Raw genomic sequence first — 56,109 nt, forward strand, 5'->3', positions numbered from 1 at the left:
GTCGACGCCCAGGACTTCCATCGCGTCGATCTCTTCACGGATGCGGCGGGCACCGAGGTCCGCAGTGATCGCGGTGCCCATCACGCCGGCCACGACCATCGCGTTGATCCAGGGCGCGAACTCGCGGACGCTCGCCATGATGAAGAACGAGCCAAGCCGTTCGGGGATACCGAAAAGGGAGAAGATGTTCCCGCCCTGCAGCCCCGGAGCCCCAAGGCCGAAGGCCGTGGTCGAGATGATCATCGGGATCCAGCACAGCTTCAGCGTCTGGAACATCTGCTCACGAACTTCGCCCCAGTAGCCAACAGGGTGCCGGAGGGCGGAGTAGAGCACGTCGCCCATCAGCCACACCATTTCGCCGGCCTGCTCCAGCGGACGCGCGACCGCGGAACCCAGGCCTGATCGCCGGCTCGCCTTCCGGCGCTGCCGGCCTTTCGCCTTGGGCGGTGCCGCTGCGTGCGTCGTCATCGGTGCACTCCTTGGTCGACTTCGAGTCTTGGTGGACTTCGAGTCAGTTCTGTCCGGCGGGACTCACCTGGGAAACGAGTCTCGCGCGATTCCGCCACGCTAGGATCGTCGAATCCTGCTTGGAAGCCACAGAACCGTTGCCATCACTACGAATCTCCGGATTTTTCCACTCCGCTCATGCGTCCGCGAAAAAAGCCGGACGCGCCGCCGACCACCACAGCCGTAGCCGCCGTCAGCCCGATCTGGAGAGGATCGCGGCCCGCTGGTACGAGCAAGGACAACGGAAGCGCGAGCAGATAGCTGCACAGCGCGGCTAGCGCGCCGTGTACCACGGGAAGGCTGGCGTTGCCGATTCGCCTTGAAGCAACGAAGAACGCGACCACAGCGACAAGCGGAAGCCACACATAACCCAGGACCGGTACCAAGGCCACGACCAGTGGCTGGACCAACCCGCCGATGAGGAGAACGCTGAACCCGGTCGAAGCGCCCCGGACCGCCTCGGGCGCGTCGATCCGGTCCACCCAGGACTGCCGGTCCGGACCGGCGGCGTTGTCACGAGCACGCGTCATGGAGATCCCGCCTTTACGCTGGCCCACCCCGACCTGGACGACGTCCTGCCGGACGTGCTCGGTAGCGACGGATTTCGAGTTGCGCACCCGCGGGAGGCATTCCGCTCGCGGCCGCGCCGGTGTCGCGGCGCTGAGCGCGGAGGATCGGACGGCGATTCGCGGCGATCGTCCACACCGGGCGAAAGCCGATTGGCGTTCCACGGCTGAGCCAGGCATCGTAGGCCGACGGACAGTACGCCGAGCACGGGTTCCCGGCGTCGCTGTTCCCGGAGTTCGACAATGAACACTGCGGAAGTATGTCCGGCCAACGCTGGTCCATATGGGCCAACGACGGCACCCGAGGGCCAACTTCAATCTCGGCCGAACGGGCCGAAGTTCTCCGGCGGTACCGCCTCGACCAACAGGCCGAAACGACGGCCGCGATGTCGCGGACCGCGTCGCCCTCGTCGGCCACGGCGTGCCAGGCCGTTGCGCCGCAACCGGACAGCGTGGCGAGCCGGCGCCGGACGAACTCCAGTTGCGCGTCCCGGGAAGAGAACGCCCGAGAACCGCGCTGCCAGTCGTCCACAGCCTTGCCGTCCTGGTCGGCGTGTTCCAGCCCCACTTCCCAGTCCCGTCGATACGGGTTGCGTTCGTTGTCCACCGAGATGCTGTAGGTGTGCCCCTGGTGCTCACTGGTGTAGACGGTGGCGTCCATGGCATGAGTCTCCGTAGTAGTAGTTCGGTTGTGGTGTAAGGAATCATGCTCGCTGGCGAGGCGGGTCGAGCAGTTTGGTGACGGCGGTGACTGCGGCGAGTCCGGGGGCCACGGCCGATCACACCCCGCACTGGCACACCCAGCGCGACCTGCTGCACACCATCAGCTGCTGCGTGAACTGGCCGAAGCCTGAGTCGGAAAACACCGCTCCTACGCCCATCGCCCCGACCCCGGCCGATGAACGACTCCCCGCTGTTGCGTCGCTACGTTCGGAACCCGCCGGTCAGTTACCGGCGTTGAACAGGCTGGTCACCGATCCGTCAGAGAAGACTTCGTCAATAGCGCGAGTCAGCAGGGGGGGCGATGGATTGCACGCTGAGCTGGGTGAAGTGCTTGTCGTCTGGAATGGGGAGGGTGTCGGTGAGGACGACTTCCCGGATTCCGCTAGAACTCAGGCGCGCAGCGGCGTTACCCGAAAGCACGCCGTGGGTGGCAGCGGCAATGACGCCAGCGGCACCTGCGGCGTTCAGGAGTCGGGCGGCGCCGACCATCGTGGTCGCGGTGTCGATCATGTCGTCCACGACTACACACAGCCGGTTTGCGACGTCGCCGACGAGCTGGCCGGTGTCGGGATGTTCGGCGTGGAGGGATTTCCGGTGCTGGATGAACGCGATGGGTTGCCCGCCGAGAAGGTCGGCCCAGGTTTCGGCGAGCTTGACGCGTCCGGCGTCTGGAGCGACCACGGTGATGGCCGAGTCCTGGTAGCGCCGCCGGACGTGCTCGGCGAGCAGTGGTTGCGCCAGGAGGTGGTCGACGGGGCCGTCGAAGAACCCTTGGGCTTGGGGTGTGTGCAGGTCGACGGTGATGATGCGATGGGCGCCGGCGGTGGTGAGCAGGTCGGCGACGAGCCGGGCGGAGATGGGTTCTCGTCCTCGGTGTTTCTTGTCTTGGCGGGCGTAGGGGTAGAAGGGCCAGATCACGGTGATGCGTTTCGCGCTGGCTCGTTTGAGCGCGTCGATCATGATCAGCTGTTCCATGAGCGCCGTGTTGAGCGGTCCGGTCGCGGTGTGCAGGACGAAGGCGTCACAGCCGCGAACGGACTTGTCGAAGCGCACGAAGGTCTCGCCGTTGGCGAAGGTGTGCGCGGTCTGCGGGGTTACCGACGCGCCCAGTTCGTCCGCGATGTGCTGAGCCAGGGCGGGGTGAGCGCCGCCGGCGAAGAACATGAGCCGCTTGGTCACCTCTCCCGGCAACCTGTTGCCCGGAGCGACGCCAGTGGCGATCGGGGTCGGTGTGGCGGCTCTCATCCGTTGTCTCCAGTAGACGCGTGGCAGGTGGTGGAACCGCGGGCGGAGCCGAGCGGGGAGCCGCCGACGGCTCCGCCCGCGGGATCGTGGGGCGTTATGCCAGGCGCCGGGTCAGCGCGTCGAACTCCTCGCGCAGGGCCGTGGGCAGCTTGTCGCCGACGGTGGCGAACCAGTCGCGGATCAGGTCGAGTTCGGCTGACCACTCGGCCGGGTCGATAGTGAGGGCCTCGTCGACATCGGCGGGGTTGATGTCCAGGCCGGTCAGGTCGAGGTCGCCAGCCGTCGGCACGGCCCCCAGCGGCGTGTCGGTCGCGTCGGCGGTTCCCTCGATGCGACCGAGGATCCAGGCGAGGACTCGTGAGTTCTCCCGGAACCCTGGCCACAGGAATCGGCCGTCCTCGCCGCGGCGGAACCAGTTGACTCCGAAGATCCGCGAGAGTTTCGCAGGATCAGCACGCTCGCCGAGGCTCAGCCAGTGGGCGAAGTAGTCGCCGACGTGGTAGCCGGTGAAGGGCAGCATGGCCATCGGGTCCCGGCGCACCACCCCGACCTCGCCGGTGGCGGCAGCGGTGGTTTCCGAGGAGAGGGTGGCGCCCAGGAACACGCCGTGCTGCCAGTGCCGGGACTCGGTCACCAGCGGGATGGTGGAGGCGCGGCGACCGCCGAACAGGATCGCCGAGATCGGCACCCCGGCGGGATCGTCCCATTCCGGGGCGATGCTCGGGCACTGCTGGATGGGGGTGCAGAACCGGGAGTTGGGGTGGGCAGCGGGCTCGGTGGAGTCGGGGTGCCAGTCGCGGCCCTGCCAGTCGGTGAGGTGCTCCGGCGCGGTGTCGGTCATGCCTTCCCACCAGACGTCGCCGGTGTCGGTGAGCGCGACGTTGGTGAAGATCGTGTTGCCCTGCTCGACCATCCGCATCGCGACCGGGTTGGTGCGGTAGCCGGTGCCGGGGGCGACGCCGAAGAACCCGAATTCGGGGTTCACGGCGTAGAGGCGGCCGTCGTCGCCGAAGCGCATCCAGGCGATGTCGTCGCCGAGGGTCTCGGCTTTCCAGCCGGGCAGGGTCGGTTGCAGCATGGCGAGGTTCGTTTTGCCGCAGGCGCTGGGGAACGCGGCGGCGACGTAGTGGACCGCGCCTGCAGGTGAGGTGAGTTTGAGGATGAGCATGTGCTCGGCGAGCCAGCCTTCGTCGCGGGCCATGACCGACGCGATCCGCAGAGCGTAGCTTTTCTTGCCCAGCAAGGAGTTCCCGCCGTAGCCGGAGCCGTAGCTCCAGATGGTGCGGTCCTCGGGGAAGTGCGTGATGTATTTGACGTCGCTGCACGGCCACGCCACATCGGCCTGGCCGGGCTTGAGCGGGGCGCCGACCGAGTGCAGGGCCTTCACGAAGTCGGCGTCCTCACCGAACTTCTCCAGCGCCATGGCGCCCATGCGGGTCATCAGCCGCATGGAGACGGCGACGTAGGCGGAATCGGTGATCTCCACGCCGAGTTTCGGGTTCTCCTCGGCGAGGGGGCCCATGCAGAACGGGAGCACATACATCGTGCGTCCGCTCATGCTGCCCCGGTAGAGCTCGGTCATGATGATGTTCATGTCGACCGGGTCCATCCAATTGTTGGTGGGCCCGGCGTCGTCGGCGTTCTCGGAGCAGATGTACGTGCGGTCCTCGGCCCGCGCGACGTCGCGCGGGTCCGATGTGGCGAGGAAGGAGTGGGGTTTCTGCGGGACGCGGACCAGCGTGCCGGCCTCGACCAGCGAGATCGTCAGGCGGCGCCATTCGTCGTCGGAGCCGTCGCACCACACCACCTTCTCGGGCGTGGTGAGTTCGGCGACTTCGTGCACCCACGCCAGCAGAGCGTGATGGGTGGTGGGTGCGTGATCCAGTCCAGGGATGGCACCGGCTGGGCGGTTGTCCGTCGAGGTGGTCATGGTGCCGCTTCCTGTGTTGCGGTTCCCGGTGTTGGTCAGCGGGAGGGTTGGGTGTGAAAGACGCTGGTTACCGCGTCGGTGACGAGGCGGGTCACGGCGATGCCTTTGACGAAGGGCACGGACCTGCCCGACGGTGGGATGTCGGTGAGGGCGATGGCGCACGCGCGGAGAATCTCGACGTCGAAGGCCAGGCCGGGTGCGTACACGGCGGCTCCCAGGAGCCCGGCCGCCGCGTACGGTGCCGCGCCGGTGTCCTCGCGGGTGATCACGGTGAGCCCGCCGAGCCGCCTGGTCGCGCTGGAGGGCAGCTCCCCGATGAGGTCGATCACGAGGTCGGCGCCGAAGACGATGTTGTGCAAGGGAAAGATCGTGGCGTCGGAGGAGTTCCAGGTGGTGATGTCGTCGACCCCGGTGGCCATGAGCAGCGAGGTGAGGACAGGCAGGTCCCGCGCTCCGGCAAGGACCACCCTGCTGCCGTGGGCTCGCCGCCCCGCCTTGGCCAGCGAGTCCACTGCCGCGGCGGCCAGGGCGATCGCGGTGACGTCCTCGTCGGTCAATAGCGGACGCGCGTGGCTGTCCTGCAGCTCCCGCTGCACCTCGCGGGCCCGCGCAGGGGCCACCCGGGTCAGCAGGACCGCGCCGATATCGGCGGGCAACGCCCGGATGCCTGCCGCGAGGCCGGCCGCGTCGGAGGCGAGGATGACGGTCGGCCGGACGGGAACGCGGGCCAGGCCACTGATCAGCTCAGCGCCGTCACGTAGCGTCGCTGTCAGGTCGGTGCCGCTGGGCAGGGCGCTGCCATCGGACACGATCGCCACCCGCTGGGCCTTGGAGTCCGCAGAAGAAGCCGACGTCATGGTTGCTATCCCCTGGCCTCTGTTGTGGTCAGTTCCGCGGGGTCGATCCAGTCGGTGGTGTCGATGCCATGGCGTTCGGCCAGGTCGAGCAGATCCTTGATGCGGGCGATGTGCAGGTAGATCTCGTAGTCGTGCCCGGCTTCCCGAGCGGTGGCCAGCTTTTGCTGCGCGCCCTGGACGCGACCTCGCAGCACTGTCACGAACTCACTCATCGTCTTCGCCTTTTCTCCGTCCCGACGCCCACGCGGGCGAGCCCGTACCCCGTCCACGCCGACTTCTCTATCGTCTATGCAGTTAAAGAAGTATGCAAGTCTTAACTTATGCGAGAATGCACACACCGTGCGTACGTCGACACGCCACGCACGGTGAGTGCGTCTACAGGTCGTTACCTGCGTAGGAGAGGTTGAAGCTCTTATTGGTCAGCGGGAAGTCCGGGACGATCGTGTCGGCCAGCGCGACCGGCAGGGCGGGCCAGTTGAAGAAGCTGGGGTCCACGATTTTCACCCGCGACAGCGTCCCGTCAGTGGTGATCTCCACGCGGTGCACGATGGTGCCGCGCCAGCCCTCGGTGATGCCCACCCCTGAGCGTGCGGCACCGCTGAGCCGGCCGAGACCCGAGGTGAAGGACGCGAGCCCGTCGTCGATCTCGCCCGCCAGGTAGGTGATCGCCCTGATCGATTGGGCGATCTCCTCGGCGCGCACCAGGAACCGCGACAGCACGTCACCCTCGGTGCGGACGTGCTCGACGCGGGGAAACGCCCCGTCCAGGAACGGATGGTCATGGCGGGCGTCGACGGTCAGGCCGCTGGCGCGGGCCACATACCCCAGGGTGCCCAGGTCCGTGGCCTGCGTGGTGGTGAGGATCGCGGTGCCGGTGAACCGGTCGGCGACAACGCTGTTGCCCAGGGCGAGGTCGACGATCTCGGCGACGTCGGCGCCGATCGCGGCCAGCTGATCGGGGTCGGGCAGGGTGTGGACGCGCGTGCCGCCGGGCCGGATCGCGCCGCGCAGCAGCCGGTGCCCGGTGACGTCGTCGTTGATCCGCAGCAGTTGTTCGCGGACGCGCTGGGCGTGGGTGTTGAGGATGGCGTGGCCGACGTCGTTGCACAGCGCGCCGAGATCGGTGACGTGGTTGTAGAGCCGTTCCAGCTCCAGCAGGATCGCCCGCAGCCGGTTGGCGTCCTCGGAGACCGGGATGCCGCATGCGTCTTCGACGGCGTGGCAGAACGCGAGGGTGTGCCCGACGGCGGCGTCACCGCTGACGCGTTCGGCGAGGTCGAGCGCCTGCTCGGGGCGGCGTCCCTGAAACAGCTTCTCCAGTCCTTTGTGGACGAACCAGAGGCGGGCTTTGAGGTTGAGGATGGTCTCGCCGACGACGGAGAAGCGGAAGTGGCCGGGTTCGATCATCCCGGCGTGCACCGGGCCGACCGGGATCTCGTAGACGCCGTCTCCTTCGACGGTGCGGAACGGGTACGGGCCGTCGACGTCGCCGAACTCGGGGGGTTCGCCAGCGTCGCTCAGCATCGGGTACCAGCCAGCCGGCCAGTGGAAGTGGCGGACCAGACGACGGGGCAGCGGGTGGTCGGTGGGCACGATGCCGAACAGGTCGCGCATCTCGCGTTCGAACCGCCCAGCCGCGAAGGACAACCCGGCCAGGCTGGGCACCCGCGGGTCGGCGGGATCGAGCCGGACGTGTAGTTCGACGCGCCGCTCCGGGCCGGTCGCGGTGAACAGGTACACCGCTCGCAGCGTGTCGCCGTCGTCGTGTCCGGCGACCAGCGCGAGGCGGTGTCCGTGCTCGAGTAACGCCTGCGCCCGCTCCGGTAGCTCGGCGGCGGCGATGGTGCGGGCAGTGCGGCGATATCCGGCCGCGCTGCTGAACGACGACGACGGCGCGCTGGTCATGGTGCCCCCGTGACGGCGGTAGCGGCGGTGTGCAACAACGAGGTCAGCGGTCCAGCGGCGATACCGAGGGCCGCACATGCCACCAGCCCGGCCGTCAAGACGACGGCGACCGTGATCGGCAGCGGCCGGGTAGCGGTGGCCGCGCCCGGCCCGTCCGGCGGTGCGCCCAGCAGCATCCGGCTGGTGTGCCCGATCAGGGCAGCGGCGATCACCAGCACCACGAGCAGCGCGGCAGCGGTCACCCAGCCGAGCCCCGCCGCGAAACCGGACCGGGCGATGCCCAGTTCACTGGCGAAGATGCTGAACGGCGGCAGCCCGATCAACGCGAGGACCCCGAATCCCAGACACCCGGCCAGCACGGGTTGCCGCGCGGCCAGCCCGCGGACACCGTCGATACGACTGGTGCCGGTGGTCTGCAGCAGCCGCCCGGCACCGAGGAACAGCACCGCCTTGGCCAGGCCGTGACCGAGGACGTGCAGCAGGGCAGCGGCCAGTGCCAGTGGGCTGCCGACGGCGGCGCCGAGGGCGACCAGGCCGAGGTGTTCGATGCTGGAGTAGGCCAGCATCCGCTTGTAGTCCCGCTGCGCCAACAGGAGCGACGCCGCCACCGCGAGGGACGCCAAGGCCATGACGATCAGCACGGCGCGGGTGAACCCGGTGCCCAGCGCGGCGTCGGCGATGACCTTGACCCGCAGGATCGCGTAAAACGCCACCGACAGCAGCACCCCGGACATCAGCGCCGACACGGGCGCCGGGGCTTGGCTGTGCGCGTCGGGCAGCCACGCGTGCAGCGGTGTGAGTCCGGCCTTGGTGCCGAACCCGAGGATGAGCAGCACCACGGCGATCCGCGTCACGCCCGGGTCGAGGCTGTGCGCTGTGTGGGCGAGCGCGGCGAGGTCCAGGCCCGGCGTGCCGGGGGCGTGCTGGGCGGCGAAGTTGAGCAGGAACGTGCCCAGCAGGGCGAGCGCGATGCCGGTGGAGCAGATCACCACGTACTTCCACGCCGCTTCGATCGCGGTCCGGGTGCGTCGTTGCCCGACGAGGAACGCGGTGACGATGGTGGTGGCTTCGATCGCGACCCACAGCACGCCGAGGTTCGCGGCCAGCACCGCCAGGGCCATCGCGGCGAGGAACACCTGCACCAGGACGCTGTGCCGGGCGGCGGTGCGTGCGGTTGCCCGGTCCGCGTCGATTTCGCCGCGCAGGTACGCCGGGGTCGCGGCGGTCGCCAGCAGCGCGACCGAGCCGATCACGATCAGCATGAATGCCGACAACGCGTCGACCCGGATCAGCCCGGCCAGCGCCGTGCGCGGCCCGGACCCCGACACGGCGGCGGCCGTGATAATCGCGGCAGCCAGCACGAGGGCGGAGGAGCCGGCGCTGATCCATCGGGTGGCTGGTCGCCACCCGCCCAGCAGGTACACCGCGGCACCGAGGAGTGGCACGACGATCGGGGCGAGGACCAAGGCGGTGTTCATACCGCCTCCGGGAGAAAGTACGGCGGCGGTCATGAGTCGCGTAGCTCCCGCAGTTCGTCGAGGTCGGCGGTGCCGAAGGTCTCCCACATCCGAGACGCCAGGATCTGCAGCACCAGCACCGCCAGCAGCACGTCGAGGGACACCCCGAGCTCCACGACCAGGCCGGCACCGGAGGTGGTGAGGAACCCGACCGCGGTGATCCCGTTGTCCATCAACAAGAACCCGACCAGTTGGGACAGGGCGCGGCGGCGGGTGACGAGCACGAAGAACCCGATCAGCACCACCGTCATTCCGACCGGGATCGCCTGCGTCGCCGCCGAGGGCGCCAACGCAATCAGCGGCTGCGACACCGCATAGGCCAGCATCGTCAGCACCGCCACCGACAGCAGGGACGCGGCCACGTTGACCAGCGGCCGGGTTTCCCGCCGCGCCGCACCGGCCTTCACCAGCGCCCGGCGCAGCAGATACGGCAGGACACCGACCCGCAACACCGCGATCCCGGCCGCGACGAACCCCAGTTCGACCGAGCGTTCGTGCACGGCCAGCACCGCCACCAGGGCCGTCAAGGCCAGTCCCTGAACGGCGAACACCCGGATGATGACCGCGAGTTCGCGGCGCCACACGATGAGCACCGCGGTCAGCAGCAGCGCACCACACGCCAGATCCAGCGCTTGCACATACGCGGTGTCACTCACGAAGCCAGTCCTCAGCGGACATTCGACGAAGTCCTTTCATGTCAGTGCTCCATGACCCGTGGCCGGGTCGCTCGGTAGGGGTGAGAATGTGTGGGTCGTCCGGCGACGTCGTGTGGCCTTGATGCCGGGTGCTCGAATGTCAGTGGGACGCGGGAGCCTGCGGTACCCGGTAGTGCTGCCATGAGCGCGTGATTCAGACTCGTTGTCGACAGGCTCCTCCGGACGGCGCGACTGCGTCGGAAGGAGCCGAGGCGATGGACGTGGTGATCCAGCGATGCGCGGGGATCGACATCGGCAAAAAGACGATGGCGGTCACGATCCGGACGCCCGGGCAGGGCAAGCGCCGCAGGACCGAGACGCGCACGTTCGCGACGATGACCGATCAGGTGCTCGCGCTGCGCGACTGGCTGCTCGGCGAAGGTGTCGAGGTCGCGGGGATGGAAGCGACCGGGGACTACTGGAAACCGGTGTTCTACCTGCTCGAAGACGCGCTGGAGTGCTGCCTGCTCAATGCCGGGCACCTCAAGGCCGTCCCGGGACGCAAGACCGACGTCAAAGACTCGGAGTGGATCGCCCAGCTGGTCGAGCACGGGCTGGTCCGCCCGTCGTTCGTCCCGCCGCCCCCGATCCGGGAACTGCGCGACCTGACCCGCTACCGCAAGACCGTCATCGAGGAACGCACCCGCGAAGTGCAGCGGCTGGAGAAGATCCTCGAAGACGCCGGCATCAAACTCAGCTCGGTCGCCTCCAGCACCGTCAGCGTCTCCGGCCGGGCCATGCTCGCCGCCTTGATCGACGGGGAGCGGGACCCCGCGGCGCTGGCGAACCTGGCCAAGGGACGCATGCGCCGCAAAACCCCGATCCTGCAGCAGGCGTTGCGCGGACGCTTCGACGCCCACCACGCCGTCCTCGTGCGGGAAATGCTCGCCCGCATCGACGCCGCCGACGCCACCGTCGCCCGGCTTTGCCACGAGATCGCCGAACGGCTGCGACCCTTTCAAGAGCAACTCGACCTGCTGATGTCCATCCCCGGCATCGCCCGCCGCAACGCCGAGGTGCTCATCGCCGAAACCGGCGGCGACATGACCGCGTTCGGTTCCCCCCACCGGCTCGCGGCCTGGGCCGGCCTCGCACCCGGCAACAACGAGTCCGCCGGCAAACACCGGCCCGGACACACCCGCAAGGGCAACAAATGGCTCGGCTCCGCACTCGTGGAATCCGCGCACGCCGCCGCCCGCACCAAAAACACCTACCTCGCCGCGCAGTACTGGCGCCTCTCCGGCCGCCGCGGCAAGAACCGCGCCGCCGTCGCCGTCGCCCACTCCATCCTCGTCATCGCCTACCACCTCCTCGACCGCCACCAGCCCTACCGCGACCTCGGCGGCGACTACTTCACCAGCCGACTGCCCGACCACGCCCACGTCCGCCGACTCGTCGCGCAACTCGAACGACTCGGCCAGCACGTCACCCTCACCCCCAACAACCCGGAGGCGGCTTGACAGACCAACTCGCCTATTCACGATTCAGGCCAGGAAGAACGACGCGGCGACCGCGAGCAGGGCGAGCAGGAACGACCCCGCGAGGAGTTCGGGAACCCGGAACAGGCGCAGCTTCGCCAGGAACACCTCACCGGCGGCCAGTACCGTGCCCAGGACCGCGACCTTCACCACCCACACCAGCACCCCGGCGAGGATCGCGAGCGGGGCGGCGGTGGTGGCGATGCCCCAGGGCAGGAACAGGTTCGCCAGCAACCCGAGAAACACCGTCAGCCGCATCGCCGAGGCGAGCTCGACCAGCGCGAGGTCCGGACCCGCGTATTCGAGGATCATGGCCTCGTGCACCATGGTCAGTTCCAGGTGCGTGGAGGGGTTGTCCACCGGCAGCCGCCCGGTCTCGGCGACGATCACCACGATCAGCGCGACCGCGGCGAGCAGGCTGGCCGGGGAGATCACCCGCGCCGGGTCGTGCAGGGTCGAGGTGACGATCGAGGCCAGGTTGGTCGACCCGACCCGCACCGACAGCGCGAAGATCGCCACCAGCAACGTGGGCTCGACCAGCGCGATGATCGTCATCTCGCGGCTGGCGCCCATCCCGCCGAACGCGGTCCCGGTGTCCAGCCCGGCCAGTGCCAGCGCGACCGTGCCCAGCGCGAGCAGCGCGACCACCGCGAACAGGTCCGCCACCGCGGCCACGGCGGAGTCGGTGGTCGCGAACGGCGCCACCACCGCGACCACCAGTGTCGTGGCGACCAGCACCAGCGGCGCGAACCGGAAAATCTCACTCGTGCCGCGCGGGGCGATTCGCTCCTTGCCGAAGAGCTTGCGCAGGTCCCGCCACGGCTGTCCGATCCCTGCGCCGGCGCGGCCTTCCAGCTTGGCCCGGACCTGTCGCATTACCCCGGCCAGCACCGGGGACGCGGCCACCACGACGACTGGCTGCAGCACCCCGCCGACGATCCCGAGCGCGCTCACCGGGTCACCGCCAGCAGGACCAGGACGGCGCACACGGTGTAGAAGCCGTAGCCGAGGTACCGGTGCACGCTCCCGGTCGCCAGCCTGCGTCCCACCCGGCCCCACGCGGACACCGCGGTCAGCACAGGCTGGTAGAGGCGGCGTTCGATCCGGTCGGGTACGCGGCGCCGGTACTCCACGGCTTGCACGAGGTAGGCGGATTCGCGGTGGTGCGTGACGTCGACGTCGGTTTCGGGCTGCACGACGTCGTCGAACACCCGCTGCAGTGGCTCGGCGAACGAGGTCGCGGTGTATTCCATCCGCGCCGACATCGGCCCGGCGCCGCAGTCCCACAACCGGGCGGCCCGCCGTGCCCGCCGGGTTGCGACCAGCCGCACCGCCCCGGCCGCCACGAGCACGGCGGCCAGCAGCGCGAGCGTGAGCATCAGCGGTGAGAGGGCACCGGTGATCCCGGCCAGCCGCATCGTGACCGCTCCGGTCACCGCCGGCCCCGCCGAGGGCAGCGCCGTGCTGGCAGCCGTGGCGATACTGGGCAGCACGAGGGCGGGCGCGACCGCCAGGACCGCGCTGACCGCGGCGGCCACTCCCATCCCGGCCAGCATCGTCGGTGGGCTCTCGTGCGCGTTCTCCGCGGCGGTACTGCGGGGCCGGGCCAGGAACCCGACGCCGAACGCCTTCACGAACGTCGCCACCGCCAGCCCGGCGGTCAAGGCGACCGCCGCGACCGCCAGCGGCATCGCGATCGCCGTCGCGACGCCCGATGTGGGCAGGCCGTGGATCAGGGCTTGCAGCAGCAGCCACTCCGACACGAACGCCGTCCCTGGCGGCAACGCCGACGCCGCCAGCGCGCCCCACCCGAACGCCGCCGTCGTCACCGGCATCGTGGCGCGCAGGCCACCGAGCGCGTCGAGGTCGCGGCTGCCGGTCGCGTGCAGCACCGACCCGGCCGCGAGGAACAGCAGGGTCTTGAACGCCGCGTGCCCGATCACGTGCAGCAACGCCGCGCTCAACGCCAGCGCCGCCAGCACGTGGTCACCGGACGCGGCGAACAAGCCGGACGCGCCGACACCGACCAGGACCAGTCCCATGTTCTCCGTCGTGGAGTACCCGAGCAGCCGCTTCAGATCGGTCCCCATCGCGGCCTGCAGAATCCCGTACACCGCCGAGACCGCGCCGAGCGTGAGCACCAGCAGCCACCACCACCGCGGGCCGCCGCCGAGCAGGTCGGACCCGATCCGCACGATCCCGTACACCCCGAGGTTCACCATCGCCGCCGACATCAACGCCGACACATGACTCGGCGCCTCCGGATGAGCGCGGGGAAGCCACGCGTGCAGCGGCACGATCCCGGCCTTCGACGCGAAACCCGCGAACATCAGCACGAAAACCAGCCCCGCGGTCGCGGGCGGCAGGTGCGAGGCGGCCTCGCGCAGCGCCGGGAACGAGTCGCCGGTGGCGTGCCCGGCCAGCACCAGAAGCCCGATCAGGATGGTCACAAACCCGAGGTGGGTCATCACCGCGTACCAGCGGCCCGCCCGCGCCACCTCCGGGCGGCGACGGTGCTCGGCGAGCACCAGCAGCAGCGAGGTGGCCGCCATCAGTTCCCAGCACACCAGCAGCGTGCCCGCGCTGGAGGCGACCGGCACCAGCAGCATCGCCGCCACGAACACCGGGAACACGGCCTGGAACAGCCGGGAATCGAGGCCGTGCCGGGTGTAGGAGATGCCGTACATCCCGGCGGCGACCGCGACGCCACCGGTGACCGCCATGAACAGGCCGCCCAGCCCGTCCATCGTGAACGAGACACCGGACAGGGGCAGCACCCCCGGCAGGGCAAGGGAAAACGCCTGACCGGCCATCGCGGCGGCACCCGCCGTCACACCGGCGGCCCCGGCCAACGCCGTACCGACACCCACCACCGCCGAGCGCACCCGCTGCGGCACGACCAACGCCGCAACGGTGCCGAGCACCCCTACCACCATGGCCGCACCGAAGCCGACAGCAGCGACGTTCATCGACCGGTCAGCTTCCGCAATCCCTCGACAATCGCCTCCGGCCGCGGCGGGCATCCCGCGATCTCCAGATCCACCGGCACCACGTCCGACACCGCACCGGCCAGCCCGTAAGCCCCAGCGAACGCGCCGCAGTTCCGGGCGCAATCCCCGACCGCGACCGCGAGCCGGGGCGCGGGGGTCGCCTCGTAGGTGCGCCGCAACGGTGCCGCCATGTTCCGCGTCACCGGCCCCGTCACCAGCAACGCATCCGCGTGGCGCGGCGAGGCGACCAGGCGCGCGCCATAGCGTTCGGCGTCGTAGACCGGCCCGAACGCCGACCCGATCTCCACCTCGCACCCGTTGCACGAGCCGGCGTCCACGTGCCGCACCTGCACCGAACCGCCCAGTGCAGCGGCGGCCGCGGGCATGTCACCGCTCGGTCGAGGTGGCGCGGGCTCGGCCACCCGGCCGGTCCGGCGGATCTTGCGCCACAAGCTCAGCACACGCTGCTCCTGACTGTCGTTCTCAAGAAGGGTGCGGTCCAGTCCGCCTGGGCGACTGAGCAGAGGACCAGGCGCAGTGGACCGCGGCTCATGCGCTCCGCGAGTCCTACGTCGGCGGAGGCGGCCCTGCCGACCCGGCCGGAGCGCGCAGGTCGTCGAGCAGCTCGATCTGCCCGGTGAGCACACCGGTCAGGATCTGCCGCGCGACCCGCAGCAGCTCCGCGACGTGCGGGCTGGTCAGCGAGTAGTAGACAGTGGAGCCTTCCTTGCGGGTCACGACCAGCCCGGCGCGGCGCAGCACGGCCAGCTGCTGGGACAGGTTCGCCGCTTCGATCCCCACCTCGGGCAGCATTTCCGCCACGGCATGTTCGCGTTCGCTCAGCAGCTCCAGCACCCGGATCCGCGCGGGGTGGCCCAGGGTCTTGAAGAACTCGGCCTTCGCTTGGTAGAGGGGTCTGCTCACGGACGCTCCTCCTCACGCACGCGCCACCACGGCATCATGTTCAACACTTGCTAACCTTAGCAAGTCTGAAATCCTATTGTGCACTGAGTGGACCGCATCGAGAGGCACGAGATGCGCCAACCGACCGTCGCCGACGTCGTGACCAGGGCCGTCGTGTTGCGGGGCATGACGTTGGTGTCGGTGCCTCCCGTCGTTGTCGGGGCTGCTTTCCACCCGGTCCAGTCGTCTCACCGGACCCGGCTGCCCCCAGCTCCTACCGCTCCGCTGCGACGGACCGGCGGCGCGGGCCTCACACCCGCACACGGATCAGTGAGGTCGGCTCGGAGCGCCGTGCCCGCGTTGCCGCGGGTGGGTTTCTCCGAGCCGCCTCCCGAACCCGGCGTGCCAGTTGTCCCGGCACCGGGCTCTCCACAAGTCCCGGCGGGATCGTGTTGGTCTCATGCGACGCTCGGCCATGGCGACGGGATGCGCGCGCCCCGGTAGTAGTAGCGCTTCGCGCGTACCCTGGCGGGGTCGAACAGCCCAATATCGCCATCGGCGGGCCAGATGCCGTAGCGTCGACGCAGTTGCTTCCATGGGGTGCGTCGATGCTTGCGTTTCTGCCACCGGACGATCTCCTTCCACAAGTATGACCGTAGGTAGCTGAAGGTCGCGTTCGAGCATCCGTACTTGAAGTACGCGGTCCAGCCCCGCAGCATCCGGTTGAGCTGGAGCAGCAGGACTGCGAGCGTTTGGTTCGTGTTCTTCCGGCAGGTCGTCTTGATCTTGGCCATGACGGCAGCGAGCGCCTTCTTGGCCGGGTAGACGCGACGAACTCGCCGATGTCTTCCAGCCGCACCTCCCGCCAGTCCACGCCGCGACCGTCGAGGAAGGCGAACCAGTCCTTCAAGTCATGGGCGTAAGCCTTGATCGTGTTCGGGGACCGCTCGATGTCGGTCAGATAGGCCAGATACCGCTCGATCGGGCCGACCGGGGCGTCGTCATCGCCCAGAACGGTCCACGACTCCAGCGGCGAGGCGGGTGAAACGACCCGCTGAACAAGCATTGCTCCTCCGGAAGATCCGCGTGATGGACGGCGGCAGATAAGCACGTCCAGCACGCAGTCGCCCGGCTCTCACCTCCTCGTGTCCAACATGGACGACACAGGCCAGCGGGCTCAAGATAACGATCGCGTTCGTGGTGCACACCACCGTGCGGATTTCCTTGTCAAACTGGAGAAACGGCACGAACTCGGCCCACGCGTTCTCCCACAGCCTGATGATCGCCGGGTAGCGGGCCTCCCACTTCTCGCCGAAGGCGGCCAGTGGGGGCTCTCCCAGCTGGCACCCGGCGGGCGGCTGGTGATACCCCTGCGGATTCGCGGAAGCGTGTCGCGCTCGATCGCGTTTGAGCGGGACCCCGACGGTGGCTGGCGCAGCGCCGAACACGCGATGTGCGGCTTCGTCCCGCTGCGCGGCGGCATCGCCGACGACCCCCGCAGCCGGATCGACCTGACCGGCGACAACACCGTCACCCTCCAATCCCACCAGGACCAGCCCTTCGCCCCCGAACGGCTGACCGGCGTGCTCGACCAGCCCCGCAGCGAGATGTGGACCGGGGTCACTTTCGCCCGGATGGAATCGTTGGAGTGGATGTACCTCTGGCTCACCTGCGCGCTACCCGGCGGCCTGCGCAGCATGCCCGCGGAGCAGACCGCGATCGACTCCGGCCGCATCACCCCGATGTTCCGCACCGGGATGGCCGTACCCGGCGACGGCGAGTTGGCCTACCTCGCCAAACGTCCCGGCGGCCACGACAGCGACGGCCACGAACTCACCGAAACCGGCGTCATCGGGCACGGCCCCCACGGTGGCGAACTGGCGGCCCGCGTCGCCGACGAGATCCGAACCTGGCACCGGGACTTCCGGCACCGGGACGTCCGGTTCGAGATCCCCGCCGACGGCACCGACACCTCCGACCCCACGCGCGGCCGGTTCTTCCTCGACCGCCCCCATCACCCCATCACCGTCGTCTGGCAGTAAGCCGAACCAGTGGTGGTGTTCGACCACGCGGGGCGACTACCGGACACACGAGAAGGCCGGGGCGGCGCGTTCCTGATCGCCGCTCCGGTCCCCTCGCCCTTCCCGTCAGGCCGATGCCCGCACGAGTTGGCGTGAGGCTTGCCCGATCACCCGTTGGTGTCCGCACCGTGGCTGGCTACGGTCGTTGACGTGACCGAAACCGAAGCTGGTGCTCGCCACAAGCCCAGTGCGCTGGAACTGATCGCGGAGTGCGTCGCACGGCTGCGGATGACCGAGCCTGCGGACACGCCGGCCGTGCTTCTGGCGGCGTGGCACGGGTTCGGCACCGCCGAGGCCGCCGGCCGCATGCTGCGCTGCGACAACGACGAGGACGCCGTGCTCGCGCGCAACGCGACGCCGGTGTTCGAGGCCGTCGCCGTGCTGATGCGGCGAGCACCGTCGATGCCCTACACCGACTTCGTGGTGGAGAACATCAGCGGCCTGGTCCCCGATGGCTACCAGCCGACGAGCAACGCCGACCAACTCGACGACCCACTCGCGGTCCCCGACATGTCGCCGGCTGGGAGTGTTCGCAGCGGCATTCTCGCGCTCGCGCTCGAACTGAACACCCTGCTGCCCGAAGCAGCCGAGAACGCCACCGCACCGGACGACCGCGTCGCGTGCGAGCACGGAACCAGACTGGCCTACGAGCTGTCGAACTGCTGGGAGGGCAAGCTCACCTCCTACATGAATGGCGGGCGGGATCTCATTGGCGACCGTCGAACCCAACCGGTAGGCGCGAAACCCAAGCAGGGAAAGAAAAAGCGCAAGCCGAAGCGGAAATGATCTGAGCATGTTGCCGACAGATCGGGTCGTGCTGGTCGATCTGGAAAACGTGGTGGGGTTTCGGCCCAAGCGACGAACCTTGCGCAGCCGGATGACCGCGCTGCTCGACGCCGCCGGGCCGTGGCACCACGCCGTCGCCGCCTACGCCTGCATCGAGGACGCCGACGACGCCACCGCCTCCACCCTGGCGGCGCTCGGCGTCGCACCCCTGCGCGTCACGCCCGGACCCGACGCCGCCGAACTCGCCCTGCTCGCGCACGCGCGGCGGATGCAGGCCGACGGCTGCACCCGCTTCACCGTCTGCTCCGGCGATCACGCCTTCGCCGTACTCGGCGACGCCGACGCCTCGACTCTCGAAGTCCTTGTCTGGCAAGGACAACCGGTCGCCGCCGGCCTCGCGGCAGCCGCCGACCACGTGCACCGACTCCCTCGGCTGGGCGAAGGCGACATCCCGGTTCGGCCCGAGAACACCGGCAACCTCGGGCGCCTCACGCAGCGCCGCGCCACATCCCGCTCGAAGCGACAGCCTCAACTGCCGTGGGACGGGCTTGTCACAGGATTCGCCACCGGCATCGGCATCGTCCTCGGTGCACGGCTCGGCAGCCTGCTCTGGCCCGGCGCCGCCGTTGACGAACGCCGCGGCCCGCGTTAACCGAAAGTGTCAGGGCGTCAGTCAACGAGTTTCGTCACCGTGGCGGTGATCCGTCCGTCGTAACCATCGACCACGAGGTACCAGCGAGCGTCGTAAGGCACATCGAGGATCGTGGGGCTGCTTTCCCAGTAACCGCCGTGGTATTCGTACTCCTCGCCGTCGAGGTAAGCCTGGTACTCCTCGACATCCATCAGGCACACCCTGGCAGGAACTCCGCGCAATTCGACCTCGACGGACGTGGCACCCACGCACGGGCCGAGATCCCAATACAGGTGTTCCATGCCACCATCCTTTCGCAGCCCGACCGGGCGCGGTGATCACCCGCTTATCCGGGAGGCGTGCGTCCGGGGTTCGGACCGGCGCATGCAGGTCCGCGTGCGGATCGAGTGTCAGTGCTCGTTCAGGAAGGCCGTCTTGACCAGTTCGGCGGCGTCCACGAGCGGGCCGGCGGGGACGGCCATCTCGCCCTGGGTTGTCAGGTCGCTGCTGTCTTCGGTGAGCACCCAGGTCACGCGCACGGAGGTGGCCTGCGGGTCGCGGGCCACGAGCACGTAGTCGTCCACTTCAGTGCGCCACTCCACGTTCGGCCGCAACGACTCCGGTGTGAGCGTTACCTCGGCGTTCGCGCCGCGCTGTGCCCAGTCCACTGGGTAGCCGCGCGGGGTTATCCGCGAAGCCACCGAATCGAGCACGCTCCAGTGCGAAGTCTCGCGCCCCCGGACCGGCTCGACCAGCCGCGACAAGTCCGCCTCGTCACGCTCGTCGAAGTCGGCGATCTCGCAGTTGTGGAAGGTCAGGACGATTTCCGGTCTGGCGACGAACCGGTCCCGGCTGACCACGCGCACTCCCACACCGTCGAGGGCTACGCCGAACAAGTGTGCACGGCCTGCCTCGATGTGCGTCGGGCGCGCTTGCCTCCATGCGTCCAGCCGCGCGGCCCGATCCTCGGTCGTCGGCGTCACCGTGTCGCCGAACAGTCCCGGTGGGACATAGCCAGGCAGCGGCGACGTCTTCTCCTTCGACGGCGGCTCGAGGTATTGCTGCTCTTCGAGGTCATACAGCCGGTCGAGGATCTCCGCGACCCGGTCCACCCGGCTGATGGAGCCGAGGAGGTCGATGTCGAGGGTGATCGGAGGCCGCGGGACACCGCGAGCCCGGTCGGTCAGCGCCATGATCTCGCCGGCGTTCGCGGTCCTGGTGTTGCTGTGATCGCGAACGTAGATCGCGCCATCGGCCAGCTGGTCTTCTCCGGGCACGCCGTACGCCTTGTGGCAGGGGTAGATCGGTTGCCCGTCCTCGGGTGGCAGCCCGATGACGAATAGCACCTCCCGATCGCCGTCCGCGCTGATCCGGCCGAACTCGAAGCCGGGGAACGTCGCACCCAGGTAGGGCCGGAGCCGGTCCGCGAGCTCGTGGGGCTCCGCACCGCGAGCGACACCACCCGCCTCGCCTTGCTGCGCGCCGATCACCAGCACGGCGTAGCCCTTGAAGTGCCGGGCCGCATCCTCGGGCAGCCGGTTCGCGCAGGCCAGGAGAAACTTGGCGATCTTCACCAGCCCCGGCTTCGAGGCGATGTCCACGGTGCTCTTGGCTTCGAGATAGCTCGTCTCCGCCGCATCACCATTCGCGACGACGTGATTCAGAACGGACCGCAGAATGCGCTCGCCCAGCGGTACGACATTCGTATCCACCCATCAACCTCCACACGCCTGCCTTCGTCCGTTCGGTCAGACGGTAATGCCAGACATCGAACCCCCGCGCGAACGAGGCAAAACCCCAGGTCAACCCGTGTCGCGGACCCGCTTGAGCACAGCAGGAAGAACGGAGACATAACGGAGCCCAGACTGCCCGTTAGCAACCGCAAACATGATCTTGAAGTCGCCAAAACCGCAGGTAGAAGCCCTGCAATCGAAGCCCGTTTCAAGATCGCCGCGATCGAACCCGCGGGCTTTTAATCCGTAGGTTCTGGGTTCGAGCCCCAGGCGGCCCACCACTCCTTCCCGGTCAGCGGCTTGTCGGTCGCGGCCGAGCGAGATCGGCTCCCCGGTTTATCCCCGGATTTGCGGGCCAGCTGGATCCCGTCAGTGTCCGAAGAGATCCGGTGAATTCCGGTCAGTCGCCGTCGCGTTGCTTGACAGCGCCCCGCGGACAGCATCTTCCCCCACAACGCACGAACGGCACGCGACATCGACGTCGCGTGCCGGGGCAGGTCGCGGGAAGCTTCAGTCCTCTGCGCGGAGTTCCGCGTTGAGGCGCTGGGCTTCGTGGAGCTGGTCTTCGAGGGTGACGATGCGGCAAGCGGCTTCCACGGCGGTGCCCTGGTCCACCAGTTCCCGTACGCGGGTGGCCAGGCGCAGCTGGTGCCGGCTGTAGCGGCGGTGTCCGCCTGGCGAACGCTGCGGCGTGATCAGGCCGGCTTCGTCGAGGCTGCGCAGGAAGTTCTGGCTGGTGCCGAGCATGTCGGCGGCCCGGCCCATGGTGTAGGCGGGGTAGTGCTCGTCGTCGAACTTGTCGGCCCCGTTGGGCGTGGCCGGTCCTTCTTGGTCAGGGATCATTCCACCTCCACGTCAGAAAGGACCCCGGGTGCCTGTGCGGCACCCGGGGTCCTCAAGGGTTGGGTTTCACCATTGTCAACCGGCGCGAAGGCCGGCTTCCTGCACCCGCGTCCGGCATACGGCCGGGTGTTGCGGGGATCGCTCATTCGTGACCGAGAACCACCTCCGAACTCGATGGGACTGCGGCACCCGCGCGGCGCTTTCCGGCCGCTGCGGGCGATCCAATGATGTTCCCTTTCCCTTTCTTCCGGTTTTCTCCTGCTGGGTACTGCGTTTTCACTTCCTGCGAACGCCACCGCCGGGGAACCCCTTCACCTGATCGGTCCCAGCACGCTGACGCCGCTGGTCACTGCCCGGAGCCCGTTCACTGATCGGCCCCGGCCACCTGACCGGTCCTGCACTTGCACTTCAACTACCACTGAACTTCGCGGGCGCACTCGCTCCGCCCGCGTCTTGCACTTCTCGCCCCCGGGGCCGGTACTTCCGAAACAACTTGATGCACAACCCGGCCCCGGGGTTACTGCTCCCGGTCACCGGACGGAACCCGTTTTACTGATCGGCTCCGCACCGCCTGACCGGCTCATCTCACTTCGCGGGCAGTTACGTCATCTCCCGCGCCTGATTGACGTTGTCTTTCTCGGTACGACCAGAAGACTACACACAGCCGCGACCGAATGTCTACTCCGGTCAGCATAGATTTTCTTCGGCGCGTCGGGGTCAGCGGCCGGCGTCGTCCAGCCGGCGGCGAAGGTCGGCGATTTCCTGCTTGGCGTCGGCGAGTTCGTCCTCCAGGCCCACGATGCGGTCCGCCGCGGCGAGGGTGTGTCCGGTGTCGAGCTGTTCTCGCAGACGAGCGATGAAGGCCAGCTGACGGCGGGAGTATCGCCGGTGCCCGCCGCCGGACCGCTGCGGGCGCACCACGTCGGCGCTGTCCAGGCTGCGCAGGAAGGCTTGCTGGACGTCGAGAAGTTCGGCGGCCTGCCCCGTGGTGAAGGCCGGGTAGTCCTCGTCGTCGAGCTTGCCGAGGTCAGTCATGGGCGCTCCTTCGCTCGACGGGGACGCCGGTCGGCATCACCCACATTATCTACGTTGCGTGCTTGACACAATCTCCAGTGCGGGCTATAAGTTCAAGCAGAAGCTGTGAATGGCTGGTAGGCCCATCGAGAGATGGTCTGGGAGTGATTCACGATGCCGGAGGCCACCGAACGGACAGCCGGCACGGCGTTCGCCGAGCTGGTCTGCGCGGACCCGGAGTGGGCACGCGCGGAATTCGACGCGATCGTGGCCGCGAACTTCCCCGCCGTTCCTCCTCGCGACAGGCCGCGGCCCCCGGAACCGGTTCCGGCGCGCCGCCCCAGCGGAATTCGGGCGGTGCGGGAGACCCCGGAGAGGTCGAGCGAGCGGTTGCTGGCGGCGCGACGGTGGCGTGGGGCCAGGTCTCCTCCGCTGTTTGCTCGCGATGGTGCTGCTGTGCAATGAAACGACGGCGCGAACGGGGAGGTGATACACCGTCGCGTTCGAATCGGAGCTGGACGTCGGCAGCGCGCGGCAATGACTGGGCCGCAGCAGGACCGGGGCGTTGCGCACCAAGGCCCGCCCCCGCGTCTCGTGGCGAAGCGATGCGAGCCCGCCGCGCCTCCGCCGTCCGGCGGTGATCGCGCGACACCCAGCCGTGCTTGTCCGAGGCCGGACGCGAGAGTTGCTCGGTTCTCGGCAGACGCGGATCCGACACCGCGCTCCGGCCCCGCCGTCCCCGGTCTGCCCGGGATCGGCGGGGCCGTGCGTTTCCCGGGCGGTCAAGGCGACGGCCGCCCCGCGTTCAACCGAAAGTGTGCCGTCGAGAACAGGTTTATCGACTGGGAGCAGTGTGACGGGACGCGGATACCGCTGCGGCCCGCGATGACAAGCGGAGCAGGAGGTAGTCAGTGGTCATGTTGATGCGCACAGACCCGTTCCGGGAGCTGGACCGGCTGTCTCAGCAGCTCTTCGGCACGGACGGCACCGCCACCCGCCCGGCGGCGATGCCGATGGACGCGTACCGCTCCGGGGACGACTACATCGTCAAGTTCGATTTGCCCGGGGTGCCGGCGGACGCGATCGACGTGGACGTGGAACGCAACGTGCTCACCGTGAAGGCCGAACGCGGCCCGGATTACGGCGAGAACGACGACGTGCAGGTCGCCGAGCGTCCCCGCGGCACGTTCAGCAGGCAGTTGTTCCTCGGCGAAACGCTGGACGCCGAGCACGTGGAGGCCAGCTGCGAAGCCGGTGTGCTGACCTTGCGGATCCCGGTGGCGGAGCGGGCCAAGCCGCGCAAGATCAGCATCTCCGGCGGAGAGGAGCGCAAGAAGATCAACGCCTGAACCCCCATCCCTGCCGCGCGGCCCCGCCGTCGACGACCATGCCTGGCCCGTCAAGGCGGGGCCACGTCCTTGGACGCGGCCCCGGACACGCACTGGAGGTACCGAGATGGCGTGGGACATCCCGGAAAACGACGCGGCGGACCAGCAGCACGAAATCGAACCTCCCGACTGGGCGGACGACGCGGCGGCCGTCGAACAGGCAGTGGACGGCGTGGCCGCCGATCCGGTCGACGTGGCCGAGCAGCAGCGGCCGGTCCCGCCCGACGATCCCGTTCCCGAGGCCAGCACCCAGCACCAGTGACGAAGGTGGTGAACCCCAAATGGCGCGCCCGCGGCGATCTCCCCGGCCCGGGCACTTCCTGGACGCGGCCTCCCGGTCCCTCGCTCAGGCCACCCGGCAGTTGCTGGACGCCGCGGCCGGCGGGGTGACCCACGACCATCTGCGGCAGGTCGGGTGGTACCTGGTGCAGCTGACCGGCGGGTTGGCCGAGCTGACGGCGACCGCCGCGGTGCGGCTGGACGAACACGCGCGGATCCGGTTGTTGCGCACTCAGGAAGGCGGCGACCCGACCGAAAACCTGACGCGGGCGGCCCGGCTGCTGACCGAGCTGCGCCAGGCGCTCGATCGGGCGGACGAGGCGGCCCGCGACTACTACGCGTGCCTCAGCCGCCTGGTCGTCGACGCCGATCCGTCCCTCACCGGTAAAGAACCGCGCAGGGGGTGAGCGGTGCCGGAGCCTCGCAGCGACCCGTACGCCGTGCTGGGCCTCACCTCGGCAGCCAGCCAGCGGGACATCACGCTCGCGTACCGACGCCTGGTGCGGGAGCTTCACCCGGACGCTTCCGGAGGAGACGCCGAACGGCTGGCCGCGGTGATCGCCGCGTACCGGTTGTTGCGCACTGCCGCGAAGACCGACCGTGAGCGCACGCGGGAGTCGCCGTCCGGCACCGCCGTGCCCGTCCGGGTCCACCGCGATGACGTCCACCGCGATGACACTGCGTCCGCCGCCCGGCAGGAACCCGACCTGCGCGTTGGACCGGTGCGGTATCAGCCTGGTCCGCGCAGGCGCTGACTGTCCTAAATGGACTTCGTACTGATGTCCTGAAGAGTGCGCGACGGAAGCTCGCCGTACGCAGCGCGGTAGTGGGCAGTGAAAACGCTGGGCCGCGTATAACCCCAACGCGCCGCAACCTGGGTGACAGTCGTCTGCCCCGGAGCAGCAGCCTTTAGCTCCGCCCGCGCATGGTCGAGACGGACGCGCCGCAGATAAGCCATCGGCGTCAGGTCGAGGTGCCTTCGAAACGCCAGCTGCACGGCCCGCGAGGACACTCCAGCCGCCTGGGCCAGGTCGGCGGCGGTGAGATCCCGATGGGGATTGGCTTCGATGAACGCGATCGCGCGGCGCAAAGCCTGGGGATGCGCGTCGAGATCGGAGCCGGCGCGCTCCTCCGACGCGGTCGTGGGAAACGCCGTGAGCACGGCGGCGGCGAGGTGCTGGGTCGCGGTGCTGACCAGCAGCGGATGCTCGCCGATGTCCGGAGCGGAGAGGACTTGATCCCGCAGGTAGGTGATGGCGTTGCGCAGGTGCTCGGCACCCGCGGCCGACACCGGGATGTGGTCGAGCAGCTTGACCGGCTTTTCGGTGCCCGCGACGCGGGTCAGGACGGCCGGGTCGAGCATGGTGATGCTGTAGCGGGCCCGGCAGATCCGGCCCGAGTACGGGCGGTCGGGCGGGGCGAAGGAGAACAGGTCGCCGGGGGCGAAGTCGGCGGATTCGGTCCACCCGGCGACCCGGTGGTCCTCGATGGTTCCGGCTTCGATGTCGCAGAGGCAGATCCGGCCCAGCGGGTCGACGTCGTAGCTCATGTCGAAGTGCAGGTCGAGCTCGTCGGCGCTGACGGTCTCCGTGGCGACCCGGGTGATGCGGGCGCCCGCGTCGCGGCTGCCGCTGCCGATCCGCATCGGGGCGTAGGAATAGCAGAGGAATTCCTCGGTGCGGTCCAGGTCGTCGCTGTCGAACACCACGTGTCCTGGGGTGGACATACGCCGGTTCGTCCTCCGTCCCACGCCGGCAGCAAGAACCCCGGCGGGTCCTTCGGCGTCGTCCAAGGACCTCCGACGTCGTCTGTCGCGGGGCAGCGCCCCGGTTACCCGCGCGAGCCGGGTGCCAAACCGCTCAACTCGGCGCAGGCGTCGTCGATGCTGGCGGCGAGGTGGAGCAGGACGTCGACCCGGGTGACGCTCAGCGGCCGCAGCACGGCGCGGTTGCCGCCGGTCACCACGATCAGCCGGCGCCCTTTGGCGCGAGCGGCGCGGTGGGTGCCGAGCATCAGCGACATCCCGACGACGGCCATGAAGTCCAGTCCGGTGCAGTCGAGCACGATGTCGCGGCCGGTCCGCAGCTGAGTGTCCAGCACGTCGGCGAGGTCGTCGGCGGTGGCGAGATCGAGCGCACCGCTCAGCCGTACCAGCACGAGGGAGCCCACGGCCCCGCTCCGGATCGCCAGGCCGCCGGGGCGCAGCGGCCGTTCGGTTGTCTCGGACATCAGCGGGTCTCTTCCTGTCGTCTGTGTGGCCTACGCCGCGAGGGGCATCGCTTCCCGAAGGCACCGCTGAATCTCACTGCTCGGTTGCCGACCTCTCGAATCCGGATTGACCGGGGGTTGTCTCCACCGTGCAGGGCTCGTCGGAAACGGTCTAGCGGCGGAACCGAACCCCGGCTACCCGGAAAACGAACCGATCAGCTGGACAGCGTCCGACGAAGCCCAGCCGGGTCGGTTCGGGGCACCGCGAGCGGCGCGGGCAGCTGGCAGCCGCTCTCGTACGCCGCGGCGAAGCGTTCGTCGCCGAGGGCCGTCGGCAGCTGCTGCTGAGCGGGCGAACCTGCAGGTCAGTCCGGTCGTGGGCATCGCGCAACCGGGTTGCGCCTGGTCGCCTGGCTACCGCCGAGTTCCTTGCTGTGCCTCGAGATTCGCCCGATACGCCGTGCGCTCCGGGCGGTCCGAGTGCAGAGCGCGGTCGTCGCGGACCAGCCGCCGGACCCGGTTGAGGACCGGCTCGGGGGTGACCCCCGCAGCCGTGGCGAGCAGGCCGACATAGCCGGGGACAGCGATTTCGGCGCGGCGGTTGTGCACTGAATCGACAACCGCCTTGGCGACGTCTTCCGGCTGCACCTTGGGGATCGGCCGCATGTCCAGGCCGGAGGCGAGCGCGGTGTCGACGGCCGACGGCAGTACGGCGGTGATGCTGACGCCCGCGTCCGCGAACTCCAGGCGGGTCGCGGCCGTCAGCCCCACGACGGCGAACTTGGTCGCGTTGTAGACGGCCAGCCCCTTGACCGGGAACTTGCCTGCCAGCGAGGCGACGTTGACAACGTGGCCGAAACCGCGTTCGACCATGCCGGGCAGGGCGAGCTTCATGCCGTTGAGGACGCCGCCGAGGTTGACGTCGATCTGCAGCCGGTCGGTGGCGTCGGCGAGTTCGAGGAACCCGCCGTTCGGCATGAGGCCGGCGTTGTTCACCAGCACGTGCAACGGTCCGTGGGCCTTCTCGGCCGCGGCGAGGAAAGACGCGAACGAGTCGCGGTCGGCGACGTCGAGGTGGTGAGCGGTGCCGCCGACCAGCTCGGCGGTTTCCTCGGCAGCCGCCTGGTTGAGGTCCCCGATCGCGACGCGCGCTCCCTTGCGCGCGAAGAACTTCGCGACCGCACGGCCGATTCCGGCACCCCCACCGGTGATCGCGACGGACGCGCCGTCGAGGTCGATCTTGGGGTAGGTCATGGGGTCGCTCCTTCTTCGATGGCGGTGCGGACCCGCGCCGGGGTCACCGCGCGGAGCACGGCGGCGCGGCGGCGCAGGTCCATGAAATTCGGCCCCATGACGTCCAATTCGGCCTGCCCGGGTTCGATCCGGAGCACCCGGACACCGGCGGCGCGGAGTTGCTTCACCTCGGCGTCGACGCGCCGGGTCATCGCACGTCGGGCCAGTCGTTCGACCCGCGCGAAACCGCGGCCGGATGCACCCCCGGAGGTGGACATCGGCGGAATGACCACGACCTCCTCGACGCCAGTCGCGAGAACGAGATCGGCGGACGTCGGCGAGACGGTGCCGCCGTCGACGTACCTGCGGCCGTCGATGGCCACCGGCGGAAACCATCCCGGAATCGCCCAGGACGCGGCAATCGCCGTGCCGAGCTGAGTTCGGCGCGAATTCCCGAACGCGACCCGCTCCCCCGTGCGGATATCTGCCCCGACGAGCCAGGTCCGCGGATGGTCCACCCAGCCGTCAGCGTTGGCCAACGCGGTGCCGAGATCGCGCAGCCATCCAGCGTCGCCGCGCCCCCTCGGCACGACACCAGCCAGCCCGGCCAGCACATCGACGCGACCCCGCAATGCCGCGGCAGTGAGGCCGAGACCAGGCCAAACCGGTGTCGGCAAGGGCGGCAGCATGCCCGGATGCTGAGCGAGATGGCGCCGGACCCGTTCGTCGGCGGGTTCTCCGAGCAGCGCGGCCATGATCTCGCCGACCCCGATGCCCGAGCCGAGAAACGCCGCCATCTCCGCGCCCGCCGAGGTGCCGACCAGGACGTCGGCCTCGCGCGAGTCCCATCCCCACTGCTCCTCGACCGCGGCGAGGACGGCTGCGGTCCAGGCGAAGCCGAGGGTGCCGCCACAACCGAGCACCAGTGCGCGTTGGGTCATCGGCCACCTCTGCGGAATCGCGTGTCAGTGGCGGAACCGTATGTCATTTCTGCGAGCAGGGCAACCGGCTCAGACGGGCACCGGAGTTCGAGAGCGACCAGCCGCGGATCTAGTACACGTTTTCCTGAACCGCCTGCGCCTCGGCCACCGCCCGCAATTCCCGTACCAGTTCGCGCACCGCGAGGGATTGCGCACCGGCATAGGTGGCGACGTACCCGACCCGCCGGCTGGGCGGGTCGGCGATCGGGGTGACCGTGACTCCCGGCGCGGCGGCGGCGAGCGTGAGCTTCGGCAGGATCGCCATCCCGATCCCTTGCGCCACCATGGAAAGGACCACCCCGTCGTCGGCGACCTCCATCTTCGCCGCGGGCAGCCAGTCCTGCCGGGCCCACCAGGATCGGGTGTAGGAGGAGCAGTTTTCCGGCCAGTCGAGCAGCGGCAGAGCACGCGGATCGGCCTGGTTTCCCGGGTTGACGAGGAAATACGGCTCCCGGAACAGTTCTCCGGCGACCAATCCGGCCGGCGGGGGTTCGTCTTCGCTGAGGGTCGCGATGGCGACGTCCGCGCGTCCGTCGGCGACCTCGCCCGCCGTGCCGCGGCCTAGTTCGGGGACGACCAGCACCTGCGGGCGCAGGCCGGAATGCTTGGCGGTCAAGCGTTCCAGCGCCGCGGGCAGGAGATGCGCGGCGGCACTGCGGAAAGCCGCGATCCGCAGCGGGCCGGTGAGCGTTCCGGCTGCCGCGCCTCGAGCTTCGGCGCGGAGGACGTCGAGCTGACGCAGGATCAGCCGGGCGTGCACGAGCGCGCGAGCACCGGCCGCGGTCGGGCGGGCACCGGTTCGGCCGCGCTCGAAAAGGACGGCGCCGACCTTGCGTTCGCAGGTCCGGACGGCGTGCGAGATCGCGGACTGAGTGAGGCTCAGCTCGGCGGCAGCGGCGGTGAAACTGCCGGCGCGCTCCACCGCGAGCAGCAGGCGCAGCTCGCCCGGAGTGAGGTCGACAGCATCCATGCGGCCAGCCTAGCCAGCACCATGAGCGAGATTCATGGATTGGCTCGGTCCATCGATCCGGCGGTCTGCCGCAGGCGGCTTCGACGCGCTTGAGTTGCTGGGCAGAGCCAACTAAGGAGATCCCGTGTCCCTGACCGCCGTCCGCCAGGTCCGCCGCCCCGAGGGCGCGCCGAGCGCCGCCGATTTCGAGTTCGTCACCCAGCCGCTGCCGGATCTCGCCGGCGGACAGGTGCTGGTCGAAAACCGTTACCTGTCGGTCGATCCGTACATGCGCGAGTTCATGGAATGGGGCGGCTGGGAACGCGGCGCGGGTCTGGAAGGGCGCTCGCTCGGCGAGGTGGTCGAGTCGAAAGAGCCGACTCTTCCGGTCGGCACCACGGTGTTCCACCGGCACGGCTGGGCTACCCACGCCGTCCTCACCGCCGCCGACGTCCGGACGATCACCCCGGCGGACGGCGTTCCGCTGAGTGCTTACCTGGGCATTCTCGGCGGGACCGGTCTCACCGCGTACGTCGGCCTGACCCGGATCGCGCAGATCCGTCCCGGCGACGACGTGTTCATCTCCGCGGCCGCCGGCGCGGTGGGCAGCGCGGCCGGGCAGATCGCCCGGTTGCTCGGCGCGGGACGGATCGTCGGCAGTGCCGGGTCAGCGGCGAAGGTCGAGCATCTGACCCGCGACCTCGGGTTCGATGCCGCCTTCGACTACCACGACGGTCCGGTCGCGGACCTGCTCCCGAAAGCGGCTCCGGACGGAATCGACGTGTACTTCGACAACGTCGGCGGCGATCACCTCGCCGCCGCGATCGACGTTCTGCGCGAGCACGGCCGGGTCGCCTGGTGCGGTTCGGTCGCGCAGTACAACAGCCTGCGCACGCCGCCGAGCGCGCCCCACAACCTGTACGACGTGGTCGGGAAAAGCCTTCGGATCGAAGGGTTTCTGGTGCGCAATCACCTCGACGCGTGCGAAGAACTCGAGGAATTCCTGATTCCGCACATCCGCGGCGGGCAGGTGCGCGTCAATGAGACTGTGGCAGAAGGGTTTTCCAGCATCGTGGACGCGTTCATCGGGATGCTGCGCGGAGAGAACGTCGGGAAAATGCTGGTCCGGGTCTGACCGCCGGGAGGGAGCCGCGAAGCCCCCTCCCGGGGCAGAACCTCAATCACGCCAACGGTTGTTGAGGAAGGCGTCGTCGTCCTCGTCGTCTTCCGCCGGACGCGGGCGACGCGTCGGACGGCGCGGAGCCTCGGTCCGCAGAGCGGGCTGGTTCGGCGTCACCGCGAACGGGGACGCCGAGCCCGGCTCGTTGCCGAACTCGTCGGAATCGAACGCCGAGGGCGGTTCGGTGCTCGGCCGGTCCGTGCTCCACCCGGACTTGGTCTTGCGCTTCCCCAGTTCCCGCCGATGCTGGACGTACCGTTCGGCCGCCTGCACCTGCTTGGTCATGTACTCCTGGGACTGCGCCTTGAGCTCCTCGGCCTTCTGCTCGCGCAGCGCCCGGCGGTCGGCCTGCTCCCGGACCAGCGCGTCCAGTTCGGCCTTCATCGCGGCGGTTTCGCTCATGCGTCGCTCCTACCTGGTCCGGATGATCGGCGCGTCGTCGTCATCGTCGAGGGAACCGGTGATCCGGCTGGCGGGCTCGGCCAGGTTGTCGAAGACCGCACCCTCCACGCGGTATGCGGAACGCCGCTCGGTGTCGCCACCGCCGCCACCGCCGCCGTGTCCGCCGCCCATCGAGCCCATGCCGGGCATCCCGGAACCGCCGGACCCCGACTGGCCGGATCCGCCGGAATGGTCGCCTGCCGGTGCTCCCGGCTGCGAGAACCCGCCGCCGGACTGGGTGCCGGACACCGGCGTGCTGTCGGACACGGGGCCACCGTGCAGCGGAGCGCTCGGAGCACCCGCGGGCACGCCCGAGTGCGCAATCTCCGGACCGGGACCACCCGGCATGGCATGACCCGGCGCCCCGCTCGGGACGCCGTGGTGCAGCGGCTGGACCGGGTGCTGTCCCGAACCGCCGAGCGAATCGCCCCCGTGCGAGGTCCCGGGACCACCTCCTGGGTGCCCGCCGAACGGGTCGCCGGTGTGCGAGATCTCCGGACCTGGTCCGCCCTCCATCGGATGCACCGATGCGGGGTGGCTGCTGCTCGGCGAGGCACCGCCGCGCCCGGGACCGTCTGGTCCCTGGTGGTCACCGGCGTGCTTGCCGGGACCGTCGTCGCCGTGCTGGGGACCGTCTCCCGCGTGGTGCCTCCCGGTGCTGTCGCCAGGCATCCGCGGGCCGTGGTCCACCGCGTGCGCGCCCTGCGGCTTGTCCTCCTCGCCGAGCGTGTACGTCGTCGGGTTGCCCTTGCCGTCGTCGACCGTGACGACGGTCGGCCCGTTCGGTCCGTCCGGACGCTCGGCGGTGATCTTCAGGTCGCCGTCGCGGAGGTGGATCTTGCCGTCCGGACCGGGGTGGTGGACGTCGGCGCCATGCTGTCCGTCGGGCGCGGACTTGTCGTCGGACCAGTCGATCTTGAAGTCCTTGACCTGCCCGGAACCCTCGCCGATCTTGATGTCCATCTTGCCGTCGTGGTCCGGCTCGGACATCTCGAACGTCTTATTGCCCTGCTTGACCTTCAGGACCTCCCGGTCGTCTTCGTCGGGCTTCCCGTCATCGGGCTTGCCATCGTGGTCCTTGTCCGCGCCTGGCTTGCCGTCTTCGCCGCCGGGGCCGCCGTCGGCGGGGTCGGTCTTGATCGGCGGACCGTCCACCGGACCGCCGCCCGGGGAACCGCCGCCGCCCTTGTCGCCAGGGGTCTTGTCGCCAGCGATCTTGTCGTCCGGGCCCTTGCCGTCGCCGCCGGTCGAACCGGGTTCGCCGCCGCCCGGTCCGCCGAGGGGGGCGCCGCCGTGACTGCCCTGCGCGTCCTTCTTCAGCGACTCCATTGCGGCCTCGGCCTTTTGCTTGGCCTCCGCCTGAGCCTTTTGCTTGGCCTCCGCCTGAGCCTTTTGCTTGGCCTCTTGTTCGGCCTTCTGCCGGGCCTCTTCCTCGGACTGGGCCTGGTCCTGCCCGCCGCCGGAACCACCCGGGCCCGAACCGCCGGGGCCGGAGCCAGACCCGCCGGAGCCGCCGCCGGGATCGGTCTTGATCGGCGGACCGTCGACCGGACCGCCGCCGCCCGTCCCGCCACCGGAACCTCCGCCCGAGCCCCCGCCGAGCGGACCGCCGCCCGGTGCATCGGACGGGACGTCGAGGTCGGGAACCTTCGCGCCGCCACCGCCGGACCCGCTGCCCGAGCCCGACCCTCCGCCGGTGCCGCCCCCGTAACCACCGCCGGAACCACCGGGATGGTCGCCCTGCGGCGTGTCCGAACCGGATCCGCCGCCAACTCCCCCACCAGTGCCGCCACCGGTTTCCCCACCGGTCCCGCCGCCAGAACCACCGCCGTAACCGCCGCCAGAACCGTCCTGGCCACCGCCGTAGCCGCCACCAGAACCCTGACCGCCACCGCCGGGCCCGCCACCGCCAGGACCCTGCCCCCCGCCGCCAGGACCACCGGAACCGCCCGAGGCGCCAGCCCCGCCGTCCGCGGCGCCCTCGAACTTGTTCTTGATCTTGCCCATCTCTTTGTCGAGCGCGTCGTAGGCCTTGTCGATGAGGTCCTTGGCGTCCTTGCAGGCCTTCTCGAACCCCAGGTAGATGGTGTCCCACATGTCGGGGTTGAACTGGTTCATGATCCACTGCTTGGCGAGGTCCTTGCCGTGGCTCTGGATCTCGTCGTCGTCGCAGCAGCCCTGGTCGTTGAGGGTGTCGACCAGGTTGGTGCCGAAGTTGTAGTCCATCCAGCCGGCGATCTGGGCCAGGTCGTTGACGCTGCCGTGCTCGCCGTTGGCCACCGCGATGACCTTCTGCGCCATCGTGTAGTCGGCCTTGCCGACCTCATCGCGGTACAGAGCGATGACCTGGTCGGCCTTCCCCTTGCACAGGTCGAAGAGCGTCTTCGTGGTGTGCAGCGTCGCTTCGCTGGCGTGGCTGAGGTCGTCCCCCAGTTTCGCGGCCTTCTTCTGGATGCTCTCGTTGTACCGGTCCGACGCCGCGTCGGCGCCCGCTCCGGTCCAGGTCTGGAACAGCGTGCCCAGTTCGGTTCCGGTGTCGGTCAGCGTCGACTTCACGGTTTCCGAGCCGTGCTTGAAATGCATGGCGTCGTTGATGAAACCCTCGAAGCTGATCCCGCGCTGCTCGTCGAACGGGCCGCGGATGTCCTTGTCGAGGTCGAGCTTGCGCGTGTTCCCCTTGCAGTCGTCGGGGATCTTCTCGAGCAGGCCGCCGAAGGTCTCGAACACCCGCAGCGCGGCCGCCGCGGGGTCGAAGAGTTCGTCGGACGTCTTCGTGCCGGTGGCCGCGGCGTCCACGCCTTCGCCGGGTGCGGGCGGCTGCAACTTGTCGAGCTCGTCCTTGCCCTTGTCGACTGCCTTTTTCTTCTCGTCCTGGTTGTAGCTGTTCTGCTGGCCCTTCTGCCTGGCCTCTTCGTAGACCTGCTCGAGCGACGGGCCGCCGACCGGTGCCGCGAACGGATTGCCGGGGATGGGGGTGAACGTCCGCCCGTACGCGTTGATGTATTTTTCGACGTCCGCGCCCTCGTCGCCCTCGGGCTTCGGGTGCTCGTTCACCCACGCCCGGAGCAGCTCGTCCTTCATCCCCGCCGGCACTGCCGAGTTGTCGAGCAGCTTCTTGACATCCGCCCACGTCTTGGGCTGCTGCTGGTTGTCCGCCATCAGAGGATCCCGTCGACGCCGTTGCCGGTCTTGGTGATGGACCCGGCCTGGTTGTCCTCGTTCTTGTCGTAGGCAGATCCGGCGGTGCCGATGTTCGTGCCGAACGATTCGAGAGCCTTGCTGTAGCCGGAGACCGCGTCCCACAGCTGCTTGGCGCCCTCGAGGTACTTGTCGGCGTGCGCCTGGTGCACCCGGCCGAACTTCTCCTTGGTCAGCTCGGAGTTCTCCAGGTCCGGATTGTCGTCAAGCAGTTTTTCCGCCAGGTCACCGATCTTCTTCGACGCCTTCGACAACGCATCGGTCGTCGCGGTGTACCCGCCCCCACCGCTCATTTCAGTGCTTCTCCTCGGCTCGGCAAGCTGTCAGGGCCTCCGCGAGCACGTCCGCCACGGATTCCACGTCGGTGAACCGATCGAGCTCGTCCAGACCGATCGACACGTCGTAGTAGATCTCCAGCGCCGCGAGAAGCCGGATCCGGCCCTTCGAGTCGATGCCGAGCTCCTCGAGCGGAGCGTCGGGTACGACGAGGGCCGGGTCGAGCCGGAAGGTGTCGCTGACGACCTTCGTGACCTCGGCGCAGTGATCACCCACGGACGCCACCGTAACGCGCCTTGGCGGCCGACCGGGCGACCTTCCCGCTGGAAGTGCGCGGAAGTCCGCCAGAAGGGACCAGGTGTACCGCACGGAGCGTGAGATCGTGCTCTCTCGACACCGCTCGCAGTACTGCCCGGGTCACATCCTTGACCTCGGCTTCCGCGTCCCGAGCCCATTCCGCGACCACCATCGCGCCCTCGCCCTGTTCGTCGGCGACGCCGAACGCGGCGACCCGGTCGCGGCGGATCGCCGGGTGTGCCTCGCCCGCCGCCGCCTCGAGGTCCTGCGGGTGGAAGTTGCGGCCGTCGACGACGATCAGGTCCTTGAGCCTGCCGGTGACGTACAGGTCGCCGCGGTGGAACACGCCGAGGTCTCCGGTGCGCAGCCAGCCCACAAGCCCGTCGAGGACGCCGCCGAACGCGTCCGCGTCGCCGCGACCCCAATAGCCGGACGCGACGTTCGAGCCGTGCACCCAGATCTCGCCGACCTCGCCCTCGGGCTGCTCGTGTCCGTCGTGGACGATCCGGACGAGCTGCCCGACCGGCCGTCCCACCGACATGACCGGCTGCCCGTCCGGCGTTTCGACGGCGCGGCCCTGAGCAAGGGCTTCCCGGTCGAGCACCGCGCCGCGCGGCCCTTCTTCCCCCGCGCTCGCGACGTACACCGTGGCCTCGGCCAGCCCGTACGACGGCCGATGCGCTTCCGGGCGGAACCCCCGCGGGCCGAACACCTCGTGGAAACGCTCGACCGTGCGCGGCCGGACAGGTTCGGCTCCGTTGAGCGCGATCCGGACGTCCGAGAGGTCGAGGTCGTCCTCCGCGCCGACGTCGGCGGCCAGGTCGTACGCGAAATTCGGGGCCGCGGTGAAGACGGCCGGATAGTCCGAGAGCTGGCGTAGCCACCGCTGCGGCCGGTGCACGAACTCCGCCGGGGACATGAACACCGACCGGCCGCCGACGTAGACGGGCAGGCACAGCAACTGGATCAGGCCCATGTCGTGGAAGAACGGAATCCAGCCGACGCAGGTCGTCTGCTCGTCCGAGGCGTACGCCTGGCTGGCCTGCCAGCAGGCCGCGACGATCGCCCGGTGCGGGATCACCGCGCCCGCCGGCTCGCGCGTCGACCCCGACGTGTACTGCAGGTAGGCCGGGCTTTCCGGATCGACGCGGACCGGGTCGATCCCCGGCCCGGACAGGTCGTCCACCACGACGAGGTCGCCGGGATCGCTGAACTCGCGCACCTTCGCCGCGGCAGCCGACGACGTCGCCCACACTCGCGCGCCGGAGTCGGCGAGGACCCCGGAGAGCCGGTCGGCCTGCGCGCGATTTCCGGGCAGCATCAGCGGAACGGCGACCATCCCGGCGGCGAGCGCGCCGAAAAACGCCAGCGGGTAAGCGAGTTCCTGGCCGGCGAGGATCGCGACGCGCTCGCCCGGCTCCGCGACCCGGCGCAATTCCCCGGCCACGATCCGGACCTTGGCGGCGAATTCGGCCCACGTCCACGTGTGCTCGACGCCGTGATGGTGATCTTGGTGGGTGAACAACGGCCGTTCGTCGGCGGCGCGGGCGAACAGCCGGTCCACGATCGAGACGCGCATGACCTCGTCGGGCACGCTCGCGGACGTCCGGGACACGCAGCGCAACCTACTCGACCTCGGAACCGTCCCGCGAGCCCGGTATTTACTCGCGAACCTGGGCGGCTCGGGATTCCAGATAGCGCTTCTCCGCGATACTGGCCGTCGCCTTGGCGGCCAGCCGGTAGTTCTCGTACGCGCCCGGCAGATCCCCGGCTTTCTCCAGCAGATGCGCCCGCACCGACAGCAACCGGTGGTGCCGCGCCATCCGTTCATCACTGTCCAATGTGGACAATAGCGCGAGTCCGGCCCGCGGCCCCTCGACCTCGGCGAGCGCGATCGCCCGGTTCAACGTCACCACCGGATTGTGCGCGATCCGTTCCAGGATCAAGTAAAGCGCGTGCACCTGCCGCCAGTTGGTTTCCTCCGCGGTCGCCGCGTCGGCGTGCGTCGCGGCGATGGCCGCCTGCAGCTGATACGGGCCGAGAGCCGAACCCGCGAGCGACGCTTTCGCCAGCTCAGTGCCCTCGTCGAGCATGGCGCGGTCCCACGTCGTGCGGTCCTGCTCCGCCAGCGGCACGAGGTCGCCGGACGGTGTCGTGCGCGCCGTTCGACGAGCGTGGGTCAACAGCATCAACGCGAGCAGACCGGTCACCTCGCTGTCGTCGGGCAGCCGCGCGTGCACCATCCTGACCAGGCGAATCGCCTCGTGCGCCAGGTCGGCGCGGTGCAGGTCGCTGCCGGAAGACGCGGTGTAGCCCTCGTTGAAAATCAGGTAAAGCACCTGCAGCACGACCTGCAGCCGCCCCGGCTCTTCCGAACCGGGGAACGAACTGCCCGCCGCCTTGATCCGCTGTTTGGCACGGCTGATCCGGGCAGCCATCGTGCCCTCCGGCACCAAAAACGCGCGGGCGATCTCGGCCGTGGTCAGACCGCCGACCGCACGCAGGGTCAACGCGGTCTGCGACGCCGGCGTCAGCGTCGGATGGCAGCAGAGGAACAGCAAGTGCAGTGTGTCGTCGGTGTCCGGCACCTCGGGCGCCGTCTCGACGGCGTTCGCCAGCTCACGCTCGCGGCGTGCCTGATCGCTCCGCAGCTGATCGACATAGCGCCGGGACGCGACCGTCGACAGCCAGCCGCGCGGATTGTTCGGCACGCCTTCGACCGGCCACTGCTGGGAAGCTGCGAGGACGGCCTCCTGCACCGCGTCCTCGCAGCCCTCGAATTGGCCGTACCGGCGCACGAGCACGCCGAGAACCTGCGGCACGAGTTCGCGCAGCAGGTCCTCGACGGAGGCGGCGCTCACGCGTCCAGTTGCCCTTCCGAGAACATCACCTGGCGCACCTCGACGCCGAGCCCCTCGATCGCGGCGTCCGGGACCTGTGCGGCCAGCTCGATCGCGCGCTCCTTGTTCTCCACGTCGATCAGGTAGTAACCGCCCAGGAACTCCTTGGACTCGAGGAACGGCCCGTCGGTCACGACCGGTTGCCCGCCTCGCACCGACACGACCGCGGCCTGCGACGGATCGGCGAGCGCCTGGGCGGCGATCAGCTCGCCGGACTTCTTCGTCGACTCCATGAACGCGGTGACGCCGTTGCCGAGGGCTTCCTTCTCCTCCTCGGTCAGCGCGTCGAGAACGGACTGGTTGATGTGCAGGCTGATCAGGAACTTCATCGTCTTGCTCCTCGTGGTTTCGGGGTCTTTCGCGGAGTGGTCGGAGGCGCGGGCGGGTTCTGGACATGGACCTTATGTGACGTGCATCACATCTCATTCAGGCGCACTATGAACGGCATGGAGACCGACGCCTGGGCCGCGTTGGCGAGTCCGTTCGTGGAAGGCGCGTACGCGACCGTCAAGGGCCGAGTTCGCACGTACGTGCTGCATCAGCAGCTCCTGGCGCACCTTCCTCCGCCGCCGGCCACGGTGCTCGACGTCGGCGGCGGGGCCGGACACCAGTCGTTTCCGTTGGCCCGCATGGGTTACGACGTCGTACTGCTGGACTCATCCGGCGCGATGCTGGCGAAGGCAGAGCAGCGTCTCGCCTCGGAAACGGCCGAGGTCCGCGAGCGAGTCCGACTGGTACGCGGCCGAGGCGAGGACGCCGTCGTGGCGGTCGCTGGTCAGAAGTTCGACGCGGTGCTGTGCCACGGCGTGCTGATGTATGTGGACGATCCCGTGCCGATGATCGACGCTCTGTGCGCTTGCGCGGCACCGGGCGGGATCGTCTCGGCAATGGCGCTCAACGCCGAGACGTTGGCCGTCCTTCCCGCGCTGGAGGGGCGGTGGAGCGACGCGCTGGCGGCCTTCGACGCCCACGGCGAGCTGGGCGTCCTCGGCGTTGACACGCGCGCCGACACGGTCGCGGGGCTGTCACAGCTTCTCGTCGGACAGGGAGCCGAACCGCTTGCCTGGTACGGGGTTTGGCTGTTCGCCGACTGGATGGACCTGGACGCCGACGAGAGCCGGATCGCCGAGATCGCGGAGGTCGAGCTGGAGGCCGCGCGACGAGATCCGTACCGGCGGCTCAGCCGGGTGTTCCATCTCGTCGCACGCGCCTGACTGTCCTATTCGGACGCGTCCCAGAACTCCGTGAGGACGCGCGCGCCCTGGAACGGGTCCTGCGTCATCCACCAGTGGCCGAGCCCTTCCAGCACCGCGACCTTCGCCCCGGCCCGCGCGGCCGCACGGCGGCGTTGCTCGTCCGTGCCGACGAAGTGGTCCTCAGTCGCCAGCACGACGAGCCCCGGACGCTCCGCCGCGCGTTCGAGATCCCGGCCGAACTCCGCGATCGCCGGCTGCGCCGCGGACCGGTACAGCGGGAGCACCGCGCGCGCCATGTCGTCGTTCATCCCCTCGGCGACCTTGGCGGCCACCGACTCGTGCATTCCGCCCAGCACCAGGCGCTCCGCCCGCTTTTCCACCGGCGCGCCGAACATCGCCGCGACGGATTCCTCGCCGACACCCGGTTTCTGCCACCCCTGTGCGAGGTCGTGCCACACGTAATCCGGGTCGAACGCGCCGGCTGTGTCGCTGGCCCAGCTGCGCACCAGCTCCGGACGAGCCATGACGGCGTTGAGCACGTGCGCGCCGCCCCAGTCGTGGCCGACCAGGTCGACCGGTTCGGGGAACTTCTCCAGCTCGGCGATCAACCAGTCGCGGTATTCGACAGCCTTCGCACCGAACCCGTCCGGCAGCGGAGCACCGAACCCGGGCGGGGACAGGCACACGGTCGACCGGTCGCCCAGCTCGGCAAGCAGGCGTTCCCACACCGCGGCGGTTTCCGGATTGCCGTGGACGAACACTGCGGTCATCGGACTTCCTCCCTCTCGTCGCTGCCACTCTACGTACACTTGCTTGTCGGCTGACAAGTAAGTTGTAGGGTTTCTGCACATGACCCCGGCCCGCCGCACCCAGCAGGAACGCCGCGACCAGGCATCGGCCGCTTTGCTCAAAGCCGCCGCCGAACTGGTCGTCGAGGAAGGGGTGCGCGCCGTGACCCTGGCGCGTGTCGGCGAGCGCGCCGGGTACAGCCGCGGCCTGGTCACCCACCACTTCGGCGGCAAACAGGCGTTGCTGGAACACCTCGCCCGCACCACGCAGACCGGTTTCGTCCCCGGCCTGGACGCTCTGCCGCCCGGCCTCGACCGGCTGCTGCGGCTGATCGACGGCTACCTCGCCCAGCTCAGCGAACCGGACGTGCTGAGCCGGGCTTTCCTGGTGCTGTGGGCGGAATCGATGACCGCGCCCGACCTGGCCCCGATCTTCCGCGAACGCGACCACGCCTTCCGCGACGACCTGCGGCAGGAGATCGTCGCAGGCATCGCCGAGGGCACCGTCCGCGCCGATGTCGACCCGGACCAGATCGCCGTGGCCGTCGTCGGGCAGCTTCGCGGGATCGCACTGCAGTGCGTGCTCGACCCGAAGGCGGTAGAGCTGGCCGGGCTGCGCCGGTGCGCTGGAGAGGCGTGGAAACGGGCGCTGTCCTTCTGAACTGCGCATTCTTTTATTTCCATAGAAATTGCGTCTAGAGCATTAATGTCTAGCCGACTTCCACATTTCGGAGAACGTCACACAGGCAGTGAGTGATCAGCTACTTTGTTAGCTGTCTGCATTTGATGACACCGAGCATGGGGAGGGCTTCGCGTGTGGGAGGACGTCGAGTTCTCGATCTTGCACCCTGCTGATCCCGCGCCCGCGAAGAACGGGTTTTCGCTGGACATCGATGTGGCCAAGCAGGTTCTCCAGGAGCTGCTCGGCTATCAGGACAGGTTGGGGCTCATGAAGCGCAAAGTTTCCACCGTGTGCAGCATGAAGCCGCCGTCGAAGGATCCTTCGACGATGGCGATGCACGTCGCCATGGTCGGTGACGGCCGCGGAAAACTGGGTGCGTTTTCCTATGGCGGCGGGCACATCGACTTGCAGCTGGATTACGTCACCGAGCTGATCGACCGGATCCGGAAAGCACTGGCCGCGATCGGCCAGAGCGACCAGGACCAGGCGGCAGCCGTCGAGAAAACCCATCCCGGCACCGGCTCTCGAGGAAACTTCGGATGAACCTGCGCACGATCGTCGGAGTGCTCGCTCTCGCCGCACTGGCCGCTGGTTGCTCGACACCTGACAACGGCCCCGCGACGAGTTCGGCACCGGCCACCGCTCCGTCGGCCCAGTCGCTGCCTTACGGCGGAGCGCCGAAGGTCGAGAACCCGCTCCCCGACACCGTGTTCTCCGACGGCCCCTGCCAAGCGCTCACCCCGGACCAGCTCACTTTCCAGCTCGGCTCGGCGGTGCCCGGGAAGCCGGACAATTCCGCGGTCCCCAGCTGCGACTGGATCAGCCCGGACACCCACGCCCGGATCGGCTTGTCCTTCTTCGGCAAGGACAACGACGGGCTCAGCAACGTCTACGCCAACGTCCGGCCGCAGATGAAACGCTTCGACGTGCTCCCGCCCATCCAAGGCTTCCCCGCCGTCGCCTACAGCACCCAGCCCGGGCCCATCACGAACTCGTGCGATGTCAACGTCGGGGTCACCGACCGGCTCTCCTTCATGGTGGAAGCGGCGCCCGGGGAGACCAAGCTCAACAAGATCGACCCGTGCCCGCTCGCGGTCTCCGTCGCGGGCAACGTGATCACCACGTTGAAGCAGAAAGCCGGCCGGTGACATGAAATTCTGGGAGCCGATCAAGCAATACCTGGACCAGCACCAGGAACTGACGGTGCCGATCGAGGACATCGTCAAGGAGGTGCAGGCCTCGGATCCCAGCAGCTGGCACACGGGCGCGACCTACGCTCGCGAGGTGGCCAGCGAGCTGGAAGCGATCAGCCAGGACATGTCCGGGACGCTGACGAAGCTCGAATCCTCGTGGACCGGCCAAGGCGCGGATCTCGTCGCCGAACGGCTGCGCAAGGTTCGCGCCTCGGCGATCGACGCGCATCAGGCCTTCGCGGCCAACGAGAACACCCACTCCACCGGCATCGCCATGCATGAGAATCTGCGGAATCAGCTGACGTCGATCCCGCCCGCACCCACCGGCAGCCCGACGCCCGCGATGGGGTTGATGAACGCGGACGTCCTCTCCAAGCTCATCGAGCACGACACGGCGCAGCAGAAAAACCTTGATACGTACGAGAAATTCACCTCGGACAGCCAGGGCAACACGCAGCAGCTGGAGGTCGACTACGGCAAAATCGGCACGTACGACGGCGGCGACGTGACCATCCAGCAGCACCCCTCCACCGAGGCGAAACCCCAGCCCGGACCGGCTGCTCCCGTCTCACAGCATCATTCACCGGGTGGGACTAGCTATCATTCACCGGCCGGAACTAGCTCGACCTTCAATCCGGGAACTGCGCCCACCGGCGCTTCCCCGCACAGCTATTCAACCCCGAACACCGTGCCTGACACGGGAAATGACCACACCAGCACGTCCGCGTACACCCCGCCGCCGGCTTCCGGGTCGAACGTGGATACCTCGTGGCGCGGTGGAACGAGGACACCCGCGGCATCCGGTCCTGGGAACGAATTCGGCATCACGCCAATCAGCGGCCTCGGCGACGGACGTCTCGGCGGTATCTCAGAACGCCTCGGAGGCTCCGGACGCTACGGCAGCGGCTACGGCAGTGAAGGCGGTTCCGGACGCACCGGCACCGGCACCGGCTCCGGCAAATCCGGTGGCAGTTCCGGCCGTTTAGGCGGCGAGGCAGGTCCACGTTCCGGCGCGGGTGCGAGCGAAGGCGCGGCGTCCCGAGTCACCGCGGAACGTGGTACGCCCGGCGGAAAAGGCCTGTCCGGTGCGGCGGCACCCGGAGGTCAACGGGGCAAGAAAGAAGAAGACGAAGAGCATGAACGCAAGTACGTTCTTGACGTAGACCTCTTCGCCGACGATGGCACCGCCGTCGACCCGGAAACCGGCATGCGTCCGACGCCGCCGACTCTCGGGGCATAAGGACCGCTGCCACAACGACCCTCGATCGGCCGGATCAACTCGCAACGACCACCAGAGTGCTGGTCAGCAGGCAGGCCTCGATGGCCCGGTCCCGCCTCGCCGCCCGTCAAGCGGCGAGACGGAACTCCCCCTCACCCGGCACTCCCCTCCCAGCATCGCTCCCCCGAAGCGCTGCCCCGACGGCTTGTCCCCTCAAGCGTCGCCCCTCTGACACGGTTCCCTGACCGGACCCGCCGCAAGCGCCGCCCATTGAGCGGTTCTCGCGGGAGAGTTGGCTTTCCGCAGCATCCGCCCCTCAAACGGACCTGCCTCGAGCACCCAATCTCCGAGACGCCGCCTCTACAGCAACGGCCCGCGCAGTGCTCCCCTCACCACGCTGCCGCCGCCCTCAAGCACTGCCCCAACACCGTCAACCCTCCGGCAGCTCGGCTTCCCGAGCGGCACGACCCCTCAGACGTGCCGCCCGCAAACCGCGCCTCCGCCGCATCAGACCGCGAACGCCGCGGCCTTCCGCGCCCGCACGGCCCGGTTAGCGCCAGGCAGCCACTGCACGACGAGGACCGCCAGCAGGCTCAGCACTGCGATGGCGTCGAAGGCGTTCAGCAGCGCCGGGTTGAGGTCGATCAGATCGCGCAGGCCCAGGCCGATGCCGAAGACCGCGAATACCGTCAGCACCACCCGGGCCCAGTTGCGGGCGGCGAGCACCATCATGGCCGACACCAGCGTCACCAGGCCGAGGACCAACCAGATCGCCGCGCGGGCGGTGAACGACGGCATGGCGATTCGGGTCAGGTCGTCGGCCGTCAGCAGGCCGCTCGAGGCCAGTTCTCGACCTTCGGCCCGCAGGTACTCCTGAACGGCGGGGCGAACCAAACCCTCGCCCCGCACGAGCACCGTCGCACCCCACAGCAGCCCGCTGAGCGCACCGAGCAATCCCAGCCCTCCGCCGATGGCCAGGGTGCGCGAGCGGCGCGCGCCGGGGGAACTGAACGAACTCACTTCTGTCGAACTCCTTGGATCAGCAATCGAATCAAGCGTCACGGAGTTTCCCGCCGACGCCGTGCGCCGTCCACTGGTTCGAGGATATTATCTGCAGATTTTTTAAACTGGCCCCGAGATCAGGAAGGCCGCGTTAGGCTCTCCGTCGTCCGAGAAGAGAATGCAGAAGGCGAGTCCTGCCAGATGTCCGCACCCAGCCCGTTCCGGTCGCCGTCGTTCAACGTGCTCAGCAGGCTCCTGCGCTCCTCGCCCGCTCTGCTCGACACGACGTTCGACCAGTTGCGCACGCTGATCACGGTCGCGGAAACCGGAACCGCCCTCGCCGCGGCCCGTACGCTCGGCCGCGACCAGTCCAGTGTGCAAAAACAACTCGACACTCTCAACCGCAATTTCTCGGAATTGTGCGGCGAACCATTATTGCACCGCCAGGGACGCGGTCGCCACGTTCTTTTCACCGAAACCGGCCGCGCGGTCGCGCAGCAAGCTCGCCGCACGCTCACCGAATGGCTGGACACCATTCACGAATGCCGTCGCGAACTCGGCGGAACGCTCACCGTCGGCGCGACTCGCTACACCCTCGGCAGCCTTGCCCACGCCGGCGATCTCGTGGCCGAGCAGTTCCGCGCCCGCGACATCGAGCTCAACGTGGTGCACGTGCGCACCAAAGACCTGATCGACCGCCTGCTGGCCAAGGACGTCGACCTGGTGTGCGGCAGCGTCGTCACGACCAGCGCGCTCGACTCCGTCGACGTGCTCGAATGGCGGCGCGGCGGACTCGCCATCGTGACCAATATGGACACTCCGAAACCCGGGGAGTCCGTGGCCACCAGCCAATTGCCGACGCTTCCGCTCGTCGTGCCCAGCGGCGGCGTGATCAACGACTTCATGCGCGGCTGGTTCGGCTCCGACTACCGCAACCGGCTCGACATCGTCGCCGAGATCGACTCCGCGCAATACGGATTCGAACTGCTCCGCTCGGGCCTGGTCCGCGGATGCATGCTCGTCACCCAGCGGCTCGGCGAGGCCGCGGGCGAAAACCGCCTGCACGCCGCCTCCGGATTGCGCACCATCGGGCTCGTCGACGACATCGAGCCGAAACTCGAACTGCTCGTCGGCGTGTTCGCCCGGCGCGGCGAACGATCCTCGTACCCGGACAGCCATCCGCTCAACCTGCTGTGGAACGCGCTGCAGCAGGCCGGGGAGGCTTCCTGGCTCGAGGTCGGCCGCTGACCCGGCAACGGGCGGGAAAACCTCAGCCGACCTCCTCGATCTCTACCCGGTCCGGATAGAACGCGACGTGCCCCTTGATCGCGGCCACCGCGTCGTACGGGGCCTCGTAAACCCACACCGCGTTCTCGCCGTCCGGCACCGCGGCGAGGCTGTAGTACGAAGCGTCGCCCTTGTACGGGCAGTGCGTGCGGTGGTCGGTGGGCGACAGCATCGCCAGGTCGACATCCTCCAGCGGGATGTACTGCACCGGCGGGTAACTGGCCTCGCGCAGCACCTGCGCGCGGGTGGTGTCGGCGATGGTCTTCTCGCCTGCCTTGACCACCACGCGCGCGGGGTTCGGCTCAACGGTGATCGGGTGGTCCGGCCCCGGGATCAGCTTGTCGGGCATGGTTCTCCTCCTCCGCGCAACGGAAGCGGTGCGCACTCCCAACACTAGGCCGGACCACCGACAAAATCAGACGTCGGCGCTTTCCGACCAGCCGGTCAGACCCCGGCGACCTGCGAGATCCAGCTCCGGTACCGCGTGATGTTGGTGTAGGCGGTGCTGCTCTGCCGGTCGCTGGTCGACGCGACTCCCACCTGCCGTCCGGACGCGAACATCGGGCCGCCCGAGTCGCCGCCCGCGGTGATGCCGTCGCCGTACGTGGCACACACCGCGACGCCGCCCTCGTAGTCGCTGCACTGCGGCGTGGTCACCCGAACGTTGGCCACTTTCAGGTACCGCGACTGGCAGTTGATCTCCGAACCGCACCGGCTCGTCGCGCCCCAGCCGTACACCTGCACGGTCTGCCCGGCGCGGACGTCGGTCGAGGTGCCGAGCGGCGAGTACGTCGCGTTCACCGAGGTGGACAGCCGGACGATCGCCAGGTCAGCGGCACCGGGATAGCGCGTGATCGCGGCACCGGTGGCCATCGTGCCACCGCTGCTTTGGTCGAGGCTGCCGATGCGGAAGGTGTACGTCCCGCTGGAGGCGACGCAGTGCTTCGCGGTGAGGATGTACTGCGGAGCGATGATCGTGGCCGTGCAGTTCTGCTGCCCGTTCACGAACAGCCGCGCGGCCCACGGGGCGTTGGACGCGTAGCCGCCGCCGATGATCGCCGGCGTCGAGGACGGCCCGCTCGAAGCTGCGGCCTGTCCGGCGAATCCGGCTAGGCCGAGCGCGGTAGCGAGCAAGCAAACAGGTGCGCAAACGCATGGTCTCTCGTTTCTGCGGCTTCGTCGCCGCGGTTCCGGTGGGGACGGGCCCTCGATCATCAAGGCCGCGCCCGCGGACCAGAACCGGCGAAAGTAGCCGGGGACCACCTGTTCTTCCGCCGCCACCGCCGCTACGGACAGTTCCGCGTACTGTTCCTCAGCCGGCGGCCCGGGTCCGGCGCAGCCAGTACAGGCCGATCACCGGGAGCACCAGCGGGATGAAGAGGTACCCCTCCCCGTAGACCGACCACACCGTGGCGTCCGGGAACGCCTGCCGGTCGAAAATGCTGAAGGTGCCGACAGTCAGCACGCCCAGCAGTTCGACCGTGCACGCGGCGAGCGCGATCCGCCACCACGTCCGGCCGCCGCGGGCGAGTGCGATCGTGGCCAGGATGTAGATCACCGCGGCGAAGGCCGACAGGACGTACGCCAGCGGCGCCTCGTGGAATTTCGTGCCGATCTGGACGCCCGCCCGCGACGTCGCGGCGAGCGCGAAGATGGCGTACACCGCGACCAGGATCCGCCCGGGACCGGTGGCCGTCTTACGCGCTTGCTCCACTCCACACCTCGTTCAGTCGCAGCACCATCACCGGAATGGCCAGGCAGGCGATGCCGAGCACGACCGTGCTCGACCGGCTCTGCTCGGCCAGCGCCCACGCCGCGCCGACCGGCAGCACGACGAGGCAGCCGATCAGGTAGGCGAGGTAGGTCGCGAGGCTGCCCGGATGGTGGCCGGTCGCGAGCAGCACGATCCCGATCACGAGCTGGGCGACCAGCAGCACCTCGATCACGCCGAGCGCGACGAGCAGCGGGGTGTCCGGGAGCTTCTTGCGCGCCGCCTGGACGAAACTCCACAGTGCGACGAGCAGCGCGCACCCAGCGACCGCTATCGCGAACCCGACGATCACCCGTTCCTCCTTCTGCCCGCCGGGGTCAAAGTACCCGCTTCGCCCACCGACCCGGACGGGCGAGGGTCGGACGGCGTGGCCGGGGCCACTTTCACCGGAACGGGTCGCTGGCGTTCCGTCAATTCCCGAACGCCACGGAAATCCCGCTCGACCGGGCGACGGGGAATCACCCTCGGTTCGCCAACGCCGGATTTATCCTCGCCCCGCCCGGGTCCGCCGAACGCTGAAATGGCGGATTGGCGCGGCGGCGAAGCTGTGCGGGAATGGTTTCCGTCGCCGGAGCACCGGAGAAGCGAACACGCGGAAGGATCCACTTTCATGAACGTCCGGCACGAGGCATTCTGCCTCGCCGACCCGTGGTTCTTCGACCGCCGACGGGAAATGTCCGCCGACGACCTGGCCGCCCCGTCCTATAGTCCACAATGGACAGTAGAGGAAACCCCGCACTGGCGCTTCCTCCGCCCGTCTGGCACCGCCTTGCCGGAACAAGGCTGGGCAGTAGAGGTTTCCGCCGCCCCGGGCAATGTCGACCGGGTACTGGACCGCGTCCGCGAGTACTGCCGGACCCGGCGGCTGCATCACCGGCATCTGCGTTCCCGGTCGATTTTCCTCGACCGCAATGCCGAATATCCGACGACTGGCGGAACCGGTGCGCTCGCCACTATTTATCCGCCCGACAATAACGCGCTCGAGCGGACCCTCGACGACCTTTCCGAACTCCTCGCCGGCGAACCCGGCCCGGATATCGACGGAGCGCTCCGCTGCGGAGAATGCCCGGTTCACGTGCATTACGGCGGATTCGCCGAACTGTGGACCGAACGCGGCGGCGCCCGCGTGCCCGCGCTGCGCAGGCCGAGCAGCGCGCTGGAACCCGCGCCGCCTGGCCCGGACTTCTCCGTGCCGAACTGGGTCCGGATTCCCGACTGCGTCGCGGAGTACACCGACGCGCCGATCCCGCCGAATCCGGTCGCCGAGGTACTCCGCCGAGCCCACGGCGCCGCCGTCTACCTGGCCGAACGCGGCGGCGAGCGGGTGGTCGTCGAGGAGGCCTGGCCGTTCACCGGACTGGACGGCAACGGCGTCGACGCGGTCGCGCGGCTGGAGCGCAAAAACGACCTCTTCGCACGGCTCGCCGGAATCCCCGGCATCCCGAAAACCCACGCGTACCTCTCCGGACAGCGGCATTACCTCGTGCGGGAGCACCGGCCCGGCCTGCCGTTGGACGTCTGGCTCGCCCGGCACTACCCGCTCACCCGCCGAGACTGTCCCGAAGCCGACCTGGCCGCCTACCGCGGACAGGCGCTGTCCGTGCTCGCGCAGGTCGACCGCATCGTCGCGGAAGCGGCCGAACGCGGCGTCGTCCTCGAAAACCCGCGCGACATCCTGGTCGACAGCTCCGGCACGGTGTCGCTGATCGGCTTCGACCGCGACGAGACCGCCCTGCGACTGCGCCTCTTCCTCCCGCTGGCCCCGCTCTATCGCCTGGTGCCCGAACGCCTCCGCTGGGCCGCCGAGCTCACCGAACGGCGGTTCTCGCTGCCCGCCGGCTACGCCGACCGCATCGCGCCCCCCACCGAGCCCGCGCACACCGAACTCGACGAACCTCGTCCCGATTGGACGCTGGTGCGCAAGCAGATCGCCGAAGCCCTGCTCGCCTGCGCGACCCCGGATCGCCAGGATCGCCTCTTCCCTGGCGACATCGAGCAGTTCCGCGTCGGCGGCGCGACCTTCGGCACCGGCGCGGCAGGCGTGTTGCACTCGCTGCACGTCGCGGGCGTCGGCCGCTTCCCCGAGCACGAGCAGTGGCTGCTCGACGCGATCGACGGGCACCAGCCCAGTCGCGCGGGTTTCTACGACGGCAGCCACGGAATCGCTTACGTGCTGGAGGAATTCGGCTACCGGAAGGCCGCGGGCGACCTCCTCGCCGCCTCGCGCGCGCTGGTGGACCAGACCGTCGGCCACGATCTCGCGAGCGGGCTGGCCGGCGTCGGCCTGACCCGGCTGCACTTCGCCGCGACCCGCGGCGACAACGAGTTCGGCAGGCAGGCGCTGAACATCGGCATCCGGCTCGCCGAGGCGCTCGACACCGCGGAACCGCCGGGCGCTTCGGCGCGGGCCGGGCTCTTGCACGGCTGGTCCGGCCCGGCGCTGCTGTTCCTGCGGCTCTACGAGCGCACCGGCGAACCGGCCTGGCTGTCGTTCGCCGACCAGGCGCTCGAACGGGATCTGGAGGAATGCGTCCCGGCGCCGGACGGCTCGCTGGCGGTCCGCGACGGCGACCGAGGTTCGCAGCGAGGCGCGGGAATCGGCAGCGCCGGAATCCTGATCGTCACCGAACAGCTGGCGCGGTACCGCTTCGACGCGAAGGCCGCGCGCAGCCTGTCCGCACTGCGCGTCGCGTGCCGAGGAGAGTTCGCGCTCCATCCCGGCCTGTTGAACGGCCGCTGCGGGCTCGCCGCCGGACTCGCGTTCAGCAGCGCGCCGGACCGGCGCGCCCAGGACGCGATCGACCGGCACCTGACGCGGCTTTCCTGGTACGCAGTCCCGTTTCGCGGCGGTCTTGCCTTCCCGGGCAGTCACCTGCTACGACTGTCCGCCGACGTCGCCACCGGCGGCGCCGGAGTCCTGCGCACTCTTTCCGCGCTTCAGGACGGCACCGAACTGCTCCCGTTCCTCGGCCCGACGCCGCGGGTCAGCCATGAGTCCACTGTGGACGTCAGTGTCGACATGTCCATTAGCCGACAGTTCCGCCACGCGGAACCATGACTGAGTGTCCGGACACTTTTTGAATCACTCATTCAGCCCAGCCCATGGGTCCGGCATCCGCAGCCGGGGCCCGTGCCTCGGCAAATGCCGGGGAACCTCGCCGCTACGGTCGGTAACCGCCGCCGCGGCGGGCCGCAGCGCCTCGTTCAGCGGAACCACAAGGCCCCCGTTCGTGATAGAAACCGGGGCTGTTCCGTTCGGTGGGCCTACGAAGGGTGTATCCGAGATTTCCGTGACGAGGACCACTCGCACCCCACTGGCGTGTCCGCTTCCCCGGCCGTGTCCGCACTCTCGCCGAGGGTGACCCAGGAGTTCGTGAATCATCGTGGAGAACAAGGACGATCCCGGCAAGGCGTACGACAAGTCGATCCGGAAGAGGCTGACCCGGACGGTCCTGATCCCCAGCATCACTCTGCTCGTGCTGTGGGCGGTGCTGGCGACGGCCTTCTTCATCAACGGCTTGTACGTGCGGCTCGTCGCGGGCTCAGTGCGTGACGTTTCGATCCCCGCGCTCACCGCGCTGTCGTCGCTGCAGCAGGAACGGCAGCTCGCCCTGCAGTACCTCGACAGCCCCAGCTCCGGTCCGCAGCAGCTGCAGCAACAGGAGCAGGACAGCGACGGCAAGCTGAAGGGCCTGCAGGAAGCCTTCGCGGCCACCATTTCCAGCGCTCCGGACGAGATCGCCAGCAAGGTCACCGCGCTGAAGGCGCAGCTCGACCAGCTGCCGGTGCTCCGCTCGCAGGTCAACTTCCGCAGCATCAACCGCGCACAGGTCAACGCCTACTACAACGGCGTCCTCGACTCCGCGGCCACGCTGTTCGACACGCAGGCGCGCATCGTCCCCGACGCGACCGCGGTGCAGGGCGCGATCTCGGCGACCTCGCTTTTCCGGGCAGGCGACCTGATGTCGCGCGAGACGTCGCTGGTGTCGGCCGCGTTCTCCAGCGGCACCTTCGCGCCGGACGACTTCGTCCAGTTCTCCCAGCTGGTCGGCTACTACCGCACGCAGCTGGCGCAGATCTCGCCGTTCCTCGAGCCGGCGGTGCGCCAGCACTACCAGCAGCTCTCGACGAGCGACGCCTGGAAACGGCTCAACGCCGCCGAGGACTCGCTGATCAAGCACGGTCCGTGGACCAGCAGCGACCAGAACAGCGTGCCGGTCTCGGCGGGCGATTGGCACGCGCTGACCGCGCAGGTGGCCCAAGGTCTGAACCAGCTCACCATCGAACAGGCCGACCAGGTCTCCGCCGCCGCGATCGACTCCGGGAACGCGCAGCTGCGCAACGCCATCATCGGCAGCATCGTGGCCCTGCTCGCCTCGCTGGCCGCGATCATCGTCGCGGTGCGGGTGTCGCGGTCGCTCGTCGACCGGACCCTGATGACGCGCCTCGAGCGGCTGCGGAACGACTCGCTCGACCTGGCGCGCAACCGGCTGCCGAACATCGTCCGCAGGCTCAAGAGCGGCGACCCGGTGGACATCGAGGCCGAGCTGCCGAAGCTGGACCACGGCCGGGACGAGATCGGCCAGGTGGCCGAAGCGTTCAACACCGCGCAGCTCACCGCGGTCAACGCGGCGGCGAGCGAGGCGAAGGCGCGAAGCGGTGTGCACAACGTGTTCCTCGGCATCGCCCACCGCAACCAGGTGCTGGTGCACCGGCAGCTGCAGATCTTGGACGAAATGGAAAGCCGCGAAGAGAACTCGACTCAGCTGGCGTCGCTGTTCCAGCTGGACCACCTCGCCGCGCGGGCCCGGCGGACCACCGAGAACCTGATCATCCTCGGCGGCAAGCAGCCCGGACGGCGCTGGCGCAAACCGGTTTCGCTGATGGAGGTGCTGCGCGCGGCCGTCTCGGAAACCGAGCAGTACTCGCGGGTGCAGGTCGAGCAGGTGCCGGACGTGGCGATCGTCGGCAGCGCGGTCGCGGACACCATTCACCTCGTCGCCGAACTGGTCGACAACGCGACGTCGTTCTCCCCGCCCGGTTCGCAGGTCGAGGTGACCAGCCGGATGGTCGCGCGCGGCGTCGTGGTCGACGTGTCCGACCAGGGGCTGGGCATGAAGGAAGGCGTGCGCGAGTGGGCTAACGCGATGATGGCCGACGCGCCCGAATTCGACGCGATGGCGCTGCGCGCGGACTCCAGCCTCGGCCTGTTCGTGGTCGCGCGGCTGGCTTCCCGGCTGGGCATCACGGTCACCTTCGACCCGTCGCGGTACGGCGGCACCCGGGCGACCGTGCTGATCCCGTCGAACCACCTTGCCGACGCGAACGCGCCCGAACCGGCGGACGAAACCCCGGCGCTCGCCCAGGTCGGCGCGCCGGCGCAGGAAAGCGCCGCACAGCAACCCGCTCCGGAAGCGCCGCAGCCGACGCCGCGGCCGTACCCGGCCCGTCCGCTTCCGACGCCGAATCCGCGGACCCCGGAGCCGTATCCGCCGTCCGCGGGCCAGATCCCGGACGTCCCGGCCGCGCCGCGCGTCCCCGCTGCCTCGGAGCCCGACCTCAGCGGGCTGCAGGGAGACGACCGGCCCCGGCTCCCGCGCCGGCAGCCGCAGCAGAACCTCGTCGCCCAGCTCCAGGACGACCCCACCGCCGAGGACATCGACGTCACCAACGCGGGCGAGACCACCGCGCGGACGCTGATGGCCTTCCACAAGGGCACCCGCCGGGCGCGAGGCGGGCAAAATGACTCATAACGACCGAACACCTCACCACACCGAAAGTCAGGGTCTGTCCGCATGAACGAGTACGGGAATTCCACCCCTGATCTCAACTGGCTGCTCGACGACGTGGTCAACCGCGTCGTCGGCGCGCAGAACGCCATCGTGCTGTCCGCCGACGGCCTGCTGCTCGGCAAGTCGTCCGGGATGAGCAAGGACGACTCGGACCAGCTCTCGGCCATCGCGTCGAGCCTGCAGAGCCTCGCCAAAGGGGTGAGCAGGCAGTTCAACCGCGGGCCGGTGCTGCAGAACATGATCGAGATGGAGCGCGGGTACCTCTTCGTGTCGGCCGCCGGGCAGGGCGCGTGCCTCGCGGTGCTCGCCGGCGCGGACATCGACGTCGAAATGATCGCGTACGAGATGAACCGACTGGTCAAGCGCGTCGGCGACTACCTGGCGTCGGCGCCGCGCGAGGCCGCGAACCTGCTGCGGGAGGCGACATGAGCGACGACGGCTGGTACGACGAGGCCGCCGGGCCGCTGGTCCGGCCGTACACGATCACCAGCGGACGGACCCCGTCCGACCACCAGCTCGACCTCTCCACCCAGGTGATGACCCTCCAGCAGGGATCGGACCCGGTCGGGCTCGGCCCGGAGCACCTCGCGATCACACAGATGTGCCGCAGACCCTTGTCGGTGGCCGAGATCGCGGTGTACGTGAAGCTGCCGCTCGGCGTCGTGCGCGTGCTGTGCGGCGACCTGATCGACCGCGGCCTCGTCATCACCCGCGCCCCGTCCCGTCAGCCGGCCCAGGCGCCGGACCACGAAACTCTCCAGGCGGTTCTCGATGGCCTCATCAAGCTCTGAAGACGCCGCGGCGTCGGTGCCGACCCCGGTCAAGATCATCGTCGCCGGCGGGTTCGGCGCCGGGAAGACCACCATGGTCGCCTCGGTCAGCGAAATCCCGCCGCTGTCCACCGAGGAGGTGCTCACCGAGGCGAGCACCGGCGTCGACGACCTTTCCGGTGTGGAGCACAAGAAGACCACCACGGTCGCGCTCGACTTCGGCCGGATCACCATCTCGCCGCGGCACGTGCTGTACCTGTTCGGCACCCCGGGCCAGGAACGGTTCTGGTTCATGTGGGACGACCTGGCGCGCGGTGCGATCGGCACCGTCGTGCTGGTCGACACTCGCCGGCTGGAGACCAGCTTCGCGGCGGTCGATTTCTTCGAGCGGCGGAAGATCCCGTTCGTCGTGGCGGTGAACTGCTTCGACAACGCGCCGCGCTACACCCCCGACGAGATCCGCGAGGCGCTCGTGGTGCCCGACGGCGTGCCGATCGTCATGTGCGACGCGCGGCAGCGGGATTCGAGCAAGATCGCGCTCATCCGGCTGGTGAAGCACGCGATGACGGTGGTTCCGCAGCCCGCCTGACCTGGGGTTCCGGCCCAGCGAGGGGGTTCCCGGCGCGGGGAGCCCCCTCGTTCGCTTTCCGCTGTCCTCAGTGGACCGGGGCCATCCGGAGATTGAAGTGCCGCAGGATCTTCGGCGCTTCGACGATCCGGTAGCCGGGCACCTGCTCGGGGTTTTTCGCGATGTCGCCGAGGATTTCCGCTACGTAGTCGTAGTGGCCCTGGGTGTACACGCGCCGCGGCAGCGCCATCCGGACCAGTTCGAACGGGGCCGGGGTGATCAGCTCGTTCTGCTCGTCGAGCGTGCCGAGGTAGAGCGAACCCAGTTCCACACAACGGATTCCGCCCGCCAGGTACAGCTCGCAGGCCAGCGAATGCCCCGGGAACCGCGACGCGGTCAGATGCGGCAGCAGGCGGCCCGCGTTGAGGTAGAGCGCGTGGATGCCCGGCGGCTGCACGATGTCCACCCCGGCCTCGTTGGCCTGCCTCGCGAGCCGGGCCGCCTCGCCCGCGCGCGCGGCGAGGTAGTGCGGATCGACGACTTCCTGCAGGCCCTTGGCGACGCGGTCGAGGTCGTGCGCCGCGAGCCCGCCGTAGGTGCGGAAGCCTTCGGTGGCGATCAGGTTGGTCTCGCAGCGCTGGGCGAAGTCGGGGGCGGTCAGGCCGATGAACGCGCCCATCGGCGCGATGCCGTCCTTCTTCAGGCTCGCGACACAGCCGTCGACCAGGCCGAACGCTTCTCGGGCGACCTCGCGCGGCGTCTTGTCCGCGTAACCCGCCTCGCGCTGGATGACCAGCCAGGCGTTCTCGGCGAACCGTGCGGCGTCAAGGAAGACCGGCACGCCGTGCGCCCGCGCGAGCTTCGCCGCCGCGGCCAGGTTGGCCATCGAGACCGGCTGCCCGCCGCCGCCGTTGTTGGTGATGGTGAGCAGCACCTGGCCGACGCGAGCGCCGTCCGGGCCGCTCAGCAGGCGTTCGAGGGCGTCGAGGTCGATGTTGCCCTTGAACGGTTCGAGGCTGTCGAGGTCGCCGAACTCCGCACAGGGCAGGTCGATCGCCTCCGCGCCGAGCAGTTCGACGTTCGCGCGGGTGGTGTCGAAATGCGTGTTGCTGACCGAGATCCGGCCGCTCTCCAGCACGCTGGAGAACAGCACACGCTCGGCGGCGCGGCCCTGGTGCACCGGCAGGAGGTGCGGATATCCGGTGAGGTCGCGCAGCGCGTCGCGGAAGCGGTAGAACGAGTCCGACCCGGCGTAGGAGCGGTCGGCGGCGGCCGCGGCGGCCTCCTGCGCGGTCGAGACCGCGCCGGTGCCGGAGTCGGTGAGCAGATCGATGCTGACCTTGTTCGCGGGCAGGTTGAAAGCGTTGTAGCCCGCCGCGGCGAGCGCCTGCTCCCGTTCGGCGCGAGTGGTGACCGGGATTTCGGCGACGACTTGGGAGCGGTACGGCGGGAAGGTCCGCATCAGGGTTTTCCTCCAGTTGTGGGTGACAGCCGAAAACTACCGCGTCAGGTCATCCGGCCGAGCACCGGCCGCTTTCTCGGCGGCGCTACCGCATACGCTTCGGAGGACAGGTACACCGTGATTCCGGAACCGAACTCGCCCATTCTCAGCGACACGTGCGCGATCAGTCCGACACCGTCGCGCAGCGGTCGTTTCGAAACCGCTGCCAGCGCTTTGTCCAGTTTTGTCGGGTCGAAGTCGTACTGTGCGAGAATGGCGTGCACGCGGGCTCGCGCCACCTCGTCGTCCGGCACGTAACTGCGAATAGGAAGATAAAGACTGTAGTTTCCCGGAGCCCCGCCCATGCCTTCGACAAAGGAATAACTGGAAACCAGCGGGCGGCCTTCGAAGGGACCTTTTCCGCCGCCGAGCACGGCGAGGAATTCCCGGATCAGCATCGGGTCCGTGCCCGGCACCAGCTCGGCCGCGCGCACCGCGTCCTCCGCCTCGGCGGCGTCGTGCGAGACGTACACCTTGACCCGGGACAGCGGGTCGTCGTCGAGGTCGAGCGCGAAGAAGGTGAAGTTGTCGCGTTCGCCGCGACGCAGCGCGTGCTCGACCACCGGGTCGAACGCCTCGCCGAGGTTCAGCCGCCGGAACCCCTCGC

General features: G+C 69.1%; 58 protein-coding genes and 3 pseudogenes (1 of these 61 only partly in view). 20 read left to right on the forward strand and 41 right to left on the reverse strand.

From position 1 onward, the window contains the following. The 10 genes and pseudogenes from H5411_RS09995 to H5411_RS10040 form a co-directional block, all read right to left on the reverse strand. Positions 1-468, reverse strand: a 468-nt coding sequence (locus H5411_RS09995) for an MlaE family ABC transporter permease (RefSeq protein ID WP_183123643.1), incomplete at its 3' end; no start/stop codon positions are given. A 146-nt stretch (positions 469-614) separates the two neighbouring features. Next, positions 615-989 carry a hypothetical protein gene (locus H5411_RS10000; protein ID WP_244194633.1) on the reverse strand — a complete coding sequence of 125 codons (375 nt, stop codon included), beginning with the start codon at positions 987-989 and terminating at the stop codon, positions 615-617. A 61-nt stretch (positions 990-1,050) separates the two neighbouring features. Then, positions 1,051-1,734 (reverse strand): hypothetical protein, encoded by a 684-nt coding sequence (locus H5411_RS47480; protein WP_229857379.1) that lies wholly within the window; start codon positions 1,732-1,734, stop codon positions 1,051-1,053. A gap of 283 nt (positions 1,735-2,017) precedes the next feature. Continuing rightward, positions 2,018-2,960 (reverse strand): annotated as a pseudogene (locus tag H5411_RS10010) (ribose-phosphate diphosphokinase). 175 nt (positions 2,961-3,135) lie between these two features. Beyond that, complete coding sequence (locus tag H5411_RS10015; protein ID WP_101436378.1) at positions 3,136-4,971, reverse strand: phosphoenolpyruvate carboxykinase (GTP); 1,836 nt, start codon at positions 4,969-4,971, stop codon at positions 3,136-3,138. A gap of 35 nt (positions 4,972-5,006) precedes the next feature. Continuing rightward, a complete protein-coding gene (locus tag H5411_RS10020) occupies positions 5,007-5,828 on the reverse strand; it encodes a hypothetical protein (protein WP_101436379.1) in 822 nt (273 codons plus the stop codon). 5 nt (positions 5,829-5,833) lie between these two features. Further along, positions 5,834-6,040, reverse strand: coding sequence for a hypothetical protein (locus H5411_RS10025; RefSeq protein ID WP_101436380.1), 207 nt, complete (start codon positions 6,038-6,040; stop codon positions 5,834-5,836). 163 nt (positions 6,041-6,203) lie between these two features. Beyond that, positions 6,204-7,733 carry a hydrogenase large subunit gene (locus H5411_RS10030; protein ID WP_101436381.1) on the reverse strand — a complete coding sequence of 510 codons (1,530 nt, stop codon included), beginning with the start codon at positions 7,731-7,733 and terminating at the stop codon, positions 6,204-6,206. After that, entirely contained in the window at positions 7,730-9,211 is a 1,482-nt protein-coding gene (locus tag H5411_RS10035) for a proton-conducting transporter transmembrane domain-containing protein (protein WP_101436382.1), read from the reverse strand. Before H5411_RS10035 ends, H5411_RS10030 begins: the two co-directional genes overlap by 4 nt. 29 nt (positions 9,212-9,240) lie before the next feature. Beyond that, entirely contained in the window at positions 9,241-9,906 is a 666-nt protein-coding gene (locus H5411_RS10040; protein WP_101436383.1) for a hypothetical protein, read from the reverse strand. A gap of 254 nt (positions 9,907-10,160) precedes the next feature. Here H5411_RS10040 and H5411_RS10045 point away from each other — a divergent pair, with 254 nt between their 5' ends. After that, positions 10,161-11,405, forward strand: coding sequence for an IS110 family RNA-guided transposase (locus H5411_RS10045; RefSeq protein ID WP_144643590.1), 1,245 nt, complete (start codon positions 10,161-10,163; stop codon positions 11,403-11,405). A 24-nt stretch (positions 11,406-11,429) separates the two neighbouring features. Here H5411_RS10045 and H5411_RS10050 read toward each other — a convergent pair whose 3' ends face one another. The 7 genes and pseudogenes from H5411_RS10050 to H5411_RS10080 form a co-directional block, all read right to left on the reverse strand. Next, positions 11,430-12,377, reverse strand: coding sequence for a respiratory chain complex I subunit 1 family protein (locus H5411_RS10050; protein ID WP_101436385.1), 948 nt, complete (start codon positions 12,375-12,377; stop codon positions 11,430-11,432). Further along, complete coding sequence (locus tag H5411_RS10055; RefSeq protein ID WP_101436386.1) at positions 12,374-14,392, reverse strand: proton-conducting transporter transmembrane domain-containing protein; 2,019 nt, start codon at positions 14,390-14,392, stop codon at positions 12,374-12,376. Before H5411_RS10055 ends, H5411_RS10050 begins: the two co-directional genes overlap by 4 nt. Next, positions 14,389-14,874 carry an NADH-quinone oxidoreductase subunit B family protein gene (locus H5411_RS10060; protein WP_208637361.1) on the reverse strand — a complete coding sequence of 162 codons (486 nt, stop codon included), beginning with the start codon at positions 14,872-14,874 and terminating at the stop codon, positions 14,389-14,391. The genes H5411_RS10055 and H5411_RS10060 overlap by 4 nt, the downstream gene beginning before the upstream one ends. Before the next feature lie 106 nt (positions 14,875-14,980). Further along, positions 14,981-15,337: an ArsR/SmtB family transcription factor gene (locus H5411_RS10065; RefSeq protein WP_101436387.1), complete on the reverse strand. Its 357-nt coding sequence runs from the start codon at positions 15,335-15,337 to the stop codon at positions 14,981-14,983. A gap of 437 nt (positions 15,338-15,774) precedes the next feature. Then, on the reverse strand, positions 15,775-16,110 hold the full coding sequence (locus tag H5411_RS10070; RefSeq protein ID WP_101436388.1) for a group II intron maturase-specific domain-containing protein: 336 nt from the start codon (positions 16,108-16,110) through the stop codon (positions 15,775-15,777). 32 nt (positions 16,111-16,142) lie between these two features. After that, positions 16,143-16,382, reverse strand: a pseudogene (locus tag H5411_RS10075) (site-specific integrase); the annotation flags it as partial. Positions 16,383-16,491: 109 nt separating this feature from the next. Further along, a pseudogene (locus tag H5411_RS10080) lies at positions 16,492-16,626 on the reverse strand (transposase); the annotation flags it as partial. Positions 16,627-16,704: 78 nt separating this feature from the next. Here H5411_RS10080 and H5411_RS10085 point away from each other — a divergent pair. The 3 genes from H5411_RS10085 (at position 16,705) to H5411_RS10095 (ending at position 18,835) form a co-directional block, all read left to right on the forward strand. Further along, positions 16,705-17,358: a class I SAM-dependent methyltransferase gene (locus H5411_RS10085; protein ID WP_183123704.1), complete on the forward strand. Its 654-nt coding sequence runs from the start codon at positions 16,705-16,707 to the stop codon at positions 17,356-17,358. Positions 17,359-17,547: 189 nt separating this feature from the next. Further along, positions 17,548-18,183: a hypothetical protein gene (locus tag H5411_RS10090; RefSeq protein ID WP_143271397.1), complete on the forward strand. Its 636-nt coding sequence runs from the start codon at positions 17,548-17,550 to the stop codon at positions 18,181-18,183. A gap of 28 nt (positions 18,184-18,211) precedes the next feature. Next, a complete protein-coding gene (locus H5411_RS10095) occupies positions 18,212-18,835 on the forward strand; it encodes a hypothetical protein (protein ID WP_143271398.1) in 624 nt (207 codons plus the stop codon). A gap of 17 nt (positions 18,836-18,852) precedes the next feature. Here the strand turns inward: H5411_RS10095 and H5411_RS10100 are convergent, their stop codons facing one another. From H5411_RS10100 to H5411_RS10115, 4 genes are all read right to left on the reverse strand, one after another. Beyond that, positions 18,853-19,116: a DUF1883 domain-containing protein gene (locus H5411_RS10100; protein WP_101436391.1), complete on the reverse strand. Its 264-nt coding sequence runs from the start codon at positions 19,114-19,116 to the stop codon at positions 18,853-18,855. A 108-nt stretch (positions 19,117-19,224) separates the two neighbouring features. Next, a complete protein-coding gene (locus H5411_RS10105; RefSeq protein ID WP_101436392.1) occupies positions 19,225-20,526 on the reverse strand; it encodes a hypothetical protein in 1,302 nt (433 codons plus the stop codon). 531 nt (positions 20,527-21,057) lie between these two features. Further along, a complete protein-coding gene (locus H5411_RS10110; protein ID WP_101436394.1) occupies positions 21,058-21,390 on the reverse strand; it encodes a MerR family transcriptional regulator in 333 nt (110 codons plus the stop codon). A gap of 717 nt (positions 21,391-22,107) precedes the next feature. Further along, a complete protein-coding gene (locus tag H5411_RS10115) occupies positions 22,108-22,425 on the reverse strand; it encodes a MerR family transcriptional regulator (RefSeq protein WP_101436395.1) in 318 nt (105 codons plus the stop codon). A gap of 896 nt (positions 22,426-23,321) precedes the next feature. Here H5411_RS10115 and H5411_RS10120 point away from each other — a divergent pair. From H5411_RS10120 to H5411_RS10135, 4 genes are all read left to right on the forward strand, one after another. Beyond that, positions 23,322-23,753 carry an Hsp20/alpha crystallin family protein gene (locus tag H5411_RS10120; RefSeq protein WP_101436396.1) on the forward strand — a complete coding sequence of 144 codons (432 nt, stop codon included), beginning with the start codon at positions 23,322-23,324 and terminating at the stop codon, positions 23,751-23,753. Positions 23,754-23,859: 106 nt separating this feature from the next. Continuing rightward, on the forward strand, positions 23,860-24,054 hold the full coding sequence (locus H5411_RS10125) for a hypothetical protein (RefSeq protein WP_183123644.1): 195 nt from the start codon (positions 23,860-23,862) through the stop codon (positions 24,052-24,054). 19 nt (positions 24,055-24,073) lie between these two features. Continuing rightward, the gene (locus H5411_RS10130; protein WP_183123645.1) at positions 24,074-24,478 is read left to right on the forward strand and encodes a hypothetical protein; all 405 of its coding nucleotides are present in this window, start codon (positions 24,074-24,076) and stop codon (positions 24,476-24,478) included. A 3-nt stretch (positions 24,479-24,481) separates the two neighbouring features. Beyond that, the gene (locus tag H5411_RS10135) at positions 24,482-24,826 is read left to right on the forward strand and encodes a J domain-containing protein (RefSeq protein ID WP_183123646.1); all 345 of its coding nucleotides are present in this window, start codon (positions 24,482-24,484) and stop codon (positions 24,824-24,826) included. A 5-nt stretch (positions 24,827-24,831) separates the two neighbouring features. On the opposite strand, the gene H5411_RS10140 is transcribed toward H5411_RS10135, so the two are convergent. From H5411_RS10140 to H5411_RS10160, 5 genes are all read right to left on the reverse strand, one after another. Next, positions 24,832-25,797: a helix-turn-helix transcriptional regulator gene (locus H5411_RS10140; RefSeq protein WP_183123647.1), complete on the reverse strand. Its 966-nt coding sequence runs from the start codon at positions 25,795-25,797 to the stop codon at positions 24,832-24,834. 104 nt (positions 25,798-25,901) lie between these two features. Further along, entirely contained in the window at positions 25,902-26,300 is a 399-nt protein-coding gene (locus H5411_RS10145; protein ID WP_101436401.1) for an STAS domain-containing protein, read from the reverse strand. A 393-nt stretch (positions 26,301-26,693) separates the two neighbouring features. Then, a complete protein-coding gene (locus H5411_RS10150; RefSeq protein WP_183123648.1) occupies positions 26,694-27,533 on the reverse strand; it encodes an SDR family NAD(P)-dependent oxidoreductase in 840 nt (279 codons plus the stop codon). Continuing rightward, positions 27,530-28,453: a patatin-like phospholipase family protein gene (locus tag H5411_RS10155; RefSeq protein ID WP_183123649.1), complete on the reverse strand. Its 924-nt coding sequence runs from the start codon at positions 28,451-28,453 to the stop codon at positions 27,530-27,532. The genes H5411_RS10150 and H5411_RS10155 overlap by 4 nt, the downstream gene beginning before the upstream one ends. A 109-nt stretch (positions 28,454-28,562) precedes the next feature. Beyond that, a complete protein-coding gene (locus H5411_RS10160) occupies positions 28,563-29,462 on the reverse strand; it encodes a LysR family transcriptional regulator (RefSeq protein WP_101436403.1) in 900 nt (299 codons plus the stop codon). A 124-nt stretch (positions 29,463-29,586) separates the two neighbouring features. Here H5411_RS10160 and H5411_RS10165 point away from each other — a divergent pair, with 124 nt between their 5' ends. Next, complete coding sequence (locus H5411_RS10165) at positions 29,587-30,576, forward strand: NADP-dependent oxidoreductase (RefSeq protein ID WP_183123650.1); 990 nt, start codon at positions 29,587-29,589, stop codon at positions 30,574-30,576. A 42-nt stretch (positions 30,577-30,618) separates the two neighbouring features. Here the strand turns inward: H5411_RS10165 and H5411_RS10170 are convergent, their stop codons facing one another. The 7 genes from H5411_RS10170 to H5411_RS10200 form a co-directional block, all read right to left on the reverse strand. After that, on the reverse strand, positions 30,619-31,023 hold the full coding sequence (locus tag H5411_RS10170) for a hypothetical protein (RefSeq protein WP_101436405.1): 405 nt from the start codon (positions 31,021-31,023) through the stop codon (positions 30,619-30,621). A gap of 9 nt (positions 31,024-31,032) precedes the next feature. Further along, positions 31,033-34,221, reverse strand: coding sequence for a WXG100 family type VII secretion target (locus tag H5411_RS46970; RefSeq protein WP_220816761.1), 3,189 nt, complete (start codon positions 34,219-34,221; stop codon positions 31,033-31,035). Next, positions 34,221-34,553 (reverse strand): hypothetical protein, encoded by a 333-nt coding sequence (locus H5411_RS10180; protein WP_101436406.1) that lies wholly within the window; start codon positions 34,551-34,553, stop codon positions 34,221-34,223. The genes H5411_RS46970 and H5411_RS10180 overlap by 1 nt, the downstream gene beginning before the upstream one ends. 1 nt (position 34,554) lies before the next feature. Continuing rightward, positions 34,555-34,812 (reverse strand): acyl carrier protein, encoded by a 258-nt coding sequence (locus H5411_RS10185; RefSeq protein ID WP_183123651.1) that lies wholly within the window; start codon positions 34,810-34,812, stop codon positions 34,555-34,557. Continuing rightward, positions 34,805-36,412, reverse strand: a complete 1,608-nt coding sequence (locus H5411_RS10190) for a fatty acyl-AMP ligase (RefSeq protein ID WP_183123698.1) — start codon at positions 36,410-36,412, stop codon at positions 34,805-34,807. Before H5411_RS10190 ends, H5411_RS10185 begins: the two co-directional genes overlap by 8 nt. Before the next feature lie 82 nt (positions 36,413-36,494). After that, positions 36,495-37,694, reverse strand: coding sequence for an RNA polymerase sigma factor (locus H5411_RS10195; RefSeq protein ID WP_183123652.1), 1,200 nt, complete (start codon positions 37,692-37,694; stop codon positions 36,495-36,497). Beyond that, positions 37,691-38,062, reverse strand: coding sequence for a YciI family protein (locus H5411_RS10200; protein ID WP_101436408.1), 372 nt, complete (start codon positions 38,060-38,062; stop codon positions 37,691-37,693). The genes H5411_RS10195 and H5411_RS10200 overlap by 4 nt, the downstream gene beginning before the upstream one ends. Positions 38,063-38,179: 117 nt before the next feature. Between H5411_RS10200 and H5411_RS10205 the strand changes: the two genes are divergently transcribed. After that, the gene (locus H5411_RS10205) at positions 38,180-38,947 is read left to right on the forward strand and encodes a methyltransferase (protein ID WP_220816762.1); all 768 of its coding nucleotides are present in this window, start codon (positions 38,180-38,182) and stop codon (positions 38,945-38,947) included. 5 nt (positions 38,948-38,952) lie between these two features. Here H5411_RS10205 and H5411_RS10210 read toward each other — a convergent pair whose 3' ends face one another. Then, positions 38,953-39,699: an alpha/beta fold hydrolase gene (locus tag H5411_RS10210; protein ID WP_183123654.1), complete on the reverse strand. Its 747-nt coding sequence runs from the start codon at positions 39,697-39,699 to the stop codon at positions 38,953-38,955. A 79-nt stretch (positions 39,700-39,778) separates the two neighbouring features. On the opposite strand from H5411_RS10210, the gene H5411_RS10215 reads away from it, so the two are divergent. From H5411_RS10215 to H5411_RS10230, 4 genes are all read left to right on the forward strand, one after another. Next, on the forward strand, positions 39,779-40,378 hold the full coding sequence (locus tag H5411_RS10215) for a TetR/AcrR family transcriptional regulator (RefSeq protein WP_183123655.1): 600 nt from the start codon (positions 39,779-39,781) through the stop codon (positions 40,376-40,378). A gap of 153 nt (positions 40,379-40,531) precedes the next feature. Next, a complete protein-coding gene (locus tag H5411_RS10220; protein WP_183123656.1) occupies positions 40,532-40,942 on the forward strand; it encodes a hypothetical protein in 411 nt (136 codons plus the stop codon). After that, positions 40,939-41,547 (forward strand): DUF3558 domain-containing protein, encoded by a 609-nt coding sequence (locus H5411_RS10225; protein ID WP_183123657.1) that lies wholly within the window; start codon positions 40,939-40,941, stop codon positions 41,545-41,547. The genes H5411_RS10220 and H5411_RS10225 overlap by 4 nt, the downstream gene beginning before the upstream one ends. Position 41,548: 1 nt before the next feature. Continuing rightward, positions 41,549-42,832 carry a hypothetical protein gene (locus H5411_RS10230; protein ID WP_101436414.1) on the forward strand — a complete coding sequence of 428 codons (1,284 nt, stop codon included), beginning with the start codon at positions 41,549-41,551 and terminating at the stop codon, positions 42,830-42,832. A 486-nt stretch (positions 42,833-43,318) separates the two neighbouring features. On the opposite strand, the gene H5411_RS10235 is transcribed toward H5411_RS10230, so the two are convergent. After that, positions 43,319-43,831, reverse strand: coding sequence for a hypothetical protein (locus H5411_RS10235; protein WP_208637363.1), 513 nt, complete (start codon positions 43,829-43,831; stop codon positions 43,319-43,321). Between the two features lie 183 nt (positions 43,832-44,014). Between H5411_RS10235 and H5411_RS10240 the strand changes: the two genes are divergently transcribed. Continuing rightward, positions 44,015-45,061: a LysR family transcriptional regulator gene (locus H5411_RS10240; RefSeq protein ID WP_101436416.1), complete on the forward strand. Its 1,047-nt coding sequence runs from the start codon at positions 44,015-44,017 to the stop codon at positions 45,059-45,061. Positions 45,062-45,083: 22 nt separating this feature from the next. Here H5411_RS10240 and H5411_RS10245 read toward each other — a convergent pair whose 3' ends face one another. From H5411_RS10245 to H5411_RS10260, 4 genes are all read right to left on the reverse strand, one after another. After that, the gene (locus tag H5411_RS10245) at positions 45,084-45,449 is read right to left on the reverse strand and encodes a DUF427 domain-containing protein (RefSeq protein ID WP_009071609.1); all 366 of its coding nucleotides are present in this window, start codon (positions 45,447-45,449) and stop codon (positions 45,084-45,086) included. Between the two features lie 95 nt (positions 45,450-45,544). Next, positions 45,545-46,234 carry a S1 family peptidase gene (locus H5411_RS10250; protein WP_244194635.1) on the reverse strand — a complete coding sequence of 230 codons (690 nt, stop codon included), beginning with the start codon at positions 46,232-46,234 and terminating at the stop codon, positions 45,545-45,547. Positions 46,235-46,412: 178 nt separating this feature from the next. Continuing rightward, a complete protein-coding gene (locus H5411_RS10255) occupies positions 46,413-46,775 on the reverse strand; it encodes a hypothetical protein (RefSeq protein ID WP_101440887.1) in 363 nt (120 codons plus the stop codon). Positions 46,776-46,797: 22 nt separating this feature from the next. Beyond that, a complete protein-coding gene (locus H5411_RS10260) occupies positions 46,798-47,163 on the reverse strand; it encodes a hypothetical protein (RefSeq protein ID WP_101436417.1) in 366 nt (121 codons plus the stop codon). A gap of 318 nt (positions 47,164-47,481) precedes the next feature. Between H5411_RS10260 and H5411_RS10265 the strand changes: the two genes are divergently transcribed. From H5411_RS10265 to H5411_RS10285, 5 genes are all read left to right on the forward strand, one after another. Then, positions 47,482-49,929 carry a lanthionine synthetase C family protein gene (locus H5411_RS10265; protein ID WP_246368900.1) on the forward strand — a complete coding sequence of 816 codons (2,448 nt, stop codon included), beginning with the start codon at positions 47,482-47,484 and terminating at the stop codon, positions 49,927-49,929. Between the two features lie 325 nt (positions 49,930-50,254). Beyond that, the gene (locus H5411_RS10270) at positions 50,255-52,624 is read left to right on the forward strand and encodes a nitrate- and nitrite sensing domain-containing protein (protein WP_183123659.1); all 2,370 of its coding nucleotides are present in this window, start codon (positions 50,255-50,257) and stop codon (positions 52,622-52,624) included. A gap of 42 nt (positions 52,625-52,666) precedes the next feature. Beyond that, entirely contained in the window at positions 52,667-53,092 is a 426-nt protein-coding gene (locus H5411_RS10275; protein WP_009071597.1) for a roadblock/LC7 domain-containing protein, read from the forward strand. Continuing rightward, on the forward strand, positions 53,089-53,454 hold the full coding sequence (locus tag H5411_RS10280; RefSeq protein WP_101436419.1) for a DUF742 domain-containing protein: 366 nt from the start codon (positions 53,089-53,091) through the stop codon (positions 53,452-53,454). Before H5411_RS10275 ends, H5411_RS10280 begins: the two co-directional genes overlap by 4 nt. Next, positions 53,435-54,022: a GTP-binding protein gene (locus H5411_RS10285; RefSeq protein ID WP_101436420.1), complete on the forward strand. Its 588-nt coding sequence runs from the start codon at positions 53,435-53,437 to the stop codon at positions 54,020-54,022. Before H5411_RS10280 ends, H5411_RS10285 begins: the two co-directional genes overlap by 20 nt. 67 nt (positions 54,023-54,089) lie before the next feature. Here H5411_RS10285 and H5411_RS10290 read toward each other — a convergent pair whose 3' ends face one another. Both H5411_RS10290 and H5411_RS10295 read right to left on the reverse strand, forming a co-directional pair. Further along, the gene (locus tag H5411_RS10290) at positions 54,090-55,463 is read right to left on the reverse strand and encodes a tryptophanase (protein ID WP_183123660.1); all 1,374 of its coding nucleotides are present in this window, start codon (positions 55,461-55,463) and stop codon (positions 54,090-54,092) included. 44 nt (positions 55,464-55,507) lie between these two features. Then, positions 55,508-56,109, reverse strand: the 3' portion of a protein-coding gene (locus tag H5411_RS10295; protein WP_246368901.1) for a tryptophan dimethylallyltransferase family protein. 496 nt of this gene lie beyond the right edge of the window; only the last 602 of its 1,098 coding nucleotides appear in the window; its start codon lies off the right edge, out of view — the gene reads right to left on this strand; the stop codon is at positions 55,508-55,510.

This window comes from Amycolatopsis echigonensis, assembly GCF_014174495.1.
GTDB lineage: Bacteria > Actinomycetota > Actinomycetes > Mycobacteriales > Pseudonocardiaceae > Amycolatopsis > Amycolatopsis echigonensis.

Excerpts from the sequence above, each read along its gene's own strand:
- H5411_RS47480 (WP_229857379.1), bottom strand. The coding sequence starts at position 1,734 with ATGGACGCCACCGTCTACACCAGTGAGCACCAGGGGCACACCTACAGC.
- H5411_RS10015 (WP_101436378.1), bottom strand. The coding sequence starts at position 4,971 with ATGACCACCTCGACGGACAACCGCCCAGCCGGTGCCATCCCTGGACTG.
- H5411_RS10020 (WP_101436379.1), bottom strand. The coding sequence starts at position 5,828 with ATGACGTCGGCTTCTTCTGCGGACTCCAAGGCCCAGCGGGTGGCGATC.
- H5411_RS10025 (WP_101436380.1), bottom strand. The coding sequence starts at position 6,040 with ATGAGTGAGTTCGTGACAGTGCTGCGAGGTCGCGTCCAGGGCGCGCAG.
- H5411_RS10030 (WP_101436381.1), bottom strand. The coding sequence starts at position 7,733 with ATGACCAGCGCGCCGTCGTCGTCGTTCAGCAGCGCGGCCGGATATCGC.
- H5411_RS10035 (WP_101436382.1), bottom strand. The coding sequence starts at position 9,211 with ATGAACACCGCCTTGGTCCTCGCCCCGATCGTCGTGCCACTCCTCGGT.
- H5411_RS10045 (WP_144643590.1), top strand. The coding sequence starts at position 10,161 with ATGGACGTGGTGATCCAGCGATGCGCGGGGATCGACATCGGCAAAAAG.
- H5411_RS10055 (WP_101436386.1), bottom strand. The coding sequence starts at position 14,392 with ATGAACGTCGCTGCTGTCGGCTTCGGTGCGGCCATGGTGGTAGGGGTG.
- H5411_RS10070 (WP_101436388.1), bottom strand. The coding sequence starts at position 16,110 with ATGGCCAAGATCAAGACGACCTGCCGGAAGAACACGAACCAAACGCTC.
- H5411_RS10100 (WP_101436391.1), bottom strand. The coding sequence starts at position 19,116 with ATGGAACACCTGTATTGGGATCTCGGCCCGTGCGTGGGTGCCACGTCC.
- H5411_RS10110 (WP_101436394.1), bottom strand. The coding sequence starts at position 21,390 with ATGATCCCTGACCAAGAAGGACCGGCCACGCCCAACGGGGCCGACAAG.
- H5411_RS10115 (WP_101436395.1), bottom strand. The coding sequence starts at position 22,425 with ATGACTGACCTCGGCAAGCTCGACGACGAGGACTACCCGGCCTTCACC.
- H5411_RS10120 (WP_101436396.1), top strand. The coding sequence starts at position 23,322 with ATGTTGATGCGCACAGACCCGTTCCGGGAGCTGGACCGGCTGTCTCAG.
- H5411_RS10125 (WP_183123644.1), top strand. The coding sequence starts at position 23,860 with ATGGCGTGGGACATCCCGGAAAACGACGCGGCGGACCAGCAGCACGAA.
- H5411_RS10130 (WP_183123645.1), top strand. The coding sequence starts at position 24,074 with ATGGCGCGCCCGCGGCGATCTCCCCGGCCCGGGCACTTCCTGGACGCG.
- H5411_RS10140 (WP_183123647.1), bottom strand. The coding sequence starts at position 25,797 with ATGTCCACCCCAGGACACGTGGTGTTCGACAGCGACGACCTGGACCGC.
- H5411_RS10145 (WP_101436401.1), bottom strand. The coding sequence starts at position 26,300 with ATGTCCGAGACAACCGAACGGCCGCTGCGCCCCGGCGGCCTGGCGATC.
- H5411_RS10150 (WP_183123648.1), bottom strand. The coding sequence starts at position 27,533 with ATGACCTACCCCAAGATCGACCTCGACGGCGCGTCCGTCGCGATCACC.
- H5411_RS10155 (WP_183123649.1), bottom strand. The coding sequence starts at position 28,453 with ATGACCCAACGCGCACTGGTGCTCGGTTGTGGCGGCACCCTCGGCTTC.
- H5411_RS10160 (WP_101436403.1), bottom strand. The coding sequence starts at position 29,462 with ATGGATGCTGTCGACCTCACTCCGGGCGAGCTGCGCCTGCTGCTCGCG.
- H5411_RS10170 (WP_101436405.1), bottom strand. The coding sequence starts at position 31,023 with ATGAGCGAAACCGCCGCGATGAAGGCCGAACTGGACGCGCTGGTCCGG.
- H5411_RS46970 (WP_220816761.1), bottom strand. The coding sequence starts at position 34,221 with ATGGCGGACAACCAGCAGCAGCCCAAGACGTGGGCGGATGTCAAGAAG.
- H5411_RS10180 (WP_101436406.1), bottom strand. The coding sequence starts at position 34,553 with ATGAGCGGTGGGGGCGGGTACACCGCGACGACCGATGCGTTGTCGAAG.
- H5411_RS10190 (WP_183123698.1), bottom strand. The coding sequence starts at position 36,412 with ATGCGCGTCTCGATCGTGGACCGGCTGTTCGCCCGCGCCGCCGACGAA.
- H5411_RS10200 (WP_101436408.1), bottom strand. The coding sequence starts at position 38,062 with ATGAAGTTCCTGATCAGCCTGCACATCAACCAGTCCGTTCTCGACGCG.
- H5411_RS10205 (WP_220816762.1), top strand. The coding sequence starts at position 38,180 with ATGGAGACCGACGCCTGGGCCGCGTTGGCGAGTCCGTTCGTGGAAGGC.
- H5411_RS10210 (WP_183123654.1), bottom strand. The coding sequence starts at position 39,699 with ATGACCGCAGTGTTCGTCCACGGCAATCCGGAAACCGCCGCGGTGTGG.
- H5411_RS10215 (WP_183123655.1), top strand. The coding sequence starts at position 39,779 with ATGACCCCGGCCCGCCGCACCCAGCAGGAACGCCGCGACCAGGCATCG.
- H5411_RS10225 (WP_183123657.1), top strand. The coding sequence starts at position 40,939 with ATGAACCTGCGCACGATCGTCGGAGTGCTCGCTCTCGCCGCACTGGCC.
- H5411_RS10230 (WP_101436414.1), top strand. The coding sequence starts at position 41,549 with ATGAAATTCTGGGAGCCGATCAAGCAATACCTGGACCAGCACCAGGAA.
- H5411_RS10240 (WP_101436416.1), top strand. The coding sequence starts at position 44,015 with ATGTCCGCACCCAGCCCGTTCCGGTCGCCGTCGTTCAACGTGCTCAGC.
- H5411_RS10245 (WP_009071609.1), bottom strand. The coding sequence starts at position 45,449 with ATGCCCGACAAGCTGATCCCGGGGCCGGACCACCCGATCACCGTTGAG.
- H5411_RS10265 (WP_246368900.1), top strand. The coding sequence starts at position 47,482 with ATGAACGTCCGGCACGAGGCATTCTGCCTCGCCGACCCGTGGTTCTTC.
- H5411_RS10275 (WP_009071597.1), top strand. The coding sequence starts at position 52,667 with ATGAACGAGTACGGGAATTCCACCCCTGATCTCAACTGGCTGCTCGAC.
- H5411_RS10280 (WP_101436419.1), top strand. The coding sequence starts at position 53,089 with ATGAGCGACGACGGCTGGTACGACGAGGCCGCCGGGCCGCTGGTCCGG.
- H5411_RS10285 (WP_101436420.1), top strand. The coding sequence starts at position 53,435 with ATGGCCTCATCAAGCTCTGAAGACGCCGCGGCGTCGGTGCCGACCCCG.
- H5411_RS10290 (WP_183123660.1), bottom strand. The coding sequence starts at position 55,463 with ATGCGGACCTTCCCGCCGTACCGCTCCCAAGTCGTCGCCGAAATCCCG.